This is a genomic window from Pedobacter hiemivivus (genome assembly GCF_004331685.1).
Lineage (GTDB): Bacteria > Bacteroidota > Bacteroidia > Sphingobacteriales > Sphingobacteriaceae > Pedobacter > Pedobacter hiemivivus.
On the sequence record NZ_SJSM01000021.1, the window covers coordinates 1 to 57,671 of the forward strand.

The window sequence follows — 57,671 nt, forward strand, 5'->3', positions numbered from 1 at the left end:
ACTTAAACATACGGATGGGACTCTCCGCAGTACGTCCATTGGTGTGGCAGTACTTCTCGAGCAGTTCATCATAAATGAAACTGAAGTCTATTAGATCGTTGATCTTTCGAAGTAAATTGTCTTTGGGAATGATCAAATCATACAATCCTGAGTAGGCACTGAATTGAATCTTTTGTTGATGAGCTAACATTGGGCACCTTTTAAAACCTACTTTTAAGGTACAAAAAAAGAGCAGATAACCATAGTTCTTCTGCTCTTTTTGGACTCCAAATATTTAAAAGGACTTTTTCAGTGCCCTCATCGCATGACACATCCCCTTTTTAACTTTAAACTACCTCTTATTTAATCGCCATTTTTTTGCGTAAATCAGATGGAATTCCATTCTTGTTTAACAAGAAAGCAGTTGTTTTGTATTGTACAAAGCTTTTAGTTACATATAAATATCCTTTGTAATCGTTAGTTGCACCCCATGAGTTTTTAACGATGTAATACTCTTTACCTGACTGATCTTTAGCGATACCAGTGATCTGCATACCGTGATCATCAGTAGTTTCATAATCATCAAAAGCAGCCTGACGTAATTCTACAGAAATTTCTTTCTCTGGTTTTGGACCGTTAAACATGGCTTTTTTCTCGTCAGCGCTCATGCTTTCGAAATCTTTTGCAGGCACATAAGCCACACCATTTTTCCAACTAAAGCCTTTTTCACTTACATCTGTAGCCCAAGCAACAGTAAATCCTTTTTTCAAAGCGTTGTCAATAATAGTAGTGATGTCATTCATTGGCACATTATAAACCTGATCAAATGACCAGTTATCAGGCACCATTAATACCGATTTTTCATAATAAGGGCTGGTAGTGAATGAAGAAAGTTCTACATAATCAGCTGCATTTATACCAACAACCTCTTTAGCAAAAGTTTTAGGAGTATACTCTTTTCCTTCGTAAGTAAATTTCTCAGGAACAGCACCCATACAAGAATCGATAGTTGCGATGTATTTTGCTTTCCAACTTGGATCAAATTTACCGGCAACAGCTTTCTTTAAAATTGCTTCTGTAAGCTTGTTCATTCTGTCTGAAGAACCTGGGCTTCCATAATCATTACCACTATAAGCTTCCTGAGGTAAAGCACCATACTTAGCAAGCATGTTGGTTACATCATGACAAGCACCGCCATCACCTAAAGTTAAAGCACCATGCATACGTACATAGTTGATCCCTTTTTCGATGTAAGCATTCCGTGCAGTAAATAAATCAGCTAAATCAACTGGTTTTTTACCCATGCGGATCATTTCTGATTCAAGGAATGAGTTGGTGCTATAGCTCCAGCAAGTACCTGATGATTTTTGGTTCTTTACTGAAGTAGCTTCAGCGTTTACTACTGGAGTAAAAGTAAAACTGTTTGCACTATTAGCGCTTTGGTTATTTTTTAGTGAATTAACAAGATTGTCTTGTGCAAAACCAACGGTAGTACCAAGCAAAAGCCCAGCTGACAACCACAATGGTTTCATTGAAAATTTAGTCATTTTATGTTTAAAAGTTAGTTAGTATACGTTCTAATTGATTACAAACGCAAACTTAGTAATTATCCCACACAAATTAAGTGGTATACAGCATGGCTGCACTTAATTTGTTACAAAGGTAGCTTTCCCCTTCGCATTAGGACATCTTGTTTTAACTATTGATGAGCCCTTAAAGCCCCAACCCTAACCAATATTTAAACCATTTTAACCAATACCTAAACGATATTAATCAAAATTGGAATGCCGAAAAATATTTATAGACAATCTTTGATAAGAAATTAGATCGCAGGGAAACAGCAACTTAAACCACTCTGCAAAAGGGGAATAAAAAAACTAACCAAATTATAAACATGAAGTATTTCATTTTCATTTTCATGACTGCTGTACTCTTTTCTTGTACTAAAGAGTCCATTAGAAAAAATGCTGTTAATTCGGGAAATACTGAAACCACGAAATCAAACAACGTTATTAACCCCAAGATTTTTGACCTCATCAATCTAAATTATCCCGGGTTAGAAAAAGCTAAAACGCTATATGAAGCCAACAAACAATATGAAGCAGCTAAAGCTATCCTTGAATATTACAGGCTACGCACAAATGTTGTTAACCCCAGCATATCGTTAATTAATGTAACCGCTTCGGATGATGACAAACTTAAGGCCGATTTTGCATTAGAAAACCGATTTTTCGTAAACAACTATTATGAAGATGCTGTTAAAAAGATGCCACATTCGCTGATGAGCAGCGGCGCCATAAATTGGTTATTTCAGCCAGTCGGAGCTGATAACGAATATCAAAAGCAATTACACAGACATCAGTGGTTTGTTCCGCAAGCGAAAGTTTACCGAACCACTCAAAACGAGAAATATATCCAATCATGGATTAACGTATATAAGGACTGGTTAGTGAAAAACCCTATGCCCGAAACAGGTACCAATACAACCACCTGGTGGCAACTTCAGGTTGCCGAGCGTGTGATGGGCCAAACTCAACTATTTGAGTACTACAAAAACTCTACAAGCTTTACCCCAGAATGGTTCTCTGAATTTATGGTTCGTTTTGCCGAACATTCTGATTTTCTGGTAAAATATCCTTATCCAGATGGCAACATTCTTATATCTCAAGGTAGCGCACTTGCTTTTGCAGGTGTATTATTTCCAGAGTTCAAAAAAGCTTCTGAATGGATGAATACCGGCTATAGCATATTAGATACCGAAGTTAAAACGCAGTTTTTGGACGATGGTATGCACTTTGAGCTAGATTTTAGTTACCATATCAGCGCTATAGGTGATTTCTACGAAGTGATGAAACTAGCGGATGCCAATAAATCTATTGTGGGAAATGTAGCCTCAAATTTTAAGGTCTATTTACGCAAGGCAGCGCAAGTAGTGATGAATTTCACCTACCCCAACTACTTCAGCAATGCGGCTTCAAATAGTCAGTGTGTCCCAGGTTTTAATGATACCAGACAAAGCTCATGGTCAAGATCTGTACTCAATAAGAATTTCATAAAGTACAATGAAATGTTCCCAGATGACAATGAGTTTCTTTACATGGCCACTTATGGAAAAAAAGGAACAGGACCTACCAGGCCTAAAGCATTCACCATTTCTGGAACTTATATCTTGCGTAATGGTTGGGACAGACAATCTACGATGTTAATCCTCAGCAACAATTACTCAAATGATGCCATGCAAATATGGAGTCATAAACAACCAGATAATTGTACCTTTGAACTTTATCATAAAGGACGTAATTTTTTCCCGGATGCGGGAGTATACGCCTATACAAGTGATGGAAGTAACAGTGAGAGGGAGTGGTACCGCCAAACTAGGGTACACAATACAATGACATTAGATTATAAGAATATCACAAATGCTAAAGGAAAATCCTTAGCAGTAGTCTCAAACGGCCAAGCCGATATAGTAGCGACAGAAAACCAAGGCTATCCCTATCTTAAACACCGTCGATATGTATTTTTTGTCAACAAAACATTTTTTGTATTAGTAGATGAAGGGATAGGCGCTGCAAGTGGAACGGTAAACCTTAACTTCAATCTATGCGAAGGAGAGAATGAAGTTGTTGTAACCACGGATAAAAACGGTGCTCATACCAATTTCGCAGACGGCAATAACATGATCATGAGAACGTTTGGAAGCGAAAACCTGACTACCCTTCCATTCTCCGGAAAGGTTTCCTACGCTCCAGGTATTGAATTTAATCGTAAAGCCTATACTGTTAACATGACAAAAACTGCCGGGCAAACTGCTCGCTACATTACCGTATTGTATCCTCGTGCCCAAGCTAGTACAGCGCTAATCAATGCCACATTTACACAGCCTTTTCAAGAAACTGGTGTTGCTTTAGACGTTAACATCGACGGAAAAACATATAATCTTAATTGTAATCTTTAAACTCATATATCAATATATTATGAAGCCAATAAATACTCAATTCAAATTAAAACGATACCTCTCATGGATATTTGCACTGCTACTCATTACAGCGGGATGCAAAAAGGAAGAAGTAATTGATAGTACGACTTTCACCATACATTATACTGGTATGACTGACATAGGACCATCCATGACAGGAGTTATTGCCTCTCCATCCTATATTGGTGCTCAACCAAATTCTTTTGAAATTGTGAGTATCACATTAGATGGCACCGCTTATTCAGGCAATAGCTTTGAAATCAATAAGGATAATGGAAGTGTCAGTATAAAGGAAACAGCCGGTATACCTGTTGGACTATACAAACTTACAATCAGCTGCCAATCTAATGGCAAAAGATATGAGTTTAAAGATGCTATCGCAATCAATATGATGAAACCTGTCCCAGATGGCATTTCAGTAGCACCAAACAAACTGACAGTTAATTATGCAGATATTATAGATCCACAGAGCACTGTAGAGTTGCCTACAGCTCAGGTAACCACAGATAAAAATCACGTTTCTATCAAAAAGTATGAAATAGCAAAAAGTGATTTTTCTAAATACTTTACCATATCCTCTACTGGAGTTATATCTATTTTAAGAGGTGATGCTAATTTATTGCCAGGAAAATATGTGCTTTCCCTTAAGCTAACAACTGGTGCATCGGGACAAGATGAAGGAATATTTCAAGATGCGATAGAAATAAACGTTATTTCTAAGCCTTTGGGACTAACCTACACCCCTTCTTCTGGAAAGATAGAAGAAGAATCTGCCTTAAGCGGTAAAACCACTTTCACAAGTGCTGTTCCTGCACTTAAAGGTTCATTAGACGGATTGGTATACGCTATCAAAAGTGTAAGCCCAGCTACAAATAAAATAACGATTAATGCACAAACTGGAGTTATTTCGGTTGCAGAAAATCACGGACTTACTGCCGGACAACAGTATAAAGTTACTGTAAATGCAAAAAATGTTTACGACCAGGTTGGTGTAGATTTTAATGATGTTTTTGTACTGGATGTTGTTGGCTTCATACAGGCTATAGAGTCATTTACTTATCCAAATAAGAATGCGATACAGGCAGTTGCTTTTGCTGTAACTCCCAATGCAGGTTTCAAAGGAGATGAAGTTCGTTTTGAATTTGTAGAGTTACCTCCTGCATTACAAGGTAAAGTTACTTTAGATGCACAAGGAAAGGTTAGTGCTGTTAAGGGCAACACGATTGCCTTGGGAACCTATACAATCAAAGTAAAAGCTACAAACCCGAAAAATGAGTCTACAACTTCATTTACGCTAACAGTTGGCGCAAATCCAAATTACTTCAGTTATGTGAGATATGGAAATAATCTTGGTTTAACACCTGCAGCAAACTATGCAAACCAATACCGTATAAATGCAAGCAATCCTATTGCCGGCATAAAGCCCACGCCAACAACAGATGCAAATCCTAGCGTAACCTTGACCTATGAGATAAAACCTGTTCATCCGGTAACATTACCAACAGGAACATCAATAGACCCAGGTACGGGACAAATAACATTCGCCGGTATTACTGGGATACAATCTGGTGTTTTCATGGTAACTGCTACAGCAGGGAAAGGAACACCTGAAGAATATGCTATCCAAACTCCAGTTTTTATCCAAAATTCAAATGCATTCGTTGAATATTCACCTTTCGTTTTCCAGGTAAATCCAAATTCTGGAGGTCGCTCTACGACACCTCAAGTTACAGGAGATAAGAGCAAGTTCACACTAGATTATAGAAGAACTTTCAATTACTATAATTTCTTTGGGACTCAAATAAGTGGTATACCGGCCATAGGGAACCCAACCACATTTATGACTAGTCTTTATGACAAATATGCAGAGAGCAAGAACGCAAGCCCAAATTATGGTGCAAGAGCTCCACTCGCCTATTGGGATAACAAGACTACCCTTACCCTGCCACTGGCTTATGTAGATCCAATTACTTTTGAGTTAGTTGTTAATCCGAATAAATGGACTCACAATGGAGAAGCCGCCAATGGCGCAATGGTTGGCCAAATGACCTATAAAACTGATGGAACTGACCCAGGCACTGGAACGGCGATACTCCCAATTATTTTATGGTTTGATACGAAATTTTAAAAAGAACAGATAAACATAATGATAAAGATAAGTGTAAATAAGGGGATCATCATGGCCATAGTGGCATTATTGTGGTCTGTAAATGTGTCTGCACAGAAGCTTACCTTAAAAGGAAAAGTGTTAGACGAAACAAATGCTCCTTTATTAGGAGCAACCATATCCATAGTAGGAAAACCAAATAAGGCAATAACTAATGGAGAGGGTACTTTTTCAATAGCTGCTCAAAAAGGGGAGACCTTATTGGTTAGATATGTAGGTTACAAAGAACAGTCCCTTCGAATCGGCGACCAGCTCAATGTGGTTATAAGATTAAAACCAGAAAGTGCATTATTGGACGAGCTTGTTGTAGTAGGTTATAGTACTGTAAAACGTGGAGACCTTACCGGATCCGTTGCTACTGTTAAAGGTAAAGATGTAGAAGGTTTTAAGTCAAGTTCAGTCTTAGGCGCTTTAGGTGGTCAGGTAGCTGGGGTACAAATTACCTCACTTGATGGAGAGCCAGGTGCTGGATTTAATGTCAACATTCGTGGAATTGGAACTTTAACAGGCAACTCCTCTCCTCTTTACATTGTAGATGGGTTTGAAGTAAACAACCTTGATTTTCTACCAAATACAGATATAGAATCTATCGAGGTGCTGAAAGATGCATCTGCTTCTGCTATATATGGAGCCAGAGCAGCAAACGGAGTAGTTTTGGTAACCACCAAATCTGGAAAAGTAGGGAAACCAGTGTTAAATTATAGTAATGCCAGTACTTATCGTACCATCAATAAGACATTGGATTTACTTAGCCCATATGAGTTTGTAAAACTACAGGGAGATGTAAACAGTGCCTATACCGGTACTTATTATAAACCAGGCAATGATGAGAATGGCATACCTTACAAATACCAGTCGGCCGAGGATTATATCGGTGTACAAGGTGTCAATTGGCAAGATGAAACATTTAGACCCACCTGGTCCAATGATCAGAATTTTTCAGTAAGTGGTGGTATCGAAACAACTAAGTACAATTTCTCACTAAACAGGTATAATGAAAACGGTATATTCAACAATAGTGATTTTGGCAGAACAGCAGCCAAGATGAGAATAAGCCAAAAATTAACCAGTAACATCACTGTAGATGCTACGATCAACTATGGTAAAACCAATAGAGCTGGAGTTGGAACCACGGCAGACAACGGACGATTTAATATGCTGGGACAGATTTTTAGTGCCAGGCCTACCGGAGGATTGAAAGTAGACAATGAAACACTTTTGTCAGCGGCTATCGACCCAGAAATGTTGGAAGATGGTACAAGTTTGGCTCAGGTAAATCCTATCGTACAAACTGAATCTGTGATCAATAAAAGAGCAGAAGAGTTATGGTCATCCAATTTATCGGTGAATTGGGAAATTTTGAAAGGATTGACTTTCCGCTCGGCAGGAACCTTTAATACAAATAACTCACGTTACGACCTATTTTATAAAAATGGTTCAAAAGAGGCTTTTCGTAATGGACAAAAATCTTATGGGCAAACCCAAATGGGTAAAAATGTTCGCTGGACTAACTATAACAACCTAACCTGGAAAAAGAAAATTGACAATAAAAACTCATACGATGTAATGGTTGGGCAAGAGTTGTCTTTCAATAGTTCTGAATTCCTGTTAGGCGAGTCAATGGATTTCCCATTCGATAATCTGGGCAATGACAACTTAGGCGTTGGCGCTACCCCAAGCCGTGTAAATACAGGCTATTCGGATAAAAAGCTTTTGTCTTTTTTCGCCAGAGCCAATTATAATTTTGACAATAAGTATTTGTTAACTGCGACCATCAGGGCCGATGGATCAACTGTGTTTTCTGAGAAAAACAAATGGGGATACTTCCCATCCTTTTCTGCGGCATGGCGTATTTCGCAGGAAGATTTCATGAAAAGTATCCCTGCTATATCTGATCTTAAACTTCGTGTAGGCTGGGGTGTAGTTGGTAACGATAGAATCTCAAATTTCCTTTCATTAGATCTTTACGAAACGAGTAAATATGGCACTGGCAGTACTACACGTACAGTATTGTTACCAAAACAGCTTAAAAACACAAATCTGAAATGGGAAGGATCATCTACCATTAATATGGGAATTGATTGGGGATTCTTAAAAAATCGCGTGACTATGGTAACGGATTTCTTTATCAAGGATACCAAAGATCTTTTGTTAGCCCAATCTCTTGCAGAGCTAACAGGCTTTTCGTCTCAATATCAAAATATCGGAAAAATCAGAAACAAAGGTTTTGAATTGGGTATAACTGGCAAACCGATTTTGCAGAAAAACTTCTCTTGGGAGACGAATTTTAACATTTCCTTCATCAAGAATGAATTGGTTGCACTGCAATCTGGTGCGAATGCGATGTACACACGCTCTGGTTTTGATAGTAATTTTACAGAAAATGATTACGCAGCTATTGTGGGTCAATCTTTAGGTCTTATATATGGCTACAAGTTCGATGGTATCTATCAGTACAGCGATTTCAACACTACACCTGATGGAAGCCTGATCTTAAAAGATGGAGTTACTAATAACAAACGTCTTACCAACGTAGCTCCGGGAATGGTGAAATATGAAGATCAGGATCGAGATGGTATCATCACTACTAAGGACCGTACGGTAATAGGTCATGCTATTCCGAAATTTTATGGCGGTGTTAACAACACATTCAATTTTAAAAATATTGATCTGGGTGTGATGGTACAATTCAACTATGGCAATGACATCTACAATGCAACTCGTTTATATGCTACACAATCTCGTTCTGGACGTAGAAATATGCTGGCAGAAGTTGCAGATAGATGGACTCCTACACATGCTTCTAACAAAGTCCCGTCTACTAATGGATATATTACCAACGATGTTTATTCACGCTTTGTCGAGGATGGTTCTTTTATAAGATTGAAAAGCGTTTCATTAGGCTATACCTTACCTACTGCATGGTCTAAAAAAGCTTATATGTCGCGAGCAAGAGTATATACCTCGGCACAAAATCTACTCACCTTCTCAGGATACAGTGGTTATGATCCAGAAGTGAGCACATCTGGAAACAACCCAATGACACCTGGATTGGACTGGGGAGGTTATCCTAGAAGTAAGGTGTTTACATTCGGATTAGAAGTTCAGTTTTAATCAAAAACAAAGAAGACATGAAAACAAAAATATATTATATACTAGCTGCACTTGTGTTAATGATGAACACATCGTGCAAGGATTATTTGACTGAAGAGTCAAAGACAGATATTGACAAAAGTAAGTATATGACCAATGCGGCGGAAGCTGAAAATGTATTATTAGGTGTTTATCGTAATATGGTAACCGATGATATGTATGGTTTCAATCTATCTATCCTGTTTACTATGGGTACAGATATTGCTCAGGTAGAAGGTAGCACCAACGAAAATTTCCGTATTATCCCTACCAATTCATTTACAGCGAATCAGTCAGAAATACAGAAGAGCTATGCTAAATTGTATAATTCTGTTTACAATGCCAATGATTTCATCGAAGGCCTTGAGCAGAAAATGGCAAATTATTCGAATGCGGATAAACAATTGGCGACAATTTACCTGGCTGAAGCGAAAGGTTTGCGTGCATTATATTACTTTGAGTTGTTACGCCATTATGGACATATCGCTTTAATCACCAATACAGCAATGTCTAATCAAGCACCGTCTACATTTGTGCAGGAAGATCCAGCAAAAGTTTATCAGTTTATAGAGCAGGATTTACAATATTCCGTAGAAAATCTTCCTTACGCTGTAGATGATACGTTCAGAGGCAACAAAAGCTTCCGCCTTTCAAAAGGTTCGGCTTTAGGTTTATTAGCTAAAGTATATGCAACATGGGCCGGAAATCCTGTTAAAGATGTTTCTAAATGGGAAATGGCTGCAAAAACTGCACAGATATTAATCCAGTCAAACAAACATGGTTTACTTGAAAATTACGAACAGCTTTGGAAAAACGCTGGTGCTGGCACCTGGAATCCAACAGAAAGTTTAATTGAAGTTTCTTTCTATTCTCCAACAGCAACTCTTGGATCTGATCCAATAGGTCGTATTGGTAAATGGAACGGTGTTAAAGCCACGAGTACCTCAGAGCGAGGAAGCAATGCGGGTAATGTGAAAGTTGTACATACTTTTGTATTGGATTGGCGTAACTATCCCGAGGACTTAAGAAGAGATATTTCTGTAGCTAACTATCAATATAATCCGTCTAAAACACTATGGGCAAAGGCTGCTAGTGAAACCGAACAGGTAGGCTTAGCCAATGATGCAGACCCGACTAAAAAGCAGAAAGAAAAACAAAACTATACGCCAGGCAAATGGGATACTGAAAAATATGTTCCTCAAAGCAATAAGCTGATCAATAATGATAGATCTAACGTCAATTGGTATGTTTTACGTTATGCAGATGTACTATTGATATATGCAGAAGCATTGAACGAATGGAAACAGGGACCAACCACTGATGCTTATACTGCCGTTAACATGGTAAGGAGACGTGGTTATGGCTTACCTGTGGGCACAACCAGTACTTTAGCCGATGTAACGCCAGGCTTGGATGTGCTAGGTTTTCGTGATGCTGTTCACAAAGAACGCGCTTTCGAATTGGCTTTTGAAGGTGACAGAAAGTTAGACTTGATACGTTGGGGCGTTTACTACGAAACGGTTAAGAGTACTTCTTTAAAACTAGGAACATGGTGGATCACTGCAGGTTCTCCTAATTATGCAGTTGCAACACCGGGTTACACCACAAAAGACAAGCACGATCTATTTCCAATTCCTCAACGGGAAATGGATTTAACGAAGTTTAAACAAAACTTTGGTTGGTAATATATATATGATGATGAAAAAAAGCGGTTAGGAGATTTCCTAATCGCTTTTTTTTTGACAAGCTTGTCTGCCCCCTACTATTCAGGCCCTACAATTTACACCCTGCTTGAAACAAAAAACACCTTCTCCGACAAGGCCTCAGGCGCTTTAAGCTCCCCTTCAGGAGCCTTAAAGATGCCAGACTTGGAGGAGAATGGTTTTTTTTGCATTTTTGCAATGCATTAAACGCCATTTGCACCGGTATCAATGAATTATGAATAAATTCCAGACATTACTTTACTATTGCTATAGTCACATAGCAAACGCAGAACAATTTGCGGACGACCACCTTAAATTTTGTAAATCAATTGGTCTTGTTGGCCGAATCATCGTAGCCGATGAAGGTTTAAACGGTACCGTTTCAGGAACAAAAGAAGCTTGTGAAGCCTATATGGCCGCTATCAACGCCGATGAACGTTTTGCAAAAACTGAATTTAAAATCGACGATGTGGAAGAACCTTCTTTCATTAAAATGCATTGCCGATATAAATCAGAAATTGTTCACTCCGGCTTAAGGGACCCGAACATCATCGATCCGAATAAGCAGACCGGGAAACACCTGGAGCCTGTAGAATTTCAGAAGATGATTGATCAGGAAGATGTAATCATCCTTGATGTGCGTTCAAATTACGAGCATAACCTTGGCCGATTTAAAAACGCCATCACCCTCGACATCGAAAACTTCAGGGATTTCCCAGAAAAGATAAATGAGCTTGCTCAATACAAAGACAAAAAAGTACTAACCTATTGCACTGGTGGCATCAAATGCGAAAAAGCATCTGCCTTACTATTGCACCATGGATTTAGTGATGTATACCAACTTCATGGCGGGATCATTAAATACGGAAAAGAAGCCGGTGGCGAAGACTTTGAAGGCAAATGCTATGTATTTGATAGCCGCATCGCTGTTGATGTAAACTCTGTAAACCCAACCGTAGTATCAACATGCTATAATTGTGGCAAGATAACGCCTAAAATGATCAATTGTGCCAATCCAGAGTGCAATGAGCATGTTACGCAATGCGATGAATGCGGAGATGGACTACAAGGCTGTTGTTCGGTACCCTGCACCACCAACCCGCGCAAGCGTAAATACGATGGAACAGGATATTATGTAAAAGTACCACAACCGGTAAACGTATCCGCCAAACAACTATCTTAGCGCTTCATGAAACGAAGTTGCCTAAAATACTTTTTACTTTATCTTGTTATATTCCTGCCTCTTTATGTGGCCGCAGATAATGTAAAAAGTATTGGGGTTCCTTATGTGCAAAATTACCGCAAATCTGTCTACTTATCGGGTAACCAAAATTGGTCTATCGCAAAAGACAAACAGGGTATTATGTATTTTGGAAATGCACAAGGCCTGCTCAGTTACGATGGTAAATACTGGCAACAATACAAGATGCCAAACCAGCAAATTGTACGTTCGGTAGCAACAGGTAACGATGGTGTAATTTATGTGGGTAGTTTTGGTGAGTTTGGCTATTGGAAGGTAGTTGATAAACGTTTAAAATACTTTTCCCTGATCAACCTTATCCCTAAGCAACATAAGATGACCGATGAGATTTGGAAGATCTATGTTGATGGTAAAAGAGTCATCTTCCAATCGTTCACTACTATATACATATATGAGCATAAAAAGATAAGTGTAATTAAAAGCACTGGTTCTTTTTTGTTTTTGCACAAAGTTGATCAGCGTTTCATTGTCGAAGAGCTCGGCAAAGGGCTGTTTGAATTAAAAGACTACAAATTAGCTCCTTTAAATAATATAGGTCAGCCTTTACCGGAAAGTATATTATCTATACTCCCATACAAAAATGGCCAACTATTGATAGGAACCAGTAAAGCCGGTCTTTTTTTATATGATGGTCAGCGATACACTCCTTTCAAAACCCCAGCCAATACTTTCTTACAAACCTACCAGCTCAACAATGGAGTTCAAGTATTCAGCAAATATTACGCCTATGGTACCATTTTAAATGGCCTTATCATTATTGATCAGGATGGTAATATTGTGCAACAGATAAATAAATCCAGTGGCCTTCAAAACAACACGGTATTAAGCATTTATGCAGATAATGAGCAGAATTTATGGACCGGACTGGATAATGGGATCGACAGGATAGAGCTCAATTCTCCCCTTTATTTCTATTTTGATAAAACGGGTATGTTCGGCACAGTTTATTCCAGCCTGATTTACAATAACAAAATATACCTTGGCACCAATCAGGGCCTATTTTCAAGTCCATGGGTAGATGGAAAGGGACAACATTTTAAACCCTTTAATTTTAAGCTTATTCCTCATTCGCAGGGGCAAGTATGGGATTTAAGCTTAATTGATGGACAATTGTTATGTGGCCATAATGATGGCACCTTCAGCGTAAATGACAACACTATAGAAAAGGTATCCAGTATAAGTGGAGGCTGGACAATAAAAAAACTAAATGATGATTACCTGATTCAGGGCACATATACAGGCCTTGTCCTTTATAAAAAAGACGCTGGGCGATGGAAGTACTTCTATAAAATTGAAAACTTCAAAGAACCGTCCAGATATATAGAACAGGATTCCAAAGGAGACATTTGGGTAAGTCATGCTTATAGAGGTCTCTATAAACTTACGCTTAGTCCTGATTTTAAAAAAGTAATCAACGTTAAATATTACGATGAGCGTAACGGACTCCCAAGTAGTTACAATGTTAATCTGTTTACGCTGGAGAACAAGCTACTTTATTCTTCTGATAAAGGATTTTTAACTTTTGACGAGATCAGCAATCGCTTTACCCCCTACGAGATTCTGAATAAGTTTATTGGTTCCTTTGCAAATTCCAATAAGGTCATTAATGCTGGCAACAAAAAGTATTGGTTCATTAACCACGGCAAAATGGCACTCGTCAATTTTGCACAACCTGGTAAGATTGATATAGACTCCAACCGCTTTAGTGTACTGGATGGACGAATGGTTCAGTATTACGAGAATATCAGCAAAATCAGTGACCAGATTTATCTGATCAGTGTGGATGATGGTTTTGTCATATACAATGCAAATGAACCGAAAACCAACAAAAAGATCAGTCTACCATCGGTACTGATCAGAAAGATAGAAGATATTACAGACACCTACGCTACTATAAGTGAAGTAGGCAACACCGAATCTGCAATAGAAATACCTTTCGGTCGAAATAACATACGGGTCTCTTATACCCTACCCTATTATAGACAGGCCAAAATCAAATTCCAATATTTCCTCGAAGGTTATTCTAAACAATGGTCAGATTGGAGTACTGCTTCCCAAAAAGATTTCACCAACTTAGAAGGTGGGAATTATAAGTTTCTAGTTCGTGCGAAAATAGACGATCAGACCCTTAGTGAAACGACCGCTTTTGAGTTTACCGTGCTCCCTCCCTTTTATGCCAGCAAGTGGGCATTTGGTTTTTACCTGATTTTGCTGATTATCTTGTTATATATCGGCAAGAAATTATACGAGAAAAAATTACTTAGAGATCAACTGGCAATTACAGCAAAAATTCAAGCTGAAAAAGAAATATTCCTAAAGAAAGAAGCAGAAACCACTGAAAAACAAATCGTCAAACTACAGACAGAAAAACTGCATGCTGAACTTGCCGGAAAAAGTAGGGAATTAGCAAATTCTGCCATGAGCCTGGTTTACAAAAATGAACTACTCAAAAAGATCAGCGAAGAAATTATAAAGCTTAAAGATGAGCACGGAAAAAAACTTTCAGAGGATCAGTTACGCAGAATTCAGAAAGTAATTGATGAGGGCATGAATGACGATCGGGACTGGAATTTATTTGAAAATAGTTTTAATGAAGCGCATGAAAGTTTCTTCAAAAAACTTAAAGCCAACCACCCAGATCTGGTGCCTAATGACCTAAAACTTTGCGCCTATTTACATATGAACATGAGTAGCAAAGAACTCGCCTCCTTGTTAAACATTACCCTTCGAGGAGTAGAGATTAGAAGGTATAGGCTAAGAAAAAAGCTGAATGTACCACACGATAAAAACCTTGTAGAGTTCCTTATGGAGTTATAAGCACTACTACATTACCTCTCATAACTCAAAAAAACACACTAAAATCAAACCTTTTAATTCTGCCGTTGTAGTATATAGCTCAATGGGGTTTAATCTACAAAAACGTGGTTTTTGGAGTCAAAAGCAATGATTCTCAACCCCTGTGAGATAGTCCTTTTTCAATAAATGATGTATTAATGTTGAGGTTGTAAAACTTGTTATAACCAATAATCTAATGGAGTTTTAACCATCAAATATTAACCAAAAACTTAAACGAGTATGAAAAGATTCTTTACCAAATTTTCTGTTTTAAGTATTCTTTGTTTGTTTTTTATCAACGTAGCCTATGCACAGGACATCACTGTTAAAGGCACTGTTACAGATGGTCTGGACAAGACAACTATACCATCAGTAAGCGTTACCGTAAAAGGCACAACTAAAGGAATGCAAACAGATGTTAATGGAAGATATTCCATTAACACATCGGCCAATAGTACCCTGGTATTTACCTACATTGGTTATGTAACCCAGGAAGTCCCAATTAACGGACAACAAACAATCAATGTAGTATTAACTCCTTCCTCACAACAACTGGAGCAGGTTGTAGTAGTTGGTTATGGAACCCAGCGTAAATTAGACGTAACGGGTGCAGTAGCCAGTTTAAAAGGATCAGAAATATCAAAACAGGCATCTACAAATCCTATAGGGGCATTGCAAGGTAAAATTGCCGGGGTATCCATAACCAGTACAGGTACGCCTGGAGCTTCACCTCAGATTCGTATCCGCGGTCTGGGAACAATATTCGGAAACCAGGCTCCTTTATATGTAGTGGATGGTGTATGGTATAACGATATTAACTTTTTAAATCCCAATGACATTGAGAACATGAGCATTTTAAAGGATGCTTCTGCACAGTCTATTTATGGTATCCGTGCTGCAAATGGAGTGGTATTAATTTCGACAAAAAAAGGAAAATTGGGCACTCCAACAACAGTCAACTATGATGCCTATGCCGGTTTTCAAAAAGTAACCAATAAGGTTAAAATGGCGAATGCTCAAGAATACGCCACCTTTACAAACGAACTGGCCGGATTAAATGGCGGAAGCCCGGTGTTCAGTAATACCGATAATTTGGGTGCAGGAACGGATTGGTATAACCAGACACTTCGCAATGCGTTTGTAACAAACCACAACGTTTCGATAGCTGGAGGAACAGAAAAATCTACTTACAACATCTCATTAGGTTATCTTGATCAAGATGGAATTATCAAAACCAACAATTACAAGAGATATACAGCCCGCGTATCCAATGATGTACAGCTGTCAAAAAACTTTAAGGTAGGTTACAACATTACCGGGGTTTCCAGTAAATCCAAAGATGTTCCAACAACGATCTATCATCAAATATATTCTGCTTCACCTTCTATACCTGTATTTAATGCAGATGGTTCATATGGAGATCCTACTAGCCAAGGTCTTGGAGACGGAGCCAATTTTAATCCTCAAGCCAGTCTTGACTTCTTCAATCAACAAACCAAACAATATAGTGTTACAGGTAATGTTTTCGCAGAATTGAAATTTGCCGAACACTTTACTTTTAAAACCAGCTTTGGTGGGGAGTTCGGTCAATTAGAAAACAGAAAATATAGTCCGAAATATTATGCCACTTATGCACAGAAAAGTGATGCAAGTATCCTCGATCTAAAACGTGTTGAAACCAGAAATTGGATCATTGAAAATACGTTGACTTATGAGAATACATTCAATAAAAATCATAACCTCACTGTATTACTTGGTCAGTCTGCCCAAAGTAACAAAGCTTACACTTTAAATGCTTCCGCACAAAATGTGCCTTTTAATAGCGATGCAGATCTATATCTGAGTTTGGGCGATGCAGCTACCCGAACCGCAGCAGATCAGGGTTCACTCATCAAATTTGCTTCTTATTTTGCAAGGGCAAATTATTCGTTCAAAAACAAATACTTGCTGAATGCCTCTATTCGGGCCGATGGTGCTTCCCAATTTTTTGGCAGCAACGAAACCTGGGGATATTTCCCTTCAGTTGGTGCTGGTTGGGTAATGACTAATGAGGATTTCATGAAAGATCAAACTGTGTTCAGTTCCTTGAAGTTAAGAGGAAGCTGGGGTATGATTGGAAATGCAAGCGTACCGATTAATCCTTCACAACAGTTAATAGACCAAACAGGCAATCTAGTTGCGATATTTAACAACACTGCCTTTACAGGTAAAAGCGTGAATACGCTTATTCCGCCTGCCATCGTTTGGGAAAAGGGAATTGGTACAGATATTGGCATTGAGGCTGCCTTCCTGACCAATAGGTTAACCGTTGAGGCAGATTTTTATAACAGAAAAACTTCAAGGGCAATTTTCAAGATTCCTGTATTGGGATCGTTGGGTACCGTAGACAATCAATTGTTAGGAAACCAGGCCGACATTCAGAACAGAGGTGTGGAGTTATCTGCAGCATGGACAAATACAACTGAAGGAGGTTTAACTTACTCAGTAGGCGGTAACATCAGTTACAATGCCAATAAAGTATTAAATGTACTTTCAGGCGAGACACCTATTTTCTCTGGAAGCACAGGTATTACCAATGGGGCATTTGCGACAAGAACCATCGTTGGAGACCCTATAGGCGTATTTTATGGGTACAAAGTTGCAGGCATTTTTCAGAATGCAACAGATGTAGCCAATTCACCTACACAGGCGAGTGCTGCCCCAGGAGGCTTTAAATACCAAGACCTGAATGGTGATGGAAAGATCACATCTGCCGACAGAACGGTAATTGGTGACCCTAATCCTAAATACACATATGGGGTTAACACCAGCTTTGCTTACAAAAGTTTTGACCTTGCTTTGGATTTCCAAGGTGTGGCAGGCGTAGACATATACAATGCCAACCTGGCCAATCGCTTTGGAAATGAGAACATCAGCAAAGACCTTTTTGATAACAGATGGCATGGAGAGGGTACCTCAAATACCTACCCTTCGGCAAACATCGGTGCATCAGCCAATGCAGCACCCAACTCATTCTATGTTTCCAGCGGATCATACTTCAGAGTTAGAAATGCGCAGTTAGGTTATACCCTGCCTGCAGGTATTTTAAATAAATGGAAGATCAAAAAGGTAAGGATCTATGCCAATGCTCAAAATGCAATTAACATTTTTGGTTACAAAGGATTCAGTCCTGAAGTAGGCCCGATACCAACTGACAATGCAGAAAAGATTAAAGCAACCTTAACAAACACCACCCTAAATGCAGGATTGGATGCTAATGTTTATCCTTTATTTGCTACCTACAATTTCGGTATTAACCTTACTTTTTAATCTGCAATATCATGAAACAATATAATAATCTATATAAAACAGCAGCTTTGGGTATTGGTTTAGCCCTTAGCATTGGCATCCTGCCTTCCTGCAACAAAGGTTTCCTGGATGTTCCTGAACAAGGCAAGCAACAAAGTACGATCTTCTGGAAAACGGCGGATGATGCCACAGCTGGAGTAAACGCTATTTATGGGAACCTACGTTCCTGGGAAAACACTGCATTTCCAGCCATCGCTATCGAAAGTACAGGATCTGATGATGCAGACAAAGGAAGTACAGCATCTGATGCCAGTTTCTTTTTACAATTTGATCAGTTTACGATCGATCCAGATCAAGGAAATATCTCAGGCTTCTGGAACGGACAATACCGGAATATCAATTATACCAACCAGGTACTGGATAATATTCCAGGCATAACCATGGATGAGAATCTGAAAGCAAGGTATTTGGCCGAAGCTAAATTTGTACGCGCCTTTTCTTATTTCAGACTTGTACGCGCTTTTGGCGGAGTTCCGCTTCGCCTACATGTTCCTAAAGATGCAAATACAGACTATAACCTTCCTAGAGCCTCTGTTGCTGAGGTATATGCACAGATTGAGAAAGACCTGAATGAGGCGGCAGTTGTATTGCCAGCATCTTATACTGCAACAACAGATATCGGCCGTGCAACAAAAGGCGCAGCATTAACCTTGCACGCCAAAGTTGCCATGTACCTTAAAAAATGGACCGATGTAATGACTTACACCAATACGGTAATGGGTATGGGTTATTCCTTACTTCCCAATTACGAAAAGGTGTTTAGGATAGAAAATGAAAATAGCGTAGAATCTATTTTTGAAATCCAGTGTGGATTATTGCCAAATAATAAAGATGCATCTAACTCCCAATATTCTCAGGTACAAGGTGTACGCGGCATTACTGGTGGTGGATGGGGCTTTAACGTTCCTTCGGCCAATCTTGCAGCAGCTTATGAGACCGGAGACCCAAGAAGGGATGCGACCATCATTTTCAGAGGCGAAACTACTCCGTCTGGCGACTTTATCCCAGCAACAGGAGATAACCCAATGTACAACCAGAAATCATATGTCCCTTTCTCCTTGTTTGTACCAAACTTTAACGAAGGTGCACAACAAAATGTACGTATGCTTCGCTATTCTGATGTATTGCTGATGAATGCTGAGGCCGCCAATGAACTGAACAATAGTGGTCAGGCGATCTCTTCTTTGGAACAGGTTAGACTAAGGGCACGTGAAGGCAATACTGCCATCCTACCTAAGGTAACTACAACCGATCAGGTTGAACTGAGAAAAGCAATTTACAGAGAAAGACGTGTTGAATTTGCAATGGAGTTTGATCGCTATTTCGACGTAATTCGTCAAGGACGTGGAACTGAAGTTTTTGGTCCTAAAGGATGGAAAGCAGGTCGTAATGAGGTATGGCCAATTCCACAGACTGAAATTGACCTTAGTGGCGGGGTCCTTACTCAAAACCCAGGATTCTAAGAAACAAATGAATTGTAGGCTGCTGATTTTGGTCAGCAGCCTTTTTTAGCAATAATAATTATGGTAAAAGGCAGACTTTTTAAGGTACTTTTTTTGGTACTGACCTCCTGTTCAACAATAGCTCCCCATCCTGTGGAGGCACAAAAAAAGAATACAAAAAACATTCCTTCACAATTAAAAATCCAGAAGGGCTTAAGTGATGAACAGCTATTGGATCTTGTGCAAAAACAAACCTTTAGGTATTTCTGGAACTTTGGTCATCCGGTTAGTGGCATGGCCCGTGAACGTAGTAATGTTGCTTTTGGCTATGGAGATGAAGTGGTAACCACAGGCGGCACAGGGTTTGGAATTATGGCAACTATCGTGGCTACCGATCGAAAATGGATCAATCGCGATAGCGCATCTGCTTATCTGTTAAAAATGGTTAAGTTTTTAGCTAAAGCCGATGCTTATCATGGTGTGTTCCCACATTGGCTTAATGGTACAACAGGTAAAACCATTCCATTTAGCCGCAAAGACGATGGAGCCGACCTGGTCGAGTCCTCCTTTCTATTCCAGGGTTTACTAACTGCCAAACAATATTTTAATGCAGATAACCCGGTAGAAAGTGAGTTGAGGAACCGTATAACCTGGCTTTGGGATGAAGTAGAATGGGATTGGTTTACGAAAGGAGGAGAAGAAGTACTTTACTGGCACTGGAGTCCCAACAATGGCTGGGCAATGAATTTTCCACTGAGGGGATACAATGAATGTCTCATTACTTACGTACTCGCAGCTTCTGCAACAAGATATCCGGTATCGGCTGCTGTTTATCACAGGGGCTGGGCACAAAGCAATTTCTTTTTGAATGGTAAAGAATTTTATGGGCATAAGCTCCCACTCGGCTTTGACAATGGCGGTCCGCTATTCTTTTCCCATTATTCCTTTTTAGGATTAGACCCAAGGGGCTTAAAAGACAGATATGCAGATTACTGGGAACAAAACAAGAATCATACGTTGGTAAACAGGGCTTACTGCCTTGCGAACCCTAAACAATACAAAGGCTACGGAACAAACAGCTGGGGACTAACAGCTAGCGATAGCTGGCAGGGTTACGCAGCCCACTCGCCCAATGAAGACCTGGGCGTAATTACGCCTACCGCAGCGCTATCTGCCTTCCCTTATACCCCCGAATATTCAATGCAGGCGTTGAGGCATTTTTATGAAGACCTGGGTGGCAAGATATGGAGTGAATATGGCTTTGTTGATGCCTTTAGCGAACAACACAACTGGTATGCAAAATCACATCTGGCCATAGATCAGGGACCTATTATTGTGATGATCGAAAACTATCGCAGTGGTCTGCTGTGGAAACTCTTTATGAGCAGTCCGGAAATACAAAAAGGCTTAAACAAACTGGGTTTTACAAGTCCGGCCTTAGCCCCTCAGTAAAACAATACAACAACACAAACAAATACACACAATGAAATTCCTATCCTTACTTTCCTTATCCTTGCTCCTGGTCGTTAATACCAGTTTTGGGCAACAGAAAAAAGCAGCTCCTTCGGCCAACAAAAAAATGGATACCTTCATCAACAACCTGATGTCTAAAATGACATTAGATGAAAAAATAGGACAACTGAATTTACTAACAGGCGGTGAGGCAACCACAGGATCGGTTGTAAGTACAGATGTGGAAAGCAAGATAAAAAATGGACAGGTAGGTGGCATTTTTAGCTTAACTACTCCTGCCCGCATCCGTAAGGCACAAGAAATTGCTGTTCAGCAGACTCGTCTTAAAATACCCATTATATTTGGTCAGGATGTAATTCATGGTTATAAAACTACCTTCCCTATTCCACTTGCGCTATCTTGCAGTTGGGATATGACCTTGATAGAAAAAACAGCCCGTATTGCAGCTATTGAAGCCACTGCCGATGGTTTAAACTGGACCTTCTCTCCTATGGTAGATATTTCCAGAGATCCCCGTTGGGGCCGTATCTCTGAGGGTTCGGGAGAAGATACTTTTTTGGGTTCAGAAATTGCAAAAGCAATGGTTAGAGGTTACCAGGGCGACGACCTGTCGAAATATAATACCATGATGGCTTGTGTAAAACACTTTGCTTTGTATGGCGCTGCAGAGGCTGGAAGGGATTACAATACCACAGACATGAGTCTGGATAGAATGTACAATGAGTATTTACCGCCTTACAAAGCTGCCCTTGATGCAGGTGCAGGCAGCATCATGACTTCTTTTAATGACATCAACGGTGTTCCGGCAACTGCTAACAAATGGCTAATGACAGATCTATTGCGCAGGCAGTGGGGTTTTAAAGGTATGGTTGTTACCGATTACACGGCCGTAAACGAATTGATAGACCATGGTTTGGGTGATCTTCAAACTGTTTCCGCATTATCTTTAAACGCAGGTGTAGATATGGATATGGTTGGTGAAGGCTTTTTAACGACGCTAAAAAAATCAGTTCAACAAGGCAAGGTAAAACAACAAAGGATTGATGCTGCTTGTCGTCTTGTACTGGAAGCCAAATACAAACTTGGTTTGTTTGACGATCCTTTCCGTTATTGTAATGAAGAGCGAGCAAAAACGGAAATACTAAAACCAGAACATCTCGCTTTTGCCCGCAAAGCTGCTAGCGAATCTTTTGTACTCTTAAAAAATGATCAGCACATCTTGCCTTTGAAAAAAACAGGAACCATTGCTTTAATAGGACCTCTAGCAAATACTGGTGCCAATATGCCCGGTACCTGGAGTGTAAACAGCGATTTGGCCAACACCAAATCTCTTTTACAAGGAATGCAGACCGCAGCAGGTACTGAAGTTAAAATCTTGCACAGTCTTGGTTCTAATTTACTTGCCGATGCTCAATACCAAGAAAGAGGAACTATGTTTGGCCGTGATATTCCACGCGATAACCGTCCCGAAGCAGAAGTTATCGCTGAAGCTGTAAAGCTAGCTCAACAAGCCGATGTAGTGGTGGCAGCATTAGGCGAAAGTTCTGAGATGAGTGGCGAAGCCTCGAGCAGAACGGATATAGAAATCCCTGAGGTACAAAAACGTTTGTTGCAGGCTTTACTTAAAACTGGTAAACCGGTAGTCTTGGTTTTATTTACGGGTAGACCATTGGCTTTGAAATGGGAAAATGAAAATGTACCAGCCATTTTAAATGTTTGGTTTGGCGGGACTGAAGCGGCGAATGCGATTCCTGATGTTTTGTTTGGTGCAGTAAATCCCTCTGGAAAACTGACGGCAACCTTTCCTCAAAATGTAGGTCAGGTTCCGCTATATTATGCACACAAAAATACAGGTAGGCCATTAGCAGAAGGCAAATGGTTTAGTAAATTCCGTTCCAATTACCTCGATGTAAGCAATGATCCACTTTATCCTTTCGGATATGGGTTGAGTTACACTACTTTTGCTTACAGCAATTTAAAACTAAGCAAAAACAGCTTTAAAGCTGGCGAATCGATTACGGCCAGTATCGAGGTAAAAAACACCGGAACTGTCGAAGGCAAAGAGGTCGTACAATTATATATTCAGGACCTTGTAGGCAGCTCTACCCGCCCAGTGAAGGAGTTGAAAGGGTTTCAAAAAATCAGTTTAAAACCGGGAGAAAGTAAAACAGTAAGTTTTAAAATCACTGAAGAAGATTTGAAATTCTACAATACGGCTTTAAAGTTTATTGCTGAGCCTGGGGATTTCAAGATCTATGTCGGGGGCAATTCCAGAGATGTTATAGAAGCGAAATTTGTTTTGGCACCTTTATGATTCCAGGTTACTCTTAGGAGTAACCTTTCAGGTCATACCAATGCCTCAATTTCTTCTATTGAAAGATCTGTTAATTCGGCAATTTCATCAAGATGGGTATTTTTAGCTTTTAATTTTAGTGCTATTTCAATTGCTTTTGCATACTCACCTTTAGCCTTACCTTCTGCAATACCTTCTGCAATGCCTTTAGCTTTGCCTTTAGTTTCAGCCTCCCCAATGGCATAATCCAATACATTCTTATTATCCCATTTGTATTTTAAACTTGTATTATACATTTCTTTCTCCTTCTTAGTTAGGTTGGCATAACTAGCCAGATTAAACAATTGATCAAATTCCGGTCCTGATAAATATTGAGGCCGTTTTTTAAATTCTGTTAAATGCTTTAATGCATATAACCACTTGTCCAGATTTGTCTCCAGTTCGTCGGGCTTCTTCACAAAATTAAGCATCTCGATGAATATAAAGCCCAATTTATCATAGAATATTTTACCTGTATACCTGTTAGTCAAGCAAATATCTTGCACATACTCCGTTCTAGAGCAATCCGGTAAATTAAAATCCTCCAAAAAAGCGAGCAGATAAACTTCTGTCAGCTCATAAGCCCAATCTTTCCGACCACCTTTTGGAGCTTGTTCACTTATCACTCTGGAAGCATAAAATAAAGCGCGCTCTTTGAAGTATTTCTGGTAGCCACGTTGAACTTCTAATATAAATTTACTACCATCGGCATCGGTGCAGATTACATCAATAACAGCTCCCCCTTCCTCAGCGTTTTCTCCAGGATATTCATTTCTCCCGTATTCGATAGACTTAATGAGTTTCCGGCCCACAAACAAATGGTTTAAAAGGCCAATCAGAATGGGTTTACTTTCATCCGAAGCAAAGAGCCTTTTGAAAGAGAAATCCACGAATGGATCAATAAAGGTTGTTGCTTTGGCTTTGAGTTTAGCTTTTTTTTGGGATGCTCGCATCGCAACGCTTTCTTCTTCTGACATTTGTGGTTGGTTAAGTTCTCTCAACAAAAGTACTACGATCATAAACACGAAATCTAAGTCGGTTGAAATTTGATGGAAACACCCGAAATATCGAACATATTCAGAATAAAGTAGAAGATATGGCCAACCCTAGAAAGGATTAAAAAATTTAATATTGTCTTAATTAGGAATCGAATAATCAGTATAGAAACATCTGTCAGGCATTACTATGAATAGGGAGTAACTAGGGGATGAGTAGGGAATGAGTAGCTGGTTGCTGTACCTTTGATTTAGGGTTGGGTTAGGGTTGCTATACCCTAGGGGTAAAGCAAGGGTATAGCAACGGTAAAGGAAGGGTAACGCAGGGGTAAAGCAACCAGCTACTCATTCCCTACTCATCCCCTTCTCATTAGCTAGTCATAGTAATCCTTGACAAAGTTCATCTTACACTCTTCCTAAAATTTGTCCTAAGCTCGGCTTGTTTACAAATTCACTGTTTGCAATAGCCTTATCCCGTATCTTGTGAGCCGCTATTACAGCATCCTCTTCACAGGGAGCCATCAGGTAAATGCAAATTTTGTCTCCTTCAAAAAAATAATGTTCCTTGATTGCCAATTCAGATCGTTGCAAATCATTAGCTAGTGAAATCACATATACATCAGAATTTCTCTCTAGCTGGATAAAATAGCAGTCTCTGGTGATATCGGTGTAAAAACCGGGATTAAGGCGGCATTCCAAAATCTGAGCATCACTAAATGTTCTAAACCTGTTGAAATAGGCTTTAGCAGCAAATGCATCATCAAAAACTACATGGACAGGGATGTTCGTTTCTGCATTTGGCTCCAGGATAAAATAAAGACATCCGTTGTTTTCGTCGTGGTTGAGTTCCATATTATTGTTGATTAAACAGTTAATAATAGAAGTCCCGGACGGGATTTTAGCAGGAGGCCATGAGATCTGTTTTAACCAACGATAGGCTTAAAAACGAAGATGCAACTATAGCGAACTCTAAATACCGCCCTGCATGGCTTCTCACGGCCTTGGACACGGATTTACAATAGAGCCCATAACGCTATAGTGCACCTTCAAAAGTACAATAATATTTGTTATGGGCATTAATCTATTGTCCCTGTCCTGTACTTGTGAGAATTCTGCAGGTGAGACTCTTTGAATTAATACCTCATTTAAGAAGTAATTGATATGTTGTTTATATTTCTTTAGTTCATTGGCGTGATATTTTGGTTTATATACTGGGTTATAACCTCAATTCAAAGATTACTAGAAAACTTTAAATAAAAAAAATTATCCAAAAAATTAACTGCAGATTTAATTATGTAAAATATTGCAATAAACTACAATATTTCGACAACCATTTAAGACAAATGCCATGAATCAAAAAACAAGAACCATTTCTAACTTTTTATGCTAAACTTTTTCCTCTTCTTCCTGAAATTCTTTTAGAAATGAACAAAAGAGTTCTTGAAATATACGAGCTTTAAGTAACCAGGTTAAAAGATACTATAAATTATGGATAAGGTAATTTGGTTAACAGTGTGGTTGTTATGAGTAATATTTAGTATTTTTGTATCAACAGCTTTAATTATTATTATGAGCGATAAAGACATTAAAAGACTTATTGATCTGGCTAAAGACGGGCTAAAGAAAGAAACCACCAAAGAGGAGGCGTTGCAATCTTTAGTACGTGCGGGTATTTTGGATAAAAATGGAAAGTATACTAAACATTATCCAAATCTGGCCAGATTAGCTGAGGAACATAATGTATAATGAAAGACCGAACTTTATTCTAGGTTTTCATGGATGCGACGAATCTGTCTGTCATTCTCTATTAAATAGTCCCAGTAAAATTAAAACCAGCAAAGAAGTCTTCGATTGGTTAGGGCATGGTATGTATTTCTGGGAAAATAATTATGACAGGGCTTTAATGTGGGCGAAAGACAAGAAGAAAAGAGGCACATTAAAAGATCCAGCTGTAATAGGAGCTGTGATTCAACCAGGACATTGTTGTGATTTTACCGATACAAAATATATTGAAGTAATAAAAGCTTATTACAAATTATTGGCTGACAAACATGATAAAGCAGGTGTACCTTTACCTGTTAATAAAGATGTAAAACACGATATTCATAAGGATCAGTTAAAACGGGAATTGGACTGTACTACCATCGAATTTATGCATAATGAAATTCTGACTCAATATAATTTCGATATCAAATCAAAAGGTTATAGTGAATTTCAACTATTTGATTCCGTAAAAGGAGTGTTTACTGAGGGTGGGCCTGCATTTCCTGGTGCTGGTATATATAATAAAAGTCACATTCAAATTTGTATTAGAAACTCAAACTGTATAAAAGGCTTTTTTCTCCCACGCACTAAAGCAACATGGCCATAAGTTGTAATCCTCAGTTTTATTGATCGTTAACAGAATAAAATTTCTTTTATACTGTATAAATCAATAATTTAGTTAAATGAACAAGCTCCAATTGACCTTCTCGATAATCCTACTCTCTGCCGGCTTAAACAGTAAAGCGCAAGATTTAGCAAAATACGAGAAAGGTACTTTTATAAAAGGAAAGGACAGTATTGGCTACAGAGTGTTATTTCCGGAAAATTTTGAACGCACAAAAAAGTATCCTATCCTATTTGTGTTACATGGAAGTGGAGAAAGAGGTAATGACAACCAGAATCAATTAACACACGGGGGGAGCTTATTCTTAAAGGAAGAGGTAAGAAAACAGTTTCCTGCGATTATTGTATTCCCACAATGCAGCTCTGATAGCTTTTGGTCCAATGTTGATTTTAAACAAGATGCTGCAGGTAATAGAGAATTCTTATTTCAGGAAGCGGGCCAACCTAGTAAAGCTATGCAGGCATTATTAGGATTGATAGATAATTTCGTTAATAAACCTTATGTAAATAAAAATCAAGTCTATGCGGGAGGATTATCAATGGGTGGTATGGGTACATACGAATTGCTGAGACGCAAACCTCAATTATTTGCTGCAGCATTTACGATCTGTGGTGGTGACAATGTGGCTAATGTCCAAAAGTATAAAAATACACCACTGTGGATTTTCCACGGAGAACAAGACCATACGGTTCCAGTTGTATTATCGACAAGAATAGCCGACCGATTAAGAGAGTTAGGAAGCCCGATGAAGTTAACGCTATACCCTTATGTGGACCACAACAGCTGGGACTCTGCTTTTGCAGAGCCCGAATTATTGCCGTGGTTATTTTCTAAGCGTAAATAGTTTTAGTAAAACTATTCTGCCATATTGTGATAAACGGCCTGAACATCATCGTCCTCTTCCAGTTTATCAATTAATTTAAACACATCAGCTGCTTGCTCTTCAGTTACAGCAGTATGTGATAAAGCGATGCGTTCCAGTTTAGCACTTTTCATTTCTACACCAAGATCTTCTAATGCTTTTTGCATTTTTCCGAAGTCCTCAAATGCAGTTTGTACTACTGCAATATCATTTCCTTCTTCATCAGCCTCTAAGTACAAATCTTCCAAACCAGCATCGATCAATTCAAACTCTAATTCTTCCAAATCTCTTTCTCCCGGTAAAAACCTGAAGATAGATTTGCGATTAAATATGAAATCCAATGATCCTGTTTTACCCAAAGTACCACCAGTTTTATTGAAGTAACTACGTACGTTAGCTACAGTTCTATTGGTATTGTCTGTTGCAGTTTCAATAAGTACAGCTACGCCATGCTGTCCATAACCTTCGTATACATACTCTTCGTATCCATTCTCATCCTTATTAGAAGCACGTTTAATTGCCGCGTCTACTCTATCTTTAGGCATATTTACTGCCTTAGAATTCTGGATTGCAGTACGTAAACGCGAGTTGGTATCAGGGCTCGGACCTCCGTCCTTTACTGCCATTACAATCTCTTTACCTATCCTGGTAAACTGCACGGCCATTTTGGCCCAACGCTTAAATTTTCTTTCTTTTCTAAATTCAAATGCTCTTCCCATTTTCTTGTTTTAGTTTATTTTGGTCGTCACCATTGCTTTTTCCGCACCTTATCTTTACCTGCCCGTCATCCTGAATTTATTTCAGGATCCCTCACCTGCAAAGCTATCTTTCTCTTGCGAGATCCTGAAATAAATTCAGGATGACGAACTGCCTATTCAGAACAACTGCCTATTCAGGACAATTGCCGCTCAGGTAAGACGAGATGTGTCCTGTGCGGGACGAATTTTATTTCTTTAAATTCTTTAACATATCCGTTGTCAGCTTTGCTAAATCAAATTCTGGTTTCCAGCCCCAATCTTTAGCCGCATAACTATCATCTATAGATCGTGGCCAGCTATTTGCAATTTGCTGACGTGGATCATTATCGGTGTAAGTTAAGGTAAATTCTGGAATATGCTTTCTGATTTCAGCAGCAAGGATCTCAGGTGTAAAGCTTACGCCTGTAAAATTATAACTAGAACGGATAGAGATTTTACTCGCCTCTGCGTCCATTAACTCAATCGTTCCCCTTATCGCATCATCCATATACATCATTGGCAACTCTGTTGCTGCATTTAAAAAAGAAGCATAGGTACCTTTCATCAATGCATCATGGAATATGTGAATCGCGTAATCAGTTGTACCTCCACCTGGGGCAGCTTTCCAGCTAATCAGTCCAGGGTAACGGATACTCCGTACATCCAATCCATACTTATTAAAGTAGTATTCGCACCAGCGCTCACCGGCAAGTTTACTTACTCCATATACAGTATTTGGATCCATCACACAAAACTGCGGAGTAAGATCTTTAGGCGAATTTGGTCCAAATACCGCAATAGAGCTAGGCCAGTAAACCTTTGCTGTTTTATAAGTAATGGCCAGGTCTAGAATATTTAATAGACCGTTCATGTTTAAGTCCCAGGCTAGCTTTGGATTTTGCTCGCCTGTGGCCGACAATAACGCAGCCAGCAGGTATACCTGTGTTGGCTTATATTTTTGAAAGATGTTGTTTAAGGTATCCTTTTCAAGTACGTTTACAAACTCAAAAGGTCCTGAATTTTTGATGTCGTAATCAGGTCTGCGGATATCACAGGCAATTACATTATCTTCACTATAGGTTTTACGTAGGGCAGTAACTAGTTCAGTGCCGATCTGGCCATTAGAACCTAATACTAATATTTTTTCACTCATAAATAATTTATGGATTTTGGCAAAGGTAAATAAATGAACAAACCTATTCAAAAATGTTCGTAGCAACCAAAATTTATAGTTGATTATTTACAAGGTATTGCTGGGTTATTTTTAGATCCCTCCATACAACTAATTGTTAAAAAGTTGATTTAGTAACAAAAACATTATATATTTACTTTATGGTGTATTTATGACACTAACTATTTTATTTTGCTTAATATTACAAAACAAAACGCAGTTTAAACACACAATAACAACCAAATATGAACAGAAGAGAAGCAGTGAGAAACGTTGCCTTTTTAATGGGGGGCGCGTTATCGGCAACTACAATTGGCGTATTTCTGGAAGGTTGCAATTCACCAACCACTAAGGCAAAAGGCAGTTTATTTACAGAAGATCAGCAGAAACTGATTACTGAAGTCGCAGACATTATCATTCCTACAACGAGTTCTCCGGGCGCAAAAGCGGCGGGTGTTGGACCATTCATTACGATGATGATAAAGGATTGCTACCCAGATGAGGCACAACAAGCTTTTGTTAAAGGTTTAGAAGATCTTGAAAAGCAAGCGAAGGATGAGTATAAAAAATCCTTTCTGGAATTAACAGTAGCCCAACGTCAGGAATTGCTAGGTAAACTTAGGGATGCGACCGTTGCCGCTACCAAAGTAGAGAAGGAAAAGCTTGAAGAGCTGGACAAACAAAAAACAGATCCTGAAAAAGCAAAATCTCAAACGGAAAACACCGGCACGATTTCTATCCTTCCTAAGGATAAACCTAAAATGGAACCACGTTTCTTCTCCATCATCAGAGACCTTACCCTACTGGGTTATTTCACATCAGAAGTTGGAGCCACACAGGCCTATGCATTTGTTGAAATTCCGGGCCGCTACGATGGTTGCGTAGATTTAAAACCTGGTCAGAAAGTTTGGTCGTAAACCTTTTTATATAATTAAATAATGAGCAATTTAAATGTTAAAGCAACTGCACAAAACACTTATGATGCAATTGTTGTAGGATCTGGAATTAGTGGCGGCTGGGCAGCAAAAGAATTAACTGAAAAAGGTTTAAAAGTTTTATTGCTGGAAAGAGGCAGGAACATTGAACATATAAAAGACTATACCACGGCCATGAAAAAGCCTTGGGAATTTGAGCATAGAGGTAAATTGACCGAAGCACAAAAAGAAACCCATCCAGTACAAAAAAGAGATTATCCATATACAGAATTTAATGAGAGCTTCTGGGTAAATGACGAAGAATGTCCTTATACTGAGGTTAAGCGTTTTGATTGGTACCGCGGCTTCCATGTTGGTGGTAAATCATTAATGTGGGGTAGACAAAGCTACCGTTTCAGTGATTTGAATTTTGAGGATAACTTAAAGGATGGACATGGCGTAGATTGGCCTATCCGATATAAAGACATTGCTCCTTGGTACGATTATGTAGAGAAATTTGCAGGTATCAGTGGAAAGGCTGAAAACTGGCCAGCATTGCCAGACGGACAGTTCCTCCCTCCAATGGAAATGAATTGCGTGGAAAAGGAAGTTAAGAAACGTATTGAAGCCAAATGGAACAAATCAAGGATCATGACCATTGGTCGCACAGCCAACTTAACGGTCGAGCATGGTGGACGTGGTAAATGTCAGTACCGTAACCTTTGCAGCAGAGGATGTCCTTTTGGTGCTTATTTTAGCACGCAATCGTCTACCCTACCAGCAGCAGTAGCCACTGGGAACTTAACATTACGTCCGTTCTCATTGGTAAACTCTATCATTTATGATAAAGAAACCCAAAAAGCAAAAGGCGTAGTGGTTATCGATTCGGAAACAATGGAGACTACAGAATACTTCGCAAAAATTGTATTCGTAAATGGATCAACATTGGGTACAACTTTCGTTTTATTAAACTCAACTTCTGATGAGCATCCTAACGGTTTAGGTAATGGCAGTGGACAACTTGGACATAATTTAATGGATCACCATTTCCGTGCAGGTGCAAATGGCAGAATAGAAGGCTTTGAAGATAAATACACCTACGGAAAAAGGGCCAATGGGATTTACATTCCGAGGTACCAGAACATGGGTGGTGATAAACGTGATTATTTAAGAGGTTTTGGTTACCAAGGTGGCGGAAGTCGTGGCAACTGGCATGCCGATGTTGCTGAATTGGCGTTTGGTGGTGATTTTAAAGATCAAATGACCGTTCCTGGTTCTTGGAATATGGGCTTAGGCGGATTCGGTGAATCACTTCCTTATTTTGAGAACAAAGTATTTATCGATAAAAGCAAGAAAGACAAATGGGGACAACCTGTTTTGGCTATTGACTGCGAGTTTAAAGATAATGAACGCAAAATGCGTGTTGACATGATGAATGATGCAGCAGAAATGCTGGAGGCATCTGGCGCTAAAGACATTACCACGTTTGACAATGGTTCTGCTCCAGGTATGGCTATTCATGAAATGGGAACAGCACGTATGGGCCACGATCCTAAAACATCGGTTTTGAACAAATGGAACCAGATGCACGAAGTAAAAAATGTTTTTGTAACCGATGGATCATGCATGGGCTCGGCCGCATGTCAGAACCCGTCATTAACTTATATGGCATTAACGGCCAGAGCGTGTGACTTTGCTGTTAGTGAATTAAAAAAAGGTAACCTTTAATGGAAAATAGAAAAATTAGAATGGGCATGATTGGTGGCGGTAAAGATGCTTTCATCGGCGCCGTTCATCGTATAGCTGCAAATATCGACGGGCAGGTTGAATTCTGCTGTGGTGCATTGAGTATAAACCCTGAAGTAGCCATGGAATCGGGTAAAATCCTGTTCCTTCCTGAGGACAGGACTTACTTAAATTATGAAGAAATGATTACGCAGGAGAGCAAATTACCTGCGGATAAACGTATCGATTTTGTAACAATTGTAACGCCTAACTTCGCGCACTTTGCGCCTGCAATGATGGCGCTTGATCATGGCTTTAATGTGGTGATTGAAAAACCAATCGCTTTATCGCTGGATGAGGCTAAACAATTGCAACAAAAGGTTAAGGAAACAGGATTGATTTTATGCTTAACGCATACTTACTCAGGCTATCCAATGGTAAAGCAAGCCAGACATATGGTTGCTGAAGGCCAATTGGGTGCCATCAGAAAGATCATGGTCGAGTATCCTCAAGGATGGTTGAGTACACTTACTGAGCGTGAGGGCAATGCTGGTGCCGCATGGCGTACTGACCCTGCCAAAAGTGGAAAAAGTGGTTGTATGGGTGATATAGGCACTCATGCTGCACAGTTGGCTGAGTACATTTCTGGATTGAAAATTACTAAACTTTGTGCCGACCTTAACATTGTGGTACCGGGCAGAGGCTTAGATGATGATGGGAATGTGCTGCTTAAATTTGACAATGGAGCAAATGGGGTTTTGGTAGCTTCGCAAATTGCTGCTGGTGAAGAAAACGCCTTAAAAATTAAGATGTACGGAGAAAAAGGTGGTCTGGAATGGCACCAAATGGAACCGAACACTTTAATCGTTAAATGGTTAGATCAGCCTGCACAAATATACCGTGCTGGACAGGCTTATTTATCTGATGCTGCAAAACACAATACCCGTGTACCGGGTGGTCACCCAGAAGGTTACCTTGAAGCTTTTGCAAACATTTACAGAAACTTTGTACTGACTTTGAGAACAAAACTAGAGGGTGGAACGCCGACAGCAGCAATGCTCGACTTCCCGAATGTAGAAGATGGTATCAGAGGAATGGCTTTTATTGAAAACACAGTGGCCTCGAGCCAATCGGATCAGAAATGGTTTGATTTTAAAATATAACAGACAATGACAACGATTAAAGGACCAGGAGTTTTTTTAGCCCAGTTTATTGGAGACGAAGCCCCATTCAATTCTTTGGATGCCATTTGCGAATGGGCAGCAGGCCTTGGATTTAAAGGAATCCAAATGCCTACGCTCGATGCACGTTTCATAGACTTACAGAAAGCAGCAGAAAGTAAAACTTATGCCGATGAATTGAAAGGAAAAGTTCAGTCGTACGGATTAGAGATTACTGAATTATCAACGCATTTACAGGGTCAGCTGGTAGCAGTAAATCCTGCTTATGACCTTGCTTTTGATGCTTTTGCACCTGATGCGTATAAAAACAATCCAAAAGCCAGAACGGAGTGGGCTGTACAACAAATGAAGTATGCCGCAAAAGCCTCGCAAAATCTAGGCTTAAATGCACATGCGACTTTTAGTGGTTCCTTATTATGGCACATGTTCCACCCATGGCCACAGCGCCCTGAAGGTTTGGTAGATGCAGGTTTTACGGAACTGGCAAAAAGATGGATGCCTATTCTTAATGAATTTGACAATTGTGGTGTAGATGTTTGTTATGAAATACACCCGGGAGAAGATTTGTTTGATGGCATCACTTACGAGATGTTCCTTGAAAAGGTAAACAACCATCCTCGCGCCTGTCTGCTATATGATCCTTCACATTTTGTATTGCAACAACTGGATTATATCCAATACATCGACTTTTACCATGAGCGCATTAAAGCGTTCCATGTTAAAGACTCGGAGTTTAATCCTACAGGTAAACAAGGTACTTTTGGTGGCTATCAAAGTTGGGCAAACCGTGCTGGCAGGTACCGTTCTCCTGGAGATGGGCAGGTAGATTTTAAAACCATTTTCAGTAAACTGGCACAATACGATTATACGGGTTGGGCGGTAATGGAATGGGAATGCTGCATAAAAGACGCTCAGGTTGGCGCCAAAGAAGGTGCTGAGTTTATTAAAAAGAATATTATTAAAGTAACAGACAGGGCTTTTGATGATTTTGCATCTTCCGGTGGAAATGATGATTTCAACAATAAGATTTTAGGTCTGAATCAATAACACAATAAAATGAAAAAAACACTATTAGTACTGGGCTGCTTTGTATTGGCAATGGCCTCATGTTCAAGTCCAGAAGAACGCGCTTCGTCTACAAGCACTACTACCACAACTGAAACTTCAGCAACAACTACAGAAACTCCAGCTGCTACTGCTCCTGCTGTTAAGGGCGAAGGAGAAAAGTTAATTGCAAAATCTGACTGTATTGGTTGCCACAATAAAGTACAAAAGGTGATCGGGCCTGCGTATGTAGATATTGCGGCTAAATATCCTTTAAATGATGAGAATGTAAACCACCTTGCGGATAAGATCATTGCAGGAGGTAAAGGTGTATGGGGAGAGATTCCTATGACGCCACACGCTGCTTTAAGTAAAGATGATGCGAAACAGATGGTTAGCTACATTTTATCGCTAAAAAAATAAGATCACATCAAAGAACCACACACCACTAGAACCACACGAAAATGGACCACACAAAAAAAGATCAGGAATCTTCATCCAGGCGGAACTTTCTAAAAACCACAGCTATTGCTGCATCGGCATTTATGATCGTACCGCGCCACGTTTTGGGTGGAAGAGGTTTTTTAGCGCCTAGCGATAGGCTTATTATTGCCAGCATAGGTGCTGGGGGCAAAGGTAAATCGGATATTGCCAGCTTCTACAAAAGCGGTAAGGCTGACATTGGATTCCTTTGCGATGTACACGATAGCAGAGCCGCAGAAAGTGTAAAAGCTTTCCCTAAGGCAAAGTATTACCGGGACTACCGTGAAATGCTGGATAAGGAAGCTAAAAACTTTGATGCGGTTTCTATCTCTACGCCTGATCATAGTCATGCTATACAAGCCATCGCCGCCATGCAGTTAGGTAAACACGTGTACGTTCAGAAACCTTTAACCCATGATATTTATGAAGCACGTGCTTTAACTGCTGCTGCTGAAAAGTATAAGGTGGTTACGCAAATGGGTAATCAGGGCGCCTCTAATGATGGTCCAAGGTTAATGAGGGAATGGTATGATGCAGGTTTAATTGGCGATGTCCATACCATTTATGCATGGACGGACAGACCGGTATGGCCGCAGGGTATTCCGTGGTCGGCAAACAAAGCACCAATACCTGCTGATCTTGATTGGGATTTGTGGTTAGGTACGGCTCCTTATAAAGATTATGTAGATAAACTTGTTCCATTTAACTGGCGCGGCTGGTGGGATTATGGAACTGGAGCATTGGGAGATATGGGCTGCCATTTATTAGAAGCTCCTTTCAGCGTTTTAAATTTAAAATATGCGACTGAAGTTCAGGCTAGCGTTGGTTCTGTATATGTAGATGAGTTTAAAAGGGGTTATTTCCCTGATAGCTGTCCACCATCAAGTCATGTAACCTTAAAATTCCCTAAAACTAATAAAACAAAAGGGGACGTTACTGTACATTGGATGGACGGTGGGATACAACCTGAAAGACCTGAAGAATTGGGTGCAAACGATACATTTGGCGACGGTGGAAACGGCACCTTGTTTGTTGGTACAAAAGGCAAAATGATGGCTAGTACTTATGGTGCAAATCCACGATTACTTCCTTTAAGCAGAAATGAGAATATCAAAGTAGCACAAAAATTTGCACGCGTTCCAGATGGTGCTAATGGCCATTACGGACAATGGGTTGATGCTTGTATTGCGGGTTATGGGAAAAAAGAACTAAGTTCTCCATTCTCTATTGCAGGACCACTTACTGAATCGTTGTTAATGGCGAATTTGGCCATCAGGGGTACTGATATCCAACGCAAAAATGCAGAAGGAAAGATTAAGTATCCGGGCAGAAACATCAAATTACTTTGGGACAATGCCAACATGAAGATCACCAATTTTGATGACGTGAATCAATTTGTAAAACGCGAATACCGTAAAGGATGGTCACTTGGTGTTTAACCAGAATTAAAGAACAAAGATTAAGGAACAAGGATAAAAGACAAAGAACATGAAAAAATATATCTTATCAGCCATTGTGTTAACCGCACTATTTGGTGGAAGCGCTGCTCAAGCTCAATCGGGCAAAAAAGGTTTTACTAAACTATTTGATGGTAAAACAACAAAAGGCTGGCATACATATGGTAAAACTACTGCCGGTGCTAAATGGAAAATTGAAGAGGGCGCCTTGCATTTTGACCCAAAGGGCGATAGTAATGGTGGTGGAGATTTAGTAACCGACAATGAGTACAGCAACTTTCATTTAAAAATAGACTGGAAAATAGCGCCTAAAGGCAACAGTGGAATCATTTACTATGTAAAAGAAGACCCTGCAAAATATCATCAAACTTACAGTACTGGTTTAGAAATGCAGGTACTTGATAATGATGGCCATAAGGATGGCAAAATCCCTAAGCACCGTTCTGCAGATTTGTATGATTTGATTAAAAGCAGTTCTGAGCCGGTAAAACCTCTTGGCGAATGGAATACAGCTGAAATCATTTGCAAAGATGGCAAATTAGAGCATTACCTAAATGGTGTAAAAGTAGTATCGACTACACTTTGGGATGACAACTGGAAATCACTTGTTGCCGGAAGTAAATTTGGAAGCTGGGCGGATTGGGGAACCTATAAGTCTGGAAAAATAGCGCTTCAAGATCATGGAGATGAAGTTTGGTACCGCAACATCATGATCAAACAGCTATAATACATCAAAAAAAGAATTAAATAACCAAACATGAACTTAAATAACCGCATCAAATTATCGACCATGATGTTCCTGGAGTTTTTTATCTGGGGTGCATGGTTTGTAACACTTGGTACTTTTCTTGGGCACAATCTTAGTGCCACAGGTGGTCAATCAGCCGCCGTTTTTTCAACCCAATCCTGGGGTGCAATTATCGCTCCTTTCATTATTGGGTTAATTGCAGACAGATATTTTAATGCTGAGAAAATCCTGGGCATATTACATTTAGTTGGCGCCGTTTTAATGTACCAGATGTATAATGCTACTGACATGACCGCATTTTATCCATATGTACTGGCTTACATGATTTTGTTTATGCCAACGCTAGCGCTAGTCAATTCTGTGTCTTTTAACCAAATGAAAGATCCTGAAAAAGAATTTTCTACGATTAGAGTTTGGGGAACTATAGGCTGGATCGCTGCCGGATTGTTGATCAGCTATGTATTTCATTGGGATACTGACCAGGGCGTAAAAGATGGTTTACTAAAAAACACCTTTATGATGGGCGCAGTTGTGTCTCTGATCTTAGGTCTATTTAGTTTCACCTTACCTAAAACTCCGCCTAAAGTCGCATCAGGAGAAAAAGTAAAAATATCTGAAATACTTGGTCTTGATGCTTTGAAGCTATTAAAGGATAAAAACTTTGCAATATTCTTTATCTCTTCTATACTTATCTGTATTCCACTAGCGTTTTATTATCAGAATGCACATTCGTTTCTTTCTAATGTAGGCCTTGAAAATCCTACAGGTAAAATGACTATCGGACAGGTATCAGAGGTATTGTTCTTATTATTATTGCCTGTATTCTTCAGCAAATTTGGCTTTAAAAAGACCATTTTAGTGGGTATGCTAGCATGGGGTGTACGTTATGCCCTATTTGCTTATGGAAATGCGAGCGATTTAAGCTTTATGCTGATCATTGGTATTGCACTACATGGTATTTGCTACGATTTCTTCTTCGTATCTGGACAGATTTATACCAATGCTGCTGCTGGTGAAAAATATAAAAGTTCTGCGCAAGGCTTAATTACCCTTGCAACTTATGGCGTTGGTATGCTTATCGGCTTTGAAGTTGCCGGCCTAATCACCGACACTTACAAAACTAGCGAGGGAGCCTTCGATTGGAAAATGATCTGGATCATTCCTTCGGGCATTGCATTTGTAGTATTCCTATTGTTTACACTCTTTTTTACTGATAAAAAGAAGGTTGAAGCTTAATTATTAAATAACCAATGAGTGAAAATTTAAGCAGAAGAACTGCATTGAAAAATATTGTTGCCGGAACTGCCGCTTTAGGTGTTTCGGCGGCTATACCCGCTTTTGCTCTGGAACAGACTAAATCCACCATGCTAAAAGGAAATATAAACCACTCGGTATGCCGCTGGTGCTTTGGAAAAATGGAGTTGGATGATTTGTGCATTGAGGCAAAGAAAATTGGTATTAAGGCCATTGATCTGGTAGGTCCTAAAGATTGGCCTACACTAAAAAAACATGGGTTATACTCCTCTATGTGTAATGGTGCAGAGATCAATCTAGTGGATGGCTGGAATGATCCACAATTTCATGCTACGCTGATTAAAAACTATTCGGAAATGATTCCTAAAGTTGCTGAGGCTGGCTACACACAACTGATCTGCTTTAGTGGCAACAGACGTGGTAAAGACGATGAAACCGGGCTTAAAAACTGTGTTGAGGGCTTGAAACAGGTATTACCACTTGCCGAAAAGCATGGTGTGGTATTAGTTATGGAGCTATTGAACAGCAAAATAAACCATAAGGATTATCAATGTGACCATACGGCCTGGGGTGCAGAATTGGCGAAGAGGTTGGGATCTGAGAACTTCAAATTGCTATATGACATTTATCATATGCAGATTGATGAGGGTGATGTGATCCGTAATATCCAGACTTTTCATCCATACATTTCTCATTATCATACTGCGGGTGTACCGGGCAGAAATGAGATTGATGATACACAGGAATTATTTTATCCTGCGATTATGAAAGCAATCCTTGCAACTGGATTTAAAGGCTATGTGGCACAGGAATTTATTCCAAAGTACGCAGACAAAATAAAATCATTAAGAGATGCCGTAAATATTTGCGACGTTTAAATTCATAAATATGAACTCAAGAAGAAGTTTTCTAAAACAAACAGGACTTGCCGCGGCAGGGGCACTTTTATTACCATCTTTTGCCTTTGTTGGAGGATCGAAAAGAAAAGTTGGCATACAGTTGTATTCATTAAGGAAAGAACTTCCTACTGATGTAAAAGGCGTAATAGAAAAAATTGCAAAAGCAGGATACAAAGAGGTAGAGACTTATGGTTTTTCACCAACTGGTGGCTACTGGGGTCTGGACGCTAAGTCATTTAAAAGCTTACTTACCGCGAACGGCTTAACTACCCCGAGTGGGCATTTTGGTCTTGATGATTTCATCAAAAGCGGCAACAAGGATTTGTTAAAACCATATATAGAAGGAGCGGTAGCGGTTAACAATAAATATTTTACCATCGCTTACTTAGGGGAGCCACTCAGAACGTCGCTTGAAGATTACAAAAAGATCGCAGGCCGTTTAAATGAAGCAGCTGAACTGGTGAAACAATCGGGTTTAAAATTGGCCTACCATAACCATGATTTTGAATTTAAAAAGTATGAAGGCGGAACTACAGGCTATGACATTTTGTTGAATGAAACAGATAAAAACCTGATTAGATTTGAAATGGATTTGTATTGGGTAGTACGCTCAGGAAATGATCCAGTTGCGATGTTCAACAAAAACCCAGGTCGTTTCCCGATGTGGCATGTAAAGGATATGGATAAGGCTAACCACGGTATAAATACTGAGGTTGGTTCGGGTACCATAGATTTCAAGAACATATATAAACATGCCAAGCAAGCTGGTCTTGAGCACTTAATTGTAGAGCAAGAGAACTTTTCGAAGGATCCTTTTGTAAGCATTAAGCAAAGCTTCGATTATGTAAACCGTGAACTGATTAAGTAAGAGATATTCTTAACAAAATATTGGGGAGTGGTTGTCAAAAGCCACTCCCCTTTTTTATGATTGAAAAAATGCCCATATTTGGAAACTTATTATTTCACCATAAATACAATTGATTAAATAATTAAAAACAAGTAAAACAACAAATTAAAAGATGAAAATTGCAGTAGTTGGAGCCACCGGTCTGGTAGGCACCGTAATGTTAAAAGTATTAGAAGAGCGTAACTTCCCGTTAACCGAATTGATCCCTGTAGCCTCTGAGAAGAGTGTTGGTAAGGAAATCACATTTAAGGGTAAGAAGTACGCTGTTGTAAACATGGAGACTGCGATTTCGATGAGACCTGATATTGCGTTGTTTTCTGCAGGTGGCAGCACTTCATTAGCTGAAGCCCCTCGTTTTGCTGCAGTAGGTACTACAGTAATCGACAATTCATCTGCATGGCGCATGGATCCGTCGAAAAAGCTGGTTGTACCTGAAGTAAATGCAACTGAATTATCAGCTGATGATAAGATCATTGCAAATCCGAACTGTTCAACTATCCAAATGGTAGTGGCTTTAAAACCACTTCATGATAAATATAAGATCAAACGTGTAGTTGTATCAACTTATCAGTCTGTAACCGGAACTGGTGTAAAAGCTGTTGAACAATTGATGAACGAGCGTAAAGGAATAACTGATGGCCCTATGGCTTATGCTTATCCTATCGATTTAAACGTAATCCCTCAGATTGATGTTTTCCAGGATAATGGATACACCAAAGAAGAGATGAAAATGATTTTGGAAACCCAAAAGATTATGGGCGACAACAGCATTAAAGTTACAGCTACAACAGTACGTATTCCGGTAATGGGCGGTCACTCTGAGTCGGTAAACGTTGAGTTTGAGAACGACTTTGATGTAACTGAAGTGAAAAACCTATTGGCGAATACTGAAGGTATCATTTTAGTTGACGATCCGGCAAACCTTAAATATCCTATGCCTAAAGATGCGCATGAGAAAGATGAGGTATTTGTAGGAAGAATCAGACGTGATGAATCATTGCCAAACACATTGAATATGTGGATTGTAGCGGACAACCTACGTAAAGGTGCTGCAACAAACGCGGTTCAGATTGCTGAATACCTTGTAAAGAACCAACTGGTATAATTTTATAAATTATAAACGTTAGAGTGATGTATGAATAGCTTTTACCAGTTATACATACATCACTTTTTTTTTAAAGCATATGTCTAAAAGATCAAGATTACCTTTTTTAGTACTACTCTTCATCTGTAGTATCTCTTTTGCACAAAGCCCGATACAGAAGCTGGAGAAAGCATACAATGCTTTTCAGTCAGACCCACAGACTAAATATGCCAGCACTTCACTTTGTGTTTTGGATGCCAATACCGGCAAACCACTGTTTACACATAACGAACAGGTAGGTCTGGCCACTGCCTCTACCTTAAAAGTCATCACTGCTGCCACGGCATTTAGCGTACTTGGAAAAGATTTTCAATTTCAAACAACTTTGGCTTACACCGGAAACATTACTACTGAGGGCGTTTTAAAAGGGGATTTAATCATTATTGGAAGTGGCGACCCTACTTTGGGTTCTGATCGATACCAAAACAAAGAAAACGCGGTACTCAAAGAATGGATTGCAGCGATCAAAAAAGCGGGCATAAAAAAGATTGAAGGAGCTATTATTGGTGATGACCGTATATTTGGTACACAAACTACTCCCGAAGGTTGGACATGGCAGGATATGGGAAATTATTATGGTGCCGGTACATCTGGATTATCATGGCGCGAGAACCAGTTTGACCTCCATTTAAAACCAGGAGCGAAAGTAGATGAACCGGCTAAGCTATTAAAAACAGTCCCGGAAGTCCCTTACTTAAAAATTATTAATGAACTTAAAACTGGTGCTCAGGGCAGCGGAGATCAAGCCTATGTTTTTTTACCACCATATGCGCCTACCGCTTATATAAGAGGTACATGGGGCTTGGGCATTGGCAAATCAAACATTTCGGCGGCGCTCCCCGACCCCGCATTTGATTGTGCTTACCGGTTACAAGACACGTTAAAGCTATTGGGTATCACGGCTACGCAACCGGCTACCACAACCCGTATCATGGCTTTAAACGAGCGAACCGTCCCAAAGATTACGCAAAAAATCAACACCATAACTTCGCCTACACTGTCAGAAATGACTTATTGGTTTTTAAAGAAGAGCATCAATTTATATGGGGAGACCTTCCTGAAGGCTGTTGCCATAAAGTCTGGCAAGGATGCTACAACTGATGACGGAGCAACCGCAGAAATTAACTTTTGGGCTGATAAAGGCATTGATAAAAATGCTCTAAATATTATTGACGGAAGTGGTCTATCTCCGGCAAACCGTGTTACAACAATGGCCATAGCTAATGTTTTGTTTCAAGCACAGAAAGAAGCCTGGTTTGGCGACTATTATCAAGCCTTCCCAGAATATAATAACATGAAAATAAAGAGTGGCACCATAAATAATGTATCTGCTTTTGCAGGTTACCATACTAGTGCTGCCGGCAATAAGTATATCATCGTTATTAATATCAACAATTATTCAGGTTCAGGCATCAACAAGAAACTATTTACCGTATTGGATGCGTTAAAGTAATTGGTAAATTGCGTCCGTTTCCAGAATTTATAATCCGCTAAAATTCATTAATGAAAAATATCTTCTCCCTTTTGTGCTTTTTCTTACTCAGTTATTCAGCTATCGCGCAAACTTCTGTTGCACAAAATACCATGTCTTTAGCAATACCAGATCCCGTTAATTTACCTCAGGATATCGCCATTATACCAGAACCAGTAACTGTTGTGAAGCATGAAGGCCACTTTACTTTGCCTGCCAATGTAACGATACAATGTCCTGCCGTACCAGAAACACATCAGCTCCTTGTTTTTTTACAGGAGAGATTATCCGTACCTACGGGCAGCTATGTATCAACAGTAAGCAACAAATCGGGAATAGCAAACATCAAACTGTCTCTAAATGATAAAGCAGATCCGATACTTGGAACTGAAGGATATCAGCTATCAGTAACACCAAAACACATCAGCATAAAGGCAAATCATGCTGCTGGCTTATTTTATGGCGTGCAAAGTTTGCTTCAGTTGTTCCCTGCTGCTATTGAAAGTAAAGAACTTGTAGAAGGAATTGAATGGAAAGCGCCATGCGTTGAGGTTACAGATTACCCCCGCTTAGGTTGGAGAGGTTTAATGTTTGATGTTGCCCGTCATTATTTCACAAAGGATGAGATCAAACAATACATCAATGCGATGGTGCGCTATAAATACAACATTCTTCATTTACACCTTACGGATGATGAAGGCTGGAGAATAGAAATAAAAGGCTTACCAAAGTTAACCGAGGTAGGTGCATGGAGTGTACGAAAAGTAGGTGAGTTTGGGAATTTCATCCCTCCTACTGCTGATGAGCCCCGCAATTATGGTGGTTTTTATACACAGGAAGATATTAAGGAACTGGTACAATATGCAAAGGAGAGGTTTGTAAATATCCTGCCCGAAATTGATGTACCTGGCCACAGTTTGGCTGCAATCGCATCTTATCCGGAGCTATCTTGCACACCGGGTGCAGAAAACTACAAAGTACGTTCTGGGGAACGCATTATGGACTGGTCTAGAGGTGCCCCTCCAACTGCTTTGGTTGACAATACGCTTTGTCCCGCCAATGAAAAAGTATATACGTTTCTGGATACGGTCATTACGCAGGTAGCTGCACTTTTCCCTTTTGAATACATCCACATGGGTGGCGATGAGGCTCCTTTCAATTTCTGGGAGAAAAACGATGCCATCAAAGCGTTAATGCAAAAAGAAGGATTAAAAGATATGCACCAGGTACAAGGCTATTTTGAAAAGCGAGTACAGAAAATAGTAGAATCGAAGGGTAAGAAGTTTATGGGTTGGGATGAAATATTGAACGGCGATATGTCGCCCAGCGCTGCTGTCATGGCTTGGCGTGGAATGAAATATGGCATTGAGGCGGCCAAAAAACAACATGAAGTAGTCATGAGCCCTAGCACTTATGCTTACCTGGATTATATGCAGGCCGATGCGATAACGGAACCAAGAGTATATGCTTCGCTCCGTTTAAGCAAATCCTACGAATTTGAACCTGTTCCGACAGGTGTCGATCCGAAATACATCAAAGGGGGCCAAGCCAATTTATGGGCAGAGCAGGTATACAACATCCGCCAGGCTGAGTATATGACCTGGCCAAGGGGAATGGCGATTGCAGAATCGGTTTGGTCACCGGCAGCCAAGAAAAACTGGCCAAACTTTTTTGGCAGAGTAGAGCAGCATTTTAAGCGATTAGACATGGCGGAGACTAAGTATGCGCCAAGTGTGTATGATCCTATTTTTAAAGTAAGCAGATCAGCTGATAGACAGCTACAGATAGAATTGGGTACAGAGGCCCCAGGATTAGATATTTATTACAGTTTTGACAACTCCTTCCCTGACCGTTTTTATCCGAAGTATACGGAGAAATTAACACCTCCGAAGGATGCAACCATGCTGAAGGTAATTACATACAAAGGCAAAACGCCTATAGGTAGGATGATGAACATGCCAATTGAAGAACTAAATAAACGCGCAGGAAAAAAATAACATTAAAAGAAAGAGATTGAGATATTTTGTTCACATAGGCTATAACGGATTAAAGTACAATGGCTGGCAAAAACAGCCGGGCGTAATGAATGTACAAGGCGTTATAGAGCAAGCGCTTAGCCAGGTATTAAAGACACCCATATTTATTAATGGCTGTGGCCGTACCGATGCACGGGTACATGCTAGTCAGTTTTTCTTTCATATGGATGTAGAGCAACCCTGGGATTTCGACCTGATGTTCAGGATGAATAAGGTATTGCCAGGCAACATTGCTATTTTTGACATTATCCCTATGGATGGTTTGCAACATGCCCGTTTTGATGCCGTACAACGATCGTACGACTATTTCATACATACTTATAAGAATCCTTTTTTAAACGGCCTGAGTTCGTTTTATTTACTGGACAAACTAGATTTCGACAAGATGCAGCAGGCTGCAGCCATATTGCCAAATTATAAAGACTATAGAGCCTTTTGCACCAGTCCGGATAAATACGAACACACCTTATGCTATGTCAAATCGGCTAGTTTATCAGTCGACGAAAATGGTGACCACCTTCGTTTCCAGATTTCTTCCAATCGTTTTCTGAGTAAAATGATCAGGATCATTATGGGACAATTGTTAAAAATTGGCAAAGGAGTATTGAGTGTAGAGGAGTTTGAAAGTTATCTAATCAATAATAAAACGCCTGACTTAATCACGCCTGCACACCCCGAGGGGCTTTATTTATCTAAAGTTACTTATCCTTATTTGAATCTGCCACCGAGGCAACAGTTCTCATCTGTGCTACAAATGCAGGCCGACCTCTGCTGGAAACAGGTATAAACCATTTATTGTTAATATTTTACTATTGTTTCTCGGCCTAGATTTTGCTAACTTTAATTGAGGACTTCATTAAAAAGAAGGCATTCTGTATGACAGTTATTCAAAAAATTGAGCACTGGGGCGATGTCCATCATGCCAAATGGCTGGATGTTATCCGAATTGTATTAGGCCTGCTCATCTTTAGTAAAGGTATTGCGATAGTCAGCAATACGGCTGCACTTCAAGACATGATTTTGCAAAATGACACTTATGGTTTCTCGGGCTTCATGTCGAGCTTTGGATTACATATTGTTGGTTTTGTGCATCTTGTAGGTGGTCTTTTTATTACCCTTGGACTGCTCACCCGCTTTTCGGCGGTAATTCAGATTCCAATATTACTATGTGCAGTGTTCTTTGTCAACCTGTCTCGCGGATTTTCAGCCCTTAACAATGAGTTATGGTTATCCATCATTGTATTGCTGTTACTGGTATTGTTTTGGATTGTGGGCTCAGGACCATTCTCTGTAGATCAGGCCATGAAGAAAAAACCTGACATTTTCAGAAAATAGCATATAGCAGGAATACGATCTATTGCCTGCTCAATATCATTGCCCTCATCGCATCTGCGGTGAGGCTAATTCCATTTACCGTTACGAGGGCGCGTTTGTAAAATACATCCCGCTCAAGGAGTTTACTTTCGATAAATTCGATCATTTGTGCTTCATTAAGATCCCTTAACAAGGGTCTTTTTTCCTTACCGCCTTCCAGTCGTTTGGCCAATGCGGCAGCAGACATTTCAATGTATACAGATAGACCATTTGCATTCATCCATTCCATGTTATCAAAAAAACATGGTGCGCCGCCGCCGGTTGCCACAACGGCATTTGCAGGATAATCAAAGTTCTTTAATGTTTCGCTTTCCAGCTTTCTAAAAGCGGCTTCACCATGCGTTGAAAAATAGGCAGCTATAGTTGTATCCAGACTTTTCTCAATCTGATGATCAAGGTCAATAAATTCGTATCCCAATTTTACGGCTAGCTTTTTTCCCATTGTGCTTTTACCGCAGCCCATAAAACCTATTAAAAAAATCTTCATCATTTACGCCAATTTTACCCTTGGATCTACAAAGGCATATAATACATCTACCAAAATATTAATTATTACGAATACGAATGCTATAAAAAGAATGGAGCCCATTACGACTGGGAAATCAGACATTTCCAGCGCATTTACCGTTGCTCGGCCCAGGCCATTGTACCCAAATATATATTCTACAAAGAAAGATCCTGCCAATAAAGAGGCAAACCAGCCCGATATCGCCGTAATCACAGGGTTTAGTGCATTTTTTAAAGCATGCTTATAAATAATCACATTACGACTTAGCCCTTTTGCGCGCGCAGTACGGATATAATCCTGTGCCAGTACATCAAGCATCGCGCTTCGGGTTAACTGGACAATAATGGACAATGGTCTCAATCCTAAAGTAACCATGGGCAACCATAGATTTTTCCAGGTCATGATTTCCCCTTTAAAAGGATCGTAGCTATATAAACTACCCGACATATTGAGTCCGGTATAATCACTCAGTACAAAGCCAAACAGCCAGGCGATGATGATCCCGGCAAAAAAAGAGGGTGCCGAAATACCTAGAATAGCGAAGGAGTTGGCCGCTTTATCTATCCAGGTATCTTTATGAACTGCCGAAAGCACGCCTAGAAATACCCCAATCAGCGTTGCAAATATCATGGCCGTAAGGGCCAATATAAAGGTATTGGGTACAGTTTCGGACAATATCGTGGTTACATCACGTTTGGTTTGATAAGAGCGCCGCAGGTAAGGCCATTTAATTGCCAATACCTCGTCGCCAAATGAAATCAATTTTACGTAATGATATTTCTCTTTGCTTTCTGCTGTATTTTCGTGGATACCGAGCGGTGAAAGATCATTCAGGTAAAGAAAGAACTGTGCTGGTTTAGACTTATCCAGCCCAAATTCCTTACGCACTGCCTCGATAGAAGATACATCAGCCCGCTGTCCCATAGTCATCCTTGCCGGATCACCTGGTAATATATTAAACAAAATAAACACCACTACAATAACGCCCGCCATTACGGCAAATCCATATAAGATTTTTTTGACGGCGTATTGAAACATAGTTATTTACTAAAATACATATCTGCAAGTTTATCAAAAGAAGGCACCGTATTGTAATGCCATTTGTTGATCACCACCCCATTTTTAAGTAACATTACGCCAGGGTTTGACCTAACCATACTTTTTAAAGGTACAGCATCGCCATAAAACACTTCAGCAAACAACTTCATACGTTTGCTAAATACATCTGCATCACTGGCGGAGTTTGAAGTTAACAAAACCGTTCTGATATTAAACTGCTCAGCAGCATTTAATGCCAGGGCATTAAGCTGAGCTATGGCATTCTCATTGGTTTCTTTTAAATTGTAGGCTACAATAACCAGATTATAATAAGGATTCTCTATGAGTTCTTTGGTATAATCGGTACCTGAAGCATCAGAAATCAACAAATCTTTGATCTTAGGTTCATATCCTTTTTTTACCAAAACCTTATCTGGGTCACCTACGATTTCCCAGTTCTCGTCCTTCCATATCTCCGTTTTCAGGTAATCTTTATCACTCATCACCTTCTTTTCACCCGTCTTCTTGTTCTGCATTTTGTACATAATGGCGTACTCATCACCTTTTTCTCCTTCAGGGATTTTCATCAACTGAGGTAGGTTTGCACCTATTTTATACGGTAAGAAATCTAAAACAGGCAATGCGCTGTAAGTAAACACGCCAAATAAGGTAGAAGCCAGTGTTACAAAAGCAAATAACCCCTGCTGCACTTTCAAATTTGTAGTAACAGGTTTGATCAAGTCGTGATTGATGAACAAATAAACGATCAATACCAATAGCACAAGGTCTTTAGAGAAGGATTGCCATGGGGTTAAAGGAATGGCATCCCCAAAACAGCCACACGATGTAACCACTTTAAAAGCGGCAGATACAAAAGTTAGGAAGGTGAAAAAGACAATCACTGCCAGTAATCCGCCAGTTACTTTTTTGCTCCAAAATCCAAATAGCAACAATGCACCCAATACAATTTCAAATACACAAAGCAGTATGGCAATTTCTGTAGCCATACCACCCAAAAAAGACATATGGAATACATCGAAATACTCTTGCAATTTATAGCCAAATCCAAGTGGATCATTGGCTTTAATTAATCCAGAAAAAATAAAAAGGACACCAACAAATATCCTCGAAAAGTTTAATGTAATCTTTCTCATTACTGAACGCCCAATTTAATCAATGCAAAAACCGCATAATTTAACATATCCTGGTAATTGGCGCTCACACCTTCTGATGCTAATGTTTGTCCTAAATTATCTTCTATCTGTTTTACTCTAAAGATTTTCATTAAAATCAGATCCGTTAACGAGCTAATGCGCATATCCCTCCAGGCTTCACCATAATCGTGGTTTTTATTGAACATCAATTCCTTGGTTTCATTTACTTTTGTATCGTAAGCGGCCTCAACGGCTTTCAATTCCATTTCCAAAGGATCATGCTCGCTCAAATCCAATTGCATCATGGCAATTACACAATAATTAATGATGCCAATGTATTCGGAAGTGATGTCTTCCCCTACTTTAGATACTTTTTTCTCTTCTAATGTGCGAATGCGTTGCGCCTTGATGAAAATCTGATCGGTTATAGAGGCCGGTCTTAATATTCGCCACGCGGTTCCGTAGTCTTTTGTTTTCTTTAAAAAAAGCGATTTGCAAACTGCGATAACAGCGTCGAATTCCTGAGATGTATTTGTTGCCAAAACAATTAAAATAATAAGTTCAAAACCCGTTTCAATACAACCCCTTTTTTATCTAAGTTTGTACTCGAAACAATGGCTAAAGATACATTTTTAAACCGAAAGACCACACTAAACCTAAAAGGTAAGCTGGTTGATTTAAGCACTCCCGCTGTAATGGGAATCTTAAACCTTACCACTGATTCGTTTTATAGTGAAAGCCGCATCAGCTCCGTTGAACTGGCGCTACAGCGTGCCCAAAGCATCATAAATGAAGGTGGCCTGTTTATTGATATTGGAGCTTACTCCTCCAGACCTGGGGCGGATGAAGTTAGTGAAGCAGAGGAAGTAGACAAAATTGTTACAGCTGTAGCAGCCATTAGCGAGGCTTTTCCAGATGTATTTCTGTCGATTGATACTTTTCGTGCCAAGGTTGCCCGGGCAGCAGTTGAAGCCGGGGCACATATCATAAACGATATCGCCGCTGGCAATATGGATGAGGACATGTTTGAAACTGTGGCGGACTTAAATGTTCCTTACATCATTATGCACATGAAGGGAACGCCTAAAACCATGCAGCAGCATACCAACTACCATCATATGATGTTGGAAATGACCTGCTATTTCTCTGAGAAGGTAGATAGGCTTAAAAAATTAGGCGTAAAAGACATCATTCTCGATCCTGGCTTTGGTTTTTCTAAAACGCTTGACCAAAATTATGAGTTATTGCAGCATATGGAAGACCTCAACATTTTTGAACTTCCTGTTCTTGCCGGCCTTTCGAGAAAGTCTATGATCTATAAATTTTTAGGTGGCGGCCCTGAACAAGCATTAAATGGCACTACAGCCCTCAATACCATCGCCTTATTAAAGGGCGCTAACATTTTGCGTGTTCATGATGTAAAAGCAGCAGCCGAGTGCATAGCCTTGGTTGGAAAGACACAAGAGCAACAATATGGCTAAAAAATTCCTAACTTGGCAGTAGTTAAGCTGATGCATTTTTGCAAAACAACAATTAGACACATTGAAAACACTTGAATTCGATTTCTTAAAGATTACCGTTACAGATGCAGTAGACATAATTCTTGTTGCGCTTATCATATATTACATTTATAACCTCATCAAAAATACCCTTGCCGTAAATCTTTTACTGGGTATGGTGATTATACTGGCGATACATTGGATAGTAGATGCGCTGCACATGAGCCTACTTTCCGGTATTCTCAATCAATTTATGAGTGTGGGAATTATCGCGTTGATCGTGATCTTTCAACCCGAAATACGTCGGTTTCTATTACTCATTGGAAAGAATACCTTTTTACAGCAAAACAAGGCATGGTGGGGATATTTGTTTGGCAGCAAAAACATCGAACAAAACAACCTGATTAGAATTAAGCCCATTATTGATGCCTGCAAAAGCATGAAAAAGTCGAGGACAGGTGCCTTAATTGTATTTGTCAAATTTTACGACGACCAACTTTTTGCCAATAGCTGCGAGCTCATCGACTCTAAAATATCAAAGCGCTTACTAGAAAGTATTTTCCAGAAATATAGCCCCCTTCATGATGGCGCCGTTGTTATTGCTGAAAATAAAATTAAAAGCGCGAGCTGTATCCTTCCCCTAACCGATAATGATAAGCTACCGCCACAATTTGGTCTGCGCCATCGCGCCGGCATCGGCGTGTCGGAAACCACGGACGCAGTTGCCGTTATCATATCAGAAGAGACGGGTGAAATTGCCTATGCCAAACAAGGAAGAGTACGAATGAATGTCTCATTTGGAGAGCTTGAAAAATTACTGAATAAGGATTTCTAATTTCCTTGCTATAAACTTCTTAATCACCATACATTGGCGTCAAAATCATTAATCAATTAATTCAATATCATTAACTAAGTATTTCAATAATTCTTTTGAAGATAAAAAAGTATATATATAGCACACTACTGGTACTTTACTGCTTCTCAAGTTCCATTTTTGCAAAATCTCAAGCAACAGCTCCCCTTGCAAAAAATGGTGTAATAGACCTACGAGATCAATTGTTAGACCATAAAATTGCACTTAATGGCGAGTGGTTATTCTATTGGAATGAATTTTTAATGCCTGATAAACCTGAGCTAAGCCCAGGAAAGCTGGTCAATTTTCCTTTTATGTGGACAGACGAAATAAATGGTAAAAGCTTTCCCTCTAAAGGTTTTGCAACTTACAAGCTGACCATTTTGCTCCCTAAAAGCGACAACCCTTTAAGAATTGCGATGCCCGAAGTTTACAGCGCCTACCGTTTGTTTGTTAATGGACATAAAATGGCATCCAATGGGCATGTGAGCACAACTGCTAAAGATTTTGTCCCCTACTGGGAATATAAAACAGTAGAGTTACCACGTAACGCAGATACCTTAACCCTATTGCTACAGATCGCAAACTTTACACATAGCAAGGGCGGCATTAAAAAAGCGATGTGGATAGGAGATAAAGAAGATATTATTCTAAAAAGGAAACAATCAGAAGCTATTGATTTATTGCTAACTGGTTGCCTGATCATGGGTGGATTTTTCTTTTTAGGCCTTTATTTAATGGGCAACAGAGATAAAGCCATTTTATTATTCGCCTTATTCTCGATAGTTTATAGCTACAGAATTGTCGGAATAGACAACTATGAACTCCATACGGTTTTACCCCATGTCAATTGGTACTTAACAGTACGCCTTGAGTATTTAACGCTGTTTTTAGGCATAGGATTATTTGCCTTGTACACGCGCTACCTTTACCCGGCCGAAGTGAATATTGATATTATAAGAGCCTTTTGCTTACTCTGTTTTGGTTTTTCTTTAGCGGCACTTTTCTTAGCCCCGATCTATTTTACTCAATTAATGAATCCCTTTCTTGCAGTGATGATATTCTGCCTGGTCTATGTGCCTTATGTATATATGTTGGCCTACATCAGGAAAAGGCCCGGAGCCATTTATACTTTGATGAGTTCATTTGCACTGATGCCGGTTTTCGCTATATCGCTGTTTCACTACTGGTCAATAATCCCTCAATTCCAATTACTTAGCTTCCTTTTCTACATTAGCTTTTTCTTTCTTCAATCACTTATACTTTCACATCGGGTTTCATTTAAATTGAAAAAGGCGAGAGTTGAGGCAGAACAAGGATTAAAAGCAAAAAGTGAGTTTTTAAGCACCATGAGTCATGAGATCAGAACTCCGTTAAATGCAGTTATTGGCATGAGTCACCTGCTCTTAAAAAATACCCCCAGGGATGATCAAAAAGAGCAATTGGATGTAATGCTTTTCTCTGCAAACAATCTGCTATCGATAGTAAATGACATTTTAGACCTCAATAAAATTGAAGCAGGAAAAGTCTCCTTTGAGCGCATTGAGATGGATGTAGCTTCCATTGCTGGGAATATTGTTTCAGGACTACAGGGGGCAGCAAATGATAAGGGTATTGGCTTGACACTAAATGTCGACACGGACCTAAAAAACAGACTACTGGGCGACCCTACCCGCCTATCTCAGGTGATTACCAACTTGGTACACAATGCTATAAAATTTACAAACCATGGCTTTGTACAGGTAGGCGTAAAAGTGATTGCGCAAACGGATGATACTATAACGCTAAACATTGAAGTTACAGATACGGGTATTGGCATATCAAAGGATAAACAGCGTGTTATTTTTGAAAGGTTTACACAAGCCGACTCTTCTACCTCCAGAGGGTTCGGTGGAACTGGTCTGGGCTTATCTATTTGCAAACGCATACTAGAGCTTCAAAACTCATCCCTAAACCTGGTTAGTTACGTAGGAAAAGGATCTACATTTTATTTTGTACAGACCTTTGATAAGAGCCTAAAAACGCTAGAGCTTAATAAACTGGAACAATTACCAAATGAAAGTGACCAGCTACTTACTGGTATCCATATCTTACTGGTTGAAGATAACCTAATGAATGTGCTTGTGGCGCAAAGATATCTAGAGCGCTGGGGTGCAACTATAGATGTTGCATTAAATGGTCAGGAAGCATTAGACAAACTCGATGTAAACAAGCATCAATTGATATTGATGGATTTACATATGCCAGTAATGGATGGTTATGAAGCTAGCACCAAAATGCGTCAAAATGGGGTTATTACCCCTATTATTGCACTTACGGCCAACTTGCCTGAGGAAATAGAATTAAGGGTAGCGGAGGCTGGGATTGATGACATCGTGATCAAACCGTTTTTACCTGATGAATTGTACAGGAAAGTTTTACACCATCTTTCTTACTAAATAAAAAAAGGGCAATCTTTTCAGATAGCCCTTTTCATAAATCTTTCGTTTAAACGATTAGCAATACTGATCGAATGCACCGATCAAACTATCTGCAATCATTTGTGCCGGGCGACCTTCAATCTGATGACGCTCGATCATATGAACCAACTTACCATCTTTAAATAAAGCCATTGCTGGTGATGAAGGAGGAAAAGGCATCATATAACCTCTTGCTCTATCTACTGCTTCTTTTTCCATACCTGCAAAAACTGTAACCAGTTTATCAGGATGTTTTTCATTAGCTGCTGCCAGTCTTGCTGCCGGGCGCGCGTTTGCAGCGGCACAACCGCATACAGAGTTTACAACAACAAATACAGTTCCTTCGCCACTGATAGCGTTATCAACATCTTCTGCCGTTTTTAATTCTTCAAAACCTACTTTAGTAAGTTCTGCACGCATTGGTTCTACTAAATATTCTGGATACATATGCTTTAAGTACTTTTATAATTCCTATTTGAATATACAAATGTACAGCACTTGTAGTTAGCATCAAAGGTCTAGCGGGTTATGGAGATAGTTTTTACCATTAAATTACTTTGAACGGTTAGTTAACGACCTGCTGCACCATTGCTATTTGGAGGAGAAAGTATACCTTTAAAATTCATTCTGAAAAGCATAAATTAAACTACAGAGATGATGAATACTAAAACCCAGCCCCTGTTCCGCCTAGAAATGGATCCTAATAAATTGGACTCAAAAATTAAAAGCTTTGAATACAATGGAAATCATTATCTATATGTATGCCATTTGAATGTGTATTCAACAAAAGCTGCAGGACACCACGATGATCGTCCAGACCAGGTTAAGTATTTGATAAAAAGCTTTTATGGCAAATATCTTGACGAAATAGTTCCTCTTAAGGATTTTGAAGCTAATAATTTTTATGAAAAACTAGCGGAAGATATTGACGCTCATTTGATTTCAATAGAGGGAAGTTATTAATTCCAAAAATGCTTTTTTGTAATTGGCAAAGGAATGCCGTAAATTTGCACTTCATTTAAACAAAAAAAAATATGTCATCAGTAGAGACAACTTACGTTCCTTACAAAGTTAAGGACATTTCACTGGCAGAATGGGGCCGCAAAGAAATCGGATTGGCAGAGGCAGAAATGCCGGGCTTAATGTCATTACGTGAAGAATTCGGACCATCAAAACCTTTAAAAGGTGCCCGCATTGCAGGATGCTTACACATGACCATCCAGACTGCGGTTTTAATTGAAACATTAGTAGAACTTGGTGCTGAAGTGACTTGGTCATCTTGCAACATTTTCTCTACACAAGACCATGCTGCTGCTGCTATTGCTGCTGCAGGTATTCAGGTTTACGCCTGGAAAGGTTTAGATGAAGAGAGCTTTGACTGGTGTATCGAGCAAACTTTACATTTCGGTCCTGAGCGCCAGCCATTAAACATGATCTTAGATGATGGTGGTGATTTGACTAACATGGTATTCGATAGATTCCCTGAACTGATTGCTGCAATCAAAGGTTTATCTGAAGAAACCACTACAGGCGTACACCGTTTATATGAGCGCATGAAAAATGGCACTTTGCATTTACCTGCAATCAATGTAAACGATTCAGTTACTAAATCTAAATTTGACAATAAATACGGCTGCCGTGAGTCGTTAGTTGATGCGATCCGTCGTGCTACTGACGTAATGATGGCTGGTAAAGTTGCTGTTGTAGTAGGTTATGGTGATGTAGGTAAAGGTTCTGCAGAATCTTTAAGCTCACAAGGTGTACGTGTAATCGTTTCAGAAATTGATCCGATCTGTGCACTACAAGCTGCAATGGAAGGTTATGAAGTTAAAAAATTCGCTACAGCTGTTAAAGAAGCTGATATCATTGTAACCACTACTGGTAACTGTGATATTGTTCGTGCTGAGCACTTCAAAACCATGAAAGACAAAGCGATCGTTTGTAACATTGGTCACTTCGACAATGAGATTGACGTTGCTTGGTTAAACAAAAACTACGGCAATACTAAAATAGAAATCAAACCTCAAGTAGATTTGTATACTATTGATGGTAAAGACATCATTTTATTAGCTGAAGGTCGTTTGGTAAACTTAGGTTGCGCAACTGGTCACCCTAGTTTTGTAATGTCTAACTCATTTACAAACCAAACTTTAGCCCAATTAGAGCTTTGGACTAACACAGATAAATATGAGAACAAAGTATATGTTCTTCCTAAATATTTAGATGAGAAAGTAGCACGTTTACATTTAGCTAAAATTGGTGTAGAACTTGATGTTTTAGATCAACACCAAGCTGATTATATCGGTGTTCCAGTTGAAGGTCCGTTTAAACCTGAAGCTTACAGATACTAACCGTAACAACGGATACTAAATCTGTTAAAAATAGAAAAGGGATGCAATTATAAAATTGCATCCCTTTTTCATTAAAATTATTTATGCTTTCTCCGGACTCACAACAGTACTGGCATTCCCATCTCTGATCGCCTGATAATGAGGAGACATAATCTCCACACCCGCTGTATCAAATGCAGTATGAATGTTTTTATGAATTTCGGAATAAATAGCCGGCATCCGTTTAGGATTACTGATATAAGCATTCAATTGGTACGACACGTACCAATCTTCCAAACTTGTCTGCAACACAAAAGGTTGTTTTTCTTTAACTACCCCTTCCGAAGCCAAAGCTGCATTGATCAGCAATTCATGCGCTGTAGCCCAGGGAATATCATAGCCCAACGTAACTGTAGTATGAACAATTAGGCCATCCTGTGCAGCCAGACTACTATAATTTACAGTATTCCCATTTAGTATCGCACTATTGGGAATGGTGATCACCTCATTTTTAAAGGTTAAGACACGCGTTACCAACAGGGACTTCTCTTGAACAGCCCCAGTGGTTTCGCCAATCTTAACCACATCGCCAATCCTAAATGGCCTCATATAGGTGATAACCATCCCGGCAACACCATTACTAATCGCTGATGAAGACCCAAATGAGATCAGTACTCCTAAAAACACAGAAACACCTTTAAATATCTCAGAATTTGAGCCTGGAATAAAAGGCCAAATCACCACAATCATAAATGCATTTAGTACGATCTTCACAATGTTATACGTTGGCTTCGCCCAATCTGGGTAAAACCCATTGATCTTTAATCGCTCGGCGGCAATCTCATTAGAGAAAAACCGAATCACTTTTTTTATATAGTGAAAAACGACAACTATCACTGCTATGGTAATTAAATTGGGGATGAAGTCGATTATTGCGCTAAATATATTTTTTAAAGGATTAAGTACAAATCCGATCAAACTATCACTCCAGGGCTTGGTCCATGGAAAGAGCCGGAATACAATAGGAAGGGTAAGGTAAACCAGGATAAATATGACGACAATCTTAATCAGGTTCAATACCTTTTTGATCAGGAAGAGCTCATTTTTAGAGTTAATCAGCTCATAATTTTTAATCTTAAAGCCAGAAATTCTGGCATGAAGCTTAACACGCAACCAGGCATTAAACCGGTTTGAATACTTATTTAAAAAATAGATACACATCACCATAATGGCAATGATGAACAATCCTAATGCTCCTCGCTTTAATAACTCTGTGACATCTGTATCCTTTTTATATGTACTTATGTTCTCAGCAACAATATCTCGATAAGCCTTAGCCATCACCTCTTGATCCATTCTTACCGAGTCGGCATCTGTCTTCGATAAAC

General features: G+C 39.5%; 44 protein-coding genes and 1 pseudogene (1 of these 45 running past the window's edge). 33 read left to right on the plus strand and 12 right to left on the minus strand.

Going from position 1 to position 57,671, the window contains the following annotated elements:
- Together EZ444_RS21800 and EZ444_RS21805 are read right to left on the minus strand one after the other, a co-directional pair.
- A pseudogene (locus EZ444_RS21800) lies at positions 1-190 on the minus strand (IS5/IS1182 family transposase); the annotation flags it as partial.
- Positions 191-338: 148 nt separating this feature from the next.
- A complete protein-coding gene (locus EZ444_RS21805) occupies positions 339-1,526 on the minus strand; it encodes a C1 family peptidase (RefSeq protein WP_131611321.1) in 1,188 nt (395 codons plus the stop codon).
- A 347-nt stretch (positions 1,527-1,873) separates the two neighbouring features.
- On the opposite strand from EZ444_RS21805, the gene hepC reads away from it, so the two are divergent.
- From hepC to bglX, 10 genes are all read left to right on the plus strand, one after another.
- Positions 1,874-3,937 (plus strand): heparin-sulfate lyase HepC, encoded by a 2,064-nt coding sequence (hepC, locus tag EZ444_RS21810; protein WP_131611323.1) that lies wholly within the window; start codon positions 1,874-1,876, stop codon positions 3,935-3,937.
- Between the two features lie 19 nt (positions 3,938-3,956).
- Positions 3,957-6,086: a surface glycan-binding family protein gene (locus EZ444_RS21815; RefSeq protein WP_131611325.1), complete on the plus strand. Its 2,130-nt coding sequence runs from the start codon at positions 3,957-3,959 to the stop codon at positions 6,084-6,086.
- Between the two features lie 18 nt (positions 6,087-6,104).
- Positions 6,105-9,239, plus strand: coding sequence for a SusC/RagA family TonB-linked outer membrane protein (locus EZ444_RS21820; protein WP_131611327.1), 3,135 nt, complete (start codon positions 6,105-6,107; stop codon positions 9,237-9,239).
- A gap of 17 nt (positions 9,240-9,256) precedes the next feature.
- Complete coding sequence (locus EZ444_RS21825) at positions 9,257-10,942, plus strand: RagB/SusD family nutrient uptake outer membrane protein (RefSeq protein WP_131611329.1); 1,686 nt, start codon at positions 9,257-9,259, stop codon at positions 10,940-10,942.
- 253 nt (positions 10,943-11,195) lie between these two features.
- Positions 11,196-12,143 (plus strand): oxygen-dependent tRNA uridine(34) hydroxylase TrhO, encoded by a 948-nt coding sequence (trhO, locus tag EZ444_RS21830; RefSeq protein WP_131611331.1) that lies wholly within the window; start codon positions 11,196-11,198, stop codon positions 12,141-12,143.
- A gap of 6 nt (positions 12,144-12,149) precedes the next feature.
- A complete protein-coding gene (locus tag EZ444_RS21835) occupies positions 12,150-15,038 on the plus strand; it encodes a ligand-binding sensor domain-containing protein (protein ID WP_131611333.1) in 2,889 nt (962 codons plus the stop codon).
- A gap of 258 nt (positions 15,039-15,296) precedes the next feature.
- Positions 15,297-18,365 carry a SusC/RagA family TonB-linked outer membrane protein gene (locus EZ444_RS21840; protein ID WP_131611335.1) on the plus strand — a complete coding sequence of 1,023 codons (3,069 nt, stop codon included), beginning with the start codon at positions 15,297-15,299 and terminating at the stop codon, positions 18,363-18,365.
- Between the two features lie 11 nt (positions 18,366-18,376).
- Positions 18,377-19,867 (plus strand): RagB/SusD family nutrient uptake outer membrane protein, encoded by a 1,491-nt coding sequence (locus EZ444_RS21845; protein WP_131611337.1) that lies wholly within the window; start codon positions 18,377-18,379, stop codon positions 19,865-19,867.
- 60 nt (positions 19,868-19,927) lie between these two features.
- Positions 19,928-21,298 (plus strand): glucoamylase family protein, encoded by a 1,371-nt coding sequence (locus tag EZ444_RS21850; protein WP_131611339.1) that lies wholly within the window; start codon positions 19,928-19,930, stop codon positions 21,296-21,298.
- A 31-nt stretch (positions 21,299-21,329) separates the two neighbouring features.
- Positions 21,330-23,633, plus strand: a complete 2,304-nt coding sequence (gene bglX / locus EZ444_RS21855) for a beta-glucosidase BglX (protein WP_131611341.1) — start codon at positions 21,330-21,332, stop codon at positions 23,631-23,633.
- 32 nt (positions 23,634-23,665) lie between these two features.
- Here the strand turns inward: bglX and EZ444_RS21860 are convergent, their stop codons facing one another.
- Positions 23,666-24,604: an Rpn family recombination-promoting nuclease/putative transposase gene (locus EZ444_RS21860; protein WP_165503691.1), complete on the minus strand. Its 939-nt coding sequence runs from the start codon at positions 24,602-24,604 to the stop codon at positions 23,666-23,668.
- 447 nt (positions 24,605-25,051) lie between these two features.
- Positions 25,052-25,498 carry a hypothetical protein gene (locus tag EZ444_RS21865; RefSeq protein ID WP_131611345.1) on the minus strand — a complete coding sequence of 149 codons (447 nt, stop codon included), beginning with the start codon at positions 25,496-25,498 and terminating at the stop codon, positions 25,052-25,054.
- Between the two features lie 717 nt (positions 25,499-26,215).
- Here EZ444_RS21865 and EZ444_RS27300 point away from each other — a divergent pair.
- From EZ444_RS27300 to EZ444_RS21875, 3 genes are all read left to right on the plus strand, one after another.
- Entirely contained in the window at positions 26,216-26,392 is a 177-nt protein-coding gene (locus tag EZ444_RS27300) for a hypothetical protein (protein WP_165503690.1), read from the plus strand.
- Positions 26,385-27,017, plus strand: a complete 633-nt coding sequence (locus tag EZ444_RS21870; protein ID WP_131611347.1) for a hypothetical protein — start codon at positions 26,385-26,387, stop codon at positions 27,015-27,017. The genes EZ444_RS27300 and EZ444_RS21870 overlap by 8 nt, the downstream gene beginning before the upstream one ends.
- Before the next feature lie 76 nt (positions 27,018-27,093).
- A complete protein-coding gene (locus tag EZ444_RS21875; RefSeq protein ID WP_131611349.1) occupies positions 27,094-27,879 on the plus strand; it encodes a carboxylesterase family protein in 786 nt (261 codons plus the stop codon).
- 11 nt (positions 27,880-27,890) lie between these two features.
- Here the strand turns inward: EZ444_RS21875 and EZ444_RS21880 are convergent, their stop codons facing one another.
- Together EZ444_RS21880 and EZ444_RS21885 are read right to left on the minus strand one after the other, a co-directional pair.
- A complete protein-coding gene (locus EZ444_RS21880; RefSeq protein WP_131611351.1) occupies positions 27,891-28,616 on the minus strand; it encodes a YebC/PmpR family DNA-binding transcriptional regulator in 726 nt (241 codons plus the stop codon).
- 226 nt (positions 28,617-28,842) lie between these two features.
- The gene (locus EZ444_RS21885; protein ID WP_131611353.1) at positions 28,843-29,787 is read right to left on the minus strand and encodes an NAD-dependent epimerase/dehydratase family protein; all 945 of its coding nucleotides are present in this window, start codon (positions 29,785-29,787) and stop codon (positions 28,843-28,845) included.
- A gap of 263 nt (positions 29,788-30,050) precedes the next feature.
- Between EZ444_RS21885 and EZ444_RS21890 the strand changes: the two genes are divergently transcribed.
- The 15 genes from EZ444_RS21890 (at position 30,051) to EZ444_RS21960 (ending at position 46,403) form a co-directional block, all read left to right on the plus strand.
- A complete protein-coding gene (locus EZ444_RS21890) occupies positions 30,051-30,722 on the plus strand; it encodes a gluconate 2-dehydrogenase subunit 3 family protein (protein WP_131611355.1) in 672 nt (223 codons plus the stop codon).
- A gap of 21 nt (positions 30,723-30,743) precedes the next feature.
- Positions 30,744-32,447, plus strand: coding sequence for a GMC oxidoreductase (locus tag EZ444_RS21895; RefSeq protein ID WP_131611357.1), 1,704 nt, complete (start codon positions 30,744-30,746; stop codon positions 32,445-32,447).
- Positions 32,447-33,607 carry a Gfo/Idh/MocA family protein gene (locus tag EZ444_RS21900; RefSeq protein WP_131611359.1) on the plus strand — a complete coding sequence of 387 codons (1,161 nt, stop codon included), beginning with the start codon at positions 32,447-32,449 and terminating at the stop codon, positions 33,605-33,607. The genes EZ444_RS21895 and EZ444_RS21900 overlap by 1 nt, the downstream gene beginning before the upstream one ends.
- Before the next feature lie 6 nt (positions 33,608-33,613).
- A complete protein-coding gene (locus EZ444_RS21905; RefSeq protein ID WP_131611361.1) occupies positions 33,614-34,672 on the plus strand; it encodes a sugar phosphate isomerase/epimerase family protein in 1,059 nt (352 codons plus the stop codon).
- A gap of 9 nt (positions 34,673-34,681) precedes the next feature.
- Entirely contained in the window at positions 34,682-35,092 is a 411-nt protein-coding gene (locus EZ444_RS21910; RefSeq protein WP_131611362.1) for a c-type cytochrome, read from the plus strand.
- A gap of 41 nt (positions 35,093-35,133) precedes the next feature.
- The gene (locus EZ444_RS21915; RefSeq protein ID WP_131611364.1) at positions 35,134-36,591 is read left to right on the plus strand and encodes a Gfo/Idh/MocA family protein; all 1,458 of its coding nucleotides are present in this window, start codon (positions 35,134-35,136) and stop codon (positions 36,589-36,591) included.
- A 49-nt stretch (positions 36,592-36,640) separates the two neighbouring features.
- Positions 36,641-37,336, plus strand: a complete 696-nt coding sequence (locus EZ444_RS21920) for a 3-keto-disaccharide hydrolase (RefSeq protein WP_131611366.1) — start codon at positions 36,641-36,643, stop codon at positions 37,334-37,336.
- A 30-nt stretch (positions 37,337-37,366) separates the two neighbouring features.
- Positions 37,367-38,593, plus strand: a complete 1,227-nt coding sequence (locus tag EZ444_RS21925) for a nucleoside permease (protein ID WP_131611368.1) — start codon at positions 37,367-37,369, stop codon at positions 38,591-38,593.
- 14 nt (positions 38,594-38,607) lie between these two features.
- The gene (locus tag EZ444_RS21930; protein ID WP_131611370.1) at positions 38,608-39,489 is read left to right on the plus strand and encodes a hydroxypyruvate isomerase family protein; all 882 of its coding nucleotides are present in this window, start codon (positions 38,608-38,610) and stop codon (positions 39,487-39,489) included.
- 10 nt (positions 39,490-39,499) lie between these two features.
- Entirely contained in the window at positions 39,500-40,378 is an 879-nt protein-coding gene (locus EZ444_RS21935) for a sugar phosphate isomerase/epimerase family protein (RefSeq protein ID WP_131611372.1), read from the plus strand.
- Between the two features lie 151 nt (positions 40,379-40,529).
- Complete coding sequence (locus EZ444_RS21940) at positions 40,530-41,522, plus strand: aspartate-semialdehyde dehydrogenase (RefSeq protein WP_131611374.1); 993 nt, start codon at positions 40,530-40,532, stop codon at positions 41,520-41,522.
- A 79-nt stretch (positions 41,523-41,601) separates the two neighbouring features.
- Positions 41,602-43,014, plus strand: coding sequence for a D-alanyl-D-alanine carboxypeptidase/D-alanyl-D-alanine endopeptidase (dacB, locus tag EZ444_RS21945; RefSeq protein ID WP_131611376.1), 1,413 nt, complete (start codon positions 41,602-41,604; stop codon positions 43,012-43,014).
- A 50-nt stretch (positions 43,015-43,064) separates the two neighbouring features.
- Positions 43,065-45,029 (plus strand): beta-N-acetylhexosaminidase, encoded by a 1,965-nt coding sequence (locus EZ444_RS21950; RefSeq protein WP_131611378.1) that lies wholly within the window; start codon positions 43,065-43,067, stop codon positions 45,027-45,029.
- A 16-nt stretch (positions 45,030-45,045) separates the two neighbouring features.
- Positions 45,046-45,855, plus strand: coding sequence for a tRNA pseudouridine synthase A (locus EZ444_RS21955; RefSeq protein ID WP_131611381.1), 810 nt, complete (start codon positions 45,046-45,048; stop codon positions 45,853-45,855).
- A gap of 89 nt (positions 45,856-45,944) precedes the next feature.
- The gene (locus tag EZ444_RS21960) at positions 45,945-46,403 is read left to right on the plus strand and encodes a DoxX family protein (RefSeq protein WP_131611383.1); all 459 of its coding nucleotides are present in this window, start codon (positions 45,945-45,947) and stop codon (positions 46,401-46,403) included.
- A gap of 19 nt (positions 46,404-46,422) precedes the next feature.
- Here the strand turns inward: EZ444_RS21960 and EZ444_RS21965 are convergent, their stop codons facing one another.
- Genes EZ444_RS21965 through EZ444_RS21980 form a run of 4 tightly spaced genes read right to left on the minus strand, consistent with a single transcriptional unit; the run spans position 46,423 to position 49,684 of the window.
- Complete coding sequence (locus EZ444_RS21965; RefSeq protein ID WP_131611385.1) at positions 46,423-46,932, minus strand: shikimate kinase; 510 nt, start codon at positions 46,930-46,932, stop codon at positions 46,423-46,425.
- Positions 46,933-47,988: an ABC transporter permease gene (locus EZ444_RS21970; RefSeq protein ID WP_131611387.1), complete on the minus strand. Its 1,056-nt coding sequence runs from the start codon at positions 47,986-47,988 to the stop codon at positions 46,933-46,935.
- Positions 47,989-47,990: 2 nt separating this feature from the next.
- Complete coding sequence (locus EZ444_RS21975; RefSeq protein WP_131611389.1) at positions 47,991-49,142, minus strand: BT_3928 family protein; 1,152 nt, start codon at positions 49,140-49,142, stop codon at positions 47,991-47,993.
- Positions 49,142-49,684: a DUF1599 domain-containing protein gene (locus tag EZ444_RS21980; RefSeq protein ID WP_131611390.1), complete on the minus strand. Its 543-nt coding sequence runs from the start codon at positions 49,682-49,684 to the stop codon at positions 49,142-49,144. Before EZ444_RS21980 ends, EZ444_RS21975 begins: the two co-directional genes overlap by 1 nt.
- A gap of 72 nt (positions 49,685-49,756) precedes the next feature.
- Between EZ444_RS21980 and folP the strand changes: the two genes are divergently transcribed.
- The 3 genes from folP (at position 49,757) to EZ444_RS21995 (ending at position 53,932) form a co-directional block, all read left to right on the plus strand.
- Positions 49,757-50,623 (plus strand): dihydropteroate synthase, encoded by an 867-nt coding sequence (gene folP / locus EZ444_RS21985; RefSeq protein WP_131611392.1) that lies wholly within the window; start codon positions 49,757-49,759, stop codon positions 50,621-50,623.
- Between the two features lie 61 nt (positions 50,624-50,684).
- Positions 50,685-51,476, plus strand: coding sequence for a diadenylate cyclase CdaA (cdaA, locus tag EZ444_RS21990; RefSeq protein WP_131611394.1), 792 nt, complete (start codon positions 50,685-50,687; stop codon positions 51,474-51,476).
- Between the two features lie 95 nt (positions 51,477-51,571).
- Complete coding sequence (locus EZ444_RS21995) at positions 51,572-53,932, plus strand: ATP-binding protein (RefSeq protein WP_131611396.1); 2,361 nt, start codon at positions 51,572-51,574, stop codon at positions 53,930-53,932.
- A gap of 57 nt (positions 53,933-53,989) precedes the next feature.
- On the opposite strand, the gene EZ444_RS22000 is transcribed toward EZ444_RS21995, so the two are convergent.
- Positions 53,990-54,400 (minus strand): BrxA/BrxB family bacilliredoxin, encoded by a 411-nt coding sequence (locus EZ444_RS22000; RefSeq protein ID WP_090782897.1) that lies wholly within the window; start codon positions 54,398-54,400, stop codon positions 53,990-53,992.
- Positions 54,401-54,607: 207 nt separating this feature from the next.
- Here EZ444_RS22000 and EZ444_RS22005 point away from each other — a divergent pair, with 207 nt between their 5' ends.
- Together EZ444_RS22005 and ahcY are read left to right on the plus strand one after the other, a co-directional pair.
- Entirely contained in the window at positions 54,608-54,916 is a 309-nt protein-coding gene (locus tag EZ444_RS22005; RefSeq protein WP_131611398.1) for a hypothetical protein, read from the plus strand.
- Between the two features lie 71 nt (positions 54,917-54,987).
- Complete coding sequence (gene ahcY / locus EZ444_RS22010) at positions 54,988-56,304, plus strand: adenosylhomocysteinase (RefSeq protein WP_131611400.1); 1,317 nt, start codon at positions 54,988-54,990, stop codon at positions 56,302-56,304.
- A gap of 81 nt (positions 56,305-56,385) precedes the next feature.
- Here ahcY and EZ444_RS22015 read toward each other — a convergent pair whose 3' ends face one another.
- Positions 56,386-57,671, minus strand: the 3' portion of a protein-coding gene (locus EZ444_RS22015; protein WP_131611402.1) for a mechanosensitive ion channel family protein. 289 nt of this gene lie beyond the right edge of the window; only the last 1,286 of its 1,575 coding nucleotides appear in the window; its start codon lies off the right edge, out of view; its stop codon occupies positions 56,386-56,388.

Excerpts from the sequence above, each read along its gene's own strand:
- EZ444_RS21805 (WP_131611321.1), bottom strand. The coding sequence starts at position 1,526 with ATGACTAAATTTTCAATGAAACCATTGTGGTTGTCAGCTGGGCTTTTG.
- hepC (WP_131611323.1), top strand. The coding sequence starts at position 1,874 with ATGAAGTATTTCATTTTCATTTTCATGACTGCTGTACTCTTTTCTTGT.
- EZ444_RS21815 (WP_131611325.1), top strand. The coding sequence starts at position 3,957 with ATGAAGCCAATAAATACTCAATTCAAATTAAAACGATACCTCTCATGG.
- EZ444_RS21820 (WP_131611327.1), top strand. The coding sequence starts at position 6,105 with ATGATAAAGATAAGTGTAAATAAGGGGATCATCATGGCCATAGTGGCA.
- EZ444_RS21825 (WP_131611329.1), top strand. The coding sequence starts at position 9,257 with ATGAAAACAAAAATATATTATATACTAGCTGCACTTGTGTTAATGATG.
- trhO (WP_131611331.1), top strand. The coding sequence starts at position 11,196 with ATGAATAAATTCCAGACATTACTTTACTATTGCTATAGTCACATAGCA.
- EZ444_RS21835 (WP_131611333.1), top strand. The coding sequence starts at position 12,150 with ATGAAACGAAGTTGCCTAAAATACTTTTTACTTTATCTTGTTATATTC.
- EZ444_RS21840 (WP_131611335.1), top strand. The coding sequence starts at position 15,297 with ATGAAAAGATTCTTTACCAAATTTTCTGTTTTAAGTATTCTTTGTTTG.
- EZ444_RS21845 (WP_131611337.1), top strand. The coding sequence starts at position 18,377 with ATGAAACAATATAATAATCTATATAAAACAGCAGCTTTGGGTATTGGT.
- EZ444_RS21850 (WP_131611339.1), top strand. The coding sequence starts at position 19,928 with ATGGTAAAAGGCAGACTTTTTAAGGTACTTTTTTTGGTACTGACCTCC.
- bglX (WP_131611341.1), top strand. The coding sequence starts at position 21,330 with ATGAAATTCCTATCCTTACTTTCCTTATCCTTGCTCCTGGTCGTTAAT.
- EZ444_RS21860 (WP_165503691.1), bottom strand. The coding sequence starts at position 24,604 with ATGCGAGCATCCCAAAAAAAAGCTAAACTCAAAGCCAAAGCAACAACC.
- EZ444_RS21865 (WP_131611345.1), bottom strand. The coding sequence starts at position 25,498 with ATGGAACTCAACCACGACGAAAACAACGGATGTCTTTATTTTATCCTG.
- EZ444_RS27300 (WP_165503690.1), top strand. The coding sequence starts at position 26,216 with ATGAGCGATAAAGACATTAAAAGACTTATTGATCTGGCTAAAGACGGG.
- EZ444_RS21870 (WP_131611347.1), top strand. The coding sequence starts at position 26,385 with ATGTATAATGAAAGACCGAACTTTATTCTAGGTTTTCATGGATGCGAC.
- EZ444_RS21875 (WP_131611349.1), top strand. The coding sequence starts at position 27,094 with ATGAACAAGCTCCAATTGACCTTCTCGATAATCCTACTCTCTGCCGGC.
- EZ444_RS21880 (WP_131611351.1), bottom strand. The coding sequence starts at position 28,616 with ATGGGAAGAGCATTTGAATTTAGAAAAGAAAGAAAATTTAAGCGTTGG.
- EZ444_RS21885 (WP_131611353.1), bottom strand. The coding sequence starts at position 29,787 with ATGAGTGAAAAAATATTAGTATTAGGTTCTAATGGCCAGATCGGCACT.
- EZ444_RS21890 (WP_131611355.1), top strand. The coding sequence starts at position 30,051 with ATGAACAGAAGAGAAGCAGTGAGAAACGTTGCCTTTTTAATGGGGGGC.
- EZ444_RS21895 (WP_131611357.1), top strand. The coding sequence starts at position 30,744 with ATGAGCAATTTAAATGTTAAAGCAACTGCACAAAACACTTATGATGCA.
- EZ444_RS21900 (WP_131611359.1), top strand. The coding sequence starts at position 32,447 with ATGGAAAATAGAAAAATTAGAATGGGCATGATTGGTGGCGGTAAAGAT.
- EZ444_RS21905 (WP_131611361.1), top strand. The coding sequence starts at position 33,614 with ATGACAACGATTAAAGGACCAGGAGTTTTTTTAGCCCAGTTTATTGGA.
- EZ444_RS21910 (WP_131611362.1), top strand. The coding sequence starts at position 34,682 with ATGAAAAAAACACTATTAGTACTGGGCTGCTTTGTATTGGCAATGGCC.
- EZ444_RS21915 (WP_131611364.1), top strand. The coding sequence starts at position 35,134 with ATGGACCACACAAAAAAAGATCAGGAATCTTCATCCAGGCGGAACTTT.
- EZ444_RS21920 (WP_131611366.1), top strand. The coding sequence starts at position 36,641 with ATGAAAAAATATATCTTATCAGCCATTGTGTTAACCGCACTATTTGGT.
- EZ444_RS21925 (WP_131611368.1), top strand. The coding sequence starts at position 37,367 with ATGAACTTAAATAACCGCATCAAATTATCGACCATGATGTTCCTGGAG.
- EZ444_RS21930 (WP_131611370.1), top strand. The coding sequence starts at position 38,608 with ATGAGTGAAAATTTAAGCAGAAGAACTGCATTGAAAAATATTGTTGCC.
- EZ444_RS21935 (WP_131611372.1), top strand. The coding sequence starts at position 39,500 with ATGAACTCAAGAAGAAGTTTTCTAAAACAAACAGGACTTGCCGCGGCA.
- EZ444_RS21940 (WP_131611374.1), top strand. The coding sequence starts at position 40,530 with ATGAAAATTGCAGTAGTTGGAGCCACCGGTCTGGTAGGCACCGTAATG.
- dacB (WP_131611376.1), top strand. The coding sequence starts at position 41,602 with ATGTCTAAAAGATCAAGATTACCTTTTTTAGTACTACTCTTCATCTGT.
- EZ444_RS21950 (WP_131611378.1), top strand. The coding sequence starts at position 43,065 with ATGAAAAATATCTTCTCCCTTTTGTGCTTTTTCTTACTCAGTTATTCA.
- EZ444_RS21960 (WP_131611383.1), top strand. The coding sequence starts at position 45,945 with ATGACAGTTATTCAAAAAATTGAGCACTGGGGCGATGTCCATCATGCC.
- EZ444_RS21965 (WP_131611385.1), bottom strand. The coding sequence starts at position 46,932 with ATGATGAAGATTTTTTTAATAGGTTTTATGGGCTGCGGTAAAAGCACA.
- EZ444_RS21970 (WP_131611387.1), bottom strand. The coding sequence starts at position 47,988 with ATGTTTCAATACGCCGTCAAAAAAATCTTATATGGATTTGCCGTAATG.
- EZ444_RS21975 (WP_131611389.1), bottom strand. The coding sequence starts at position 49,142 with ATGAGAAAGATTACATTAAACTTTTCGAGGATATTTGTTGGTGTCCTT.
- folP (WP_131611392.1), top strand. The coding sequence starts at position 49,757 with ATGGCTAAAGATACATTTTTAAACCGAAAGACCACACTAAACCTAAAA.
- EZ444_RS22000 (WP_090782897.1), bottom strand. The coding sequence starts at position 54,400 with ATGTATCCAGAATATTTAGTAGAACCAATGCGTGCAGAACTTACTAAA.
- EZ444_RS22005 (WP_131611398.1), top strand. The coding sequence starts at position 54,608 with ATGATGAATACTAAAACCCAGCCCCTGTTCCGCCTAGAAATGGATCCT.
- ahcY (WP_131611400.1), top strand. The coding sequence starts at position 54,988 with ATGTCATCAGTAGAGACAACTTACGTTCCTTACAAAGTTAAGGACATT.